Here is a 57671-nt window from a genome sequence, read left to right on the forward strand (position 1 = left end):
CGTCGGGGCGCGGCTCGGTGGAGCGGTAGTCACGCTTCCTGCACACCCACCAGTTCACAGCGGCCATGGCCAGCGCGATCAGGATGCCGGGAATGAAGCCGGCCATGAACAGCCCGCCCACCGACACGTTCTCATCCTGCAGCGCGTAGATGATCATGCTCACCGACGGCGGAATGATGGGCCCCACGATGGCCGTGCTGGCCGTCAGCGCCGCCGCGTAGGAGCGTGCATAGCCGGCCTTGTCCATCATCTTGACCATCATCGAGCCGGGACCGGCCGCATCGGCCAGAGCCGAGCCCGAAATGCCCGAGAACAGCGTCAGCGACAGCACATTGGCATAGCCCAGGCCGCCGCGCAGATGGCCCACGAACTGCGCGGCAAAGCGCAGCAGCACATGCGTGAGCGCGCCGCCCGACATCAGCTCGGCCGCCAGGATGAAGAAGGGCACGGCCATCAGCGGAAAGCTGTCTATGCCCGTGAACATCTCCTTGAATACGATGAGCTGCGGATAGCGGCCCCCCACGAAGACGGCCAGTGCGGCGGAGATCGCCAGCGCGAAAGCCACCGGAAAGCCCAGCGTGAGCAGGACGATGATGGCGATGAAAAGCGTGATACCCATGATGTGTCTGCCTGGTGGATCAGATCGACGCGGCTGCGTCGGCATCCATCTCGTCGGATTCGGCGAAGGAGCCATCAGCCACGTAGCCGCGCGCAATGAACAGCAGATGCACCAGCATCAGCACGAAGCCCACGGGCATGGCCGCGTAGACGAAGGAGATCGGAATGTCCGTGGCCGCCGTGGTCTGGAAGCGCGTGGCCCAGACGTACTGCGACGAGGCCACCGCCATCACCGCGCAGAACAGGCCCACGCCCAGCACCACGAGGCGGCGCAGCCACTGCGCCTTGCGCGTGCCCACCGAGCGGTGCAGGTTGTCGATGGCTACATGGCCGCCGAAGCGCAGCACCAGGCCCGCGCCCAGGAAGGTGACCCAGATCATCATGTGCCGGGCCACTTCCTCGGCCCAGACAATGGAGTCGCCCGTGGTGTAGCGCAGCACCACATTGGCAAACACGATGCAGGCCATGGCCAGCAACAGCACGATCAGCAGCCAGCGGTTGCAGGCCACAAGGGCGCGTTCGATTCGGTTGAGCATAGGAGTGGGCGAGGGCAGGAGGGGAGTGGCGCAAGGGCCGGGCTGCCGTCGGAGGTCAGATCATCGGCGTGGGCGCCGTGCGGGGCCATGGGGCTTGCCCGCAGCGGCGGCCCGGTGCCACGGGCAGGCCGCCCGTGGCAGGAAGGATTACTTGGCGTTGGCGATGGTGTCCAGCGTCTTCTGGCCGAACTTCTTCGCGTATTCCTTGTAGGCCGGCTCCAGCGCGGTGCGGAAGGCGGCCTGGTCCACCTTCTCCACCACCTGCATGCCGTGGCTCTTGGCCTCTTCCACGCCCTTCTTCTCCACCGTGTCCACGAACACGCGCGAAGCGATGGCGCCCGACTTGGCGCCCTGCGTGAAGGCCGCCTTCTGGCTGTCGTTCAGCGTGCCCCAGAACGAGGGCGACACCAGCAGGGCCATGGGCGCGTACACATGGGCCGTCAGCGTCAGGTGCTTTTGCACCTGCCACAGCTTGGCCGAGGCCAGCACCGAGATCGGGTTCTCCTGGCCGTCGATCGTGCCCTGCTGCAGTGCACCGATCACCTCGGGCCAGGACATGGGCGTGGGCGATGCGCCCAGCGTGCGGAAGGCCGTGATGTGCACGGGGTTCTCGGTCACGCGGATCTTCAGGCCCTTGAGATCGGCCACGCCGTTGACGGCGTGCTTGTTGTTGGACAGGTGGCGAAAGCCCTGCTCGCCCCAGGCCAGCGCGACCAGGCCGCGCTTGCTGAACTTGGCCAGCAGCTCCTGGCCGAAGGCGCCGTCCAGCACGGCGCGCGCATGCTGCGTGTCGCGGAACAGGAAGGGAATGTCCACCACGCCCACATCGGGCACGAAGTTGCTGATGGCGCCCGTGGAGACGATGGCCGCCTCCACCGTGCCCAGCTGCAGGCCCTCGATCAGCTCGCGCTCGCCGCCCAGGGCGGACGCGGGGAACTGCTTGAACTTGTAGGCGCCGTTCGTGCCCTTTTCCACCGCATCGGCCCAGGCCTGGGCGGCCGCGCCGTAGTGCGAATTCACGGCCAGGGCGTAGCCCACCTTGACCTCCTTGGTCTGTGCCAGTACGGCGCCAGCCGAAGCAACCGCCATGGCGGCCACGCAGGTCGAAAGAAGGGTGCGGCGGATCATTTGCATAGCGGCAGTCTCACTTGTTGTGTGTTGAAAAATGGCCCCCACGCTCCCCTTGCAGGGCAAGGTCTGCGGTCCCCCGCAGGGGGCCGCTTTTCATCCTGGGGCGGCCCGGCGATGAAAAAAAGAGCCCATGGATTGTAGTGACCACTCCCCTTGTGGCGACCACGTACAAAGCGCTCGTCATGTGCGTTGAGGTGCATCTGATTTGGCGATGTCATAGGTGCTGAAATGACAAACGCCCGATGCGCGCAAGCGTCATCGGGCGTCGGGTTCAGATGGAGCGGGTCAGCTCATTACCACTCAGCGTGCCCCGATCCGCTCGAACTCGCTCTCCACCGCCGCATGCGCTTTCAGGATGCTTTGCGAAGGCGCAGGGCCCATGCGGCTGACGACCACCGTGGCCAGCCAGGCCAGGATGAAGCCGGGGATGATCTCGTACAGGCCCAGCCAGCCGAACTGCTTCCACACCAGCACCGTCACGGCGCCGGTGATGATGCCGGCCAGCGCGCCGCCGCGCGTCATGCGGCTCCAGAACAGCGACAGGATGATCACCGGGCCGAAGGCGGCGCCGAAGCCGGCCCAGGCGTAGCTGACCATGCCCAGCACCTTGGAGTCGGGGTTGCTGGCGATGGCGATGGCGATCAAGGCCACCAGCAGCACCATGGCGCGGCCGATCCAGACCAGTTCGATCTGGCTGGCGTTCTTGCGCAGGAAGGTGCGGTAGATGTCTTCGGTCAGCGCGCTGGAGCACACCAGCAGCTGGCACGACAGCGTGCTCATCACGGCCGCCAGGATGGCCGCCAGCAGCGCACCCGAGATCCAGGGGTTGAACAGCTGCTTGGTGATCTCCATGAACACCGTCTCGGCATTGGCGTTCACGGCAGCGGCGCCACCGGGGTTGGCCGCGAAGTAGGGGATGCCGATGAAGCCCACGGCCACGGCGCCGGCCAGGCACAGGATCATCCAGGTCATGCTGATGCGGCGCGCCGAGGGAATGGTCTGCACCGACGAGGCCGCCATGAAGCGCACCAGGATGTGCGGCTGGCCGAAGTAGCCCAGGCCCCAGGCCAGCAGCGAGACCACGCCCACGAAGCTGGCGCCACGGAACAGGTCGAACTTCTCTGCCGCCACGATGGCGTGCAGGTCCTGGCCCGGCTGCAGATGGCCCTGCACGGCCAGCCAGGCGATCACGGGCGCCAGGATCAGCGCCGTGATCATCATCGAGGCCTGGATGGTGTCCGTCCAGCTCACGGCCAGGAAGCCGCCGATGAACACATAGGCGATGGTGCACAGCGCGCCCACCCACAGGGCCGTGCTGTAGGGCATGCCGAACATGTTCTCGAACAGGCGCGCGCCCGCCACCACGCCCGAGGCGCAGTACAGCGTGAAGAACACCAGAATCACCACGGCCGTCACGATGCGCAGCACGTTGGAGTGGTCCTCGAAGCGGTTGGCCAGGTAGTCGGGCAGCGTCAGCGCATTGCCGGCGCGCTCGGTGTACAGGCGCAGCCGCGCCGCCACCAGGCGCCAGTTCAGGTAGGCGCCCAGGATCAGGCCGATGGCGATCCAGGCTTCCGACAGGCCCGACAGGTAGATGGCGCCGGGCAGGCCCATCAGCAGCCAGCCGCTCATGTCCGAGGCGCCGGCCGACAGCGCCGTCACGAAGCTGCCCAGGCTGCGGCCGCCCAGGATGTAGTCGGAAAGATTCTTGGTGCTGAAGTAGCCGATGGCGCCGATGCCGAGCATGGCGACCAGGTAGATGGCGAACATGATCGCCGTCGGGTCGTTCCAGTTGAATTGCATTGAAGTGTCCTGCGTTGGTCGTGTTTTTTCGGGTGGTGCGGGGCGCTTGCCAGGGGCCGGTTGTGCCGGCCCCGGCGGTTCAAGCCATGGTCATGAGCTGTGCATTACCGCCTGCGGCGGCGGTATTGGTGCTGATGGATTGCTCGTGGAACAGCGCAGCCAGGTCATAGCCGCGGCCCGCATGCAGCTCATCGCTGTTGCGGCTTTCCACGCGCACCAGGGCACCGTCGCGCGCGGCGACCTGGGCGCAGACCTGCAGCAGGGCGTCGCCGTCGCCCTCGAACAGCAAGGCGGCCATGGGCGCTTGTGCATCAGCCAGGGAGTCGGCGCTGGCGCTGTGCAGCCATGGCACACCGGCATCGCCCGCAGCGGCGCGCAGCGCCTGCCAGGTGGCGGCGCAGCCGCTGTCGGCGCCTGTCCCGTTGTCGGGCAGCACGGCATGGCAGGCGTTGCCGCTGGCCAGGGCTGCTGCCACCTGGGCCACCAGGCCCAGCGGCGTGCGCGGCAATGCCCAGACGGGGCCGCGCGGCAGCAGGCGGTAGCGGTTGGATTCGCCCGTGGGGCCGGGCAGCAGCATGGCGGCGTCCAGGCGCGAGGCGGCCAGGGCCTCGTCGCAGGCGGCCAGGGCCTGCACCTGCTCATCGGCGGACATGTCCTGGGGCGGTGCCTTGGACAGCGTCTCGCGCAGCAGGCCCAGCAATTGCAGCGGTGCCTGGGCGGACGACTCGGCCCGCGCAAAGACGGACAGCGCTGCGCTGGCTGGCCCCTGCGCCAGCCGGTGGAGGTACAGCGGGCCGCCGGCCTTGGGGCCGGTGCCGGACAGACCCATTCCGCCGAAGGGCTGCACGCCCACCATGGCGCCGATCACATTGCGGTTCACATAGATGTTGCCCGCATGCACGCGCTGGGTGAGGTGGGCAATGGTCTCGTCGATGCGGCTGTGCACGCCGAAGGTCAGGCCGTAGCCGGTGGCGTTGATGCCATCGACCAGCGCGTCCAGCTGCTCGCGCTTGAAGCGGATCACATGCAGCACGGGGCCGAAGACCTCGCGCTGCAGGCGCGTGGTGCTGTCGATCTCGATGAGGGCCGGGGCCACGTAGTGGCCATTGAGCACGCCGTCCTTGCGTTCCACGCGGGTGACCTTCTGGCCCGCTGCGGCCATCTGCTCTATGTGCTGCTCGATCTGGCGGCGCGCCGCATCGTCGATCACGGGGCCCACATCGGTGCTCAGGCGGTCGGGGTTGCCCAGGTTCCACTCCTGCAGCGCATCGCGCAGCATGGTCAGCGTGCGGTCGGCCACCTCGTCCTGCAGGCACAGCAGGCGCAGGGCAGAGCAGCGCTGGCCGGCCGAATCGAAGGCCGAGGCCAGCACATCGGCCACCACCTGCTCGGCCAGGGCCGAGGAGTCCACCACCATGGCGTTCTGGCCGCCGGTCTCGGCAATCAGCGGAATGGTGCGGCCCGCAGGCGACAGGCGGCGGGACAGCTGGCGTGCAATCAGGCGCGCCACCTCGGTGGAACCTGTGAACATCACGCCCGCCACCTGGGCATGGGCCACCAGGGCCGCGCCCACGGTCTCGCCCGTGCCCGGCACCAGCTGCAGCGCGTCGCGCGGCACGCCAGCCTCGTGCAGCAGGGCCACCATGGCGGCGGCCGTCAGCGGTGTCTGCTCGGCAGGCTTGGCCAGCACCGTGTTGCCGGCGGCCAGGGCCGCAGCCACCTGTCCGCAGAAGATGGCCAGCGGGAAGTTCCAGGGACTGATGGCCAGCACCACGCCCAGCGGGCGCTGCGCGGCGTTGTCGAAATGCGCGGCCGCCTGGGCGCCGTAGTAGCGCAGGAAGTCCACGGCCTCGCGGACTTCGGCCACGGCGTTGGAAAGGGTCTTGCCTGCCTCACGCATGATCAGGCCCATCAGCGGCTGGCTGCGTTGCTCCAGCAGGTCGGCGGCGCGGGCCAGCGCGTCGGCACGGGCGGCGGGCGGTGTGCCGGCCCAGATGGGCGCGGCCTGCCCGGCGCGCGCGGCGGCGGCCTCGGCCTCGGCCGCCGTGGCCTCGCGCACCCAGCCCACGATGTCGGACAGCTCGGCCGGGTTGCGCATGGGCTGCCAGCCTTCGGTACGCGCCGGGTCGGCAGGCAGGTCGGCATCCGCGGGGGCGGCCAGATAGGTCTGGCGCGTGCTGTGCAGCAGCGCGGCGGCCAGCGAGGCCAGTTGCTGCTCGTGCGCCAGGTTCAGGCCCTGGGAATTGGCGCGGGCCTGCCCTGGCTTGTCTCCCTGCTGCGCGAACAGATCGGCCGGCAGCGCAATGCGCGGGTGGGGGGCGCCCAGCCGGCCTTCGTTGCGCGCGATCTTCATCACCTCGTCCACCGGGTCGGCCACCAGGTCGGAGACCGGCACGGAGGCGTCACCGATACGGTTCACGAACGAGGTATTGGCACCGTTCTCCAGCAGGCGGCGCACCAGATAGGCCAGCAGCGTCTCATGGCTGCCCACGGGCGCATAGATGCGGCAGGGGCGGGCCAGCTTGCCTTCGGAGGCCGGGCCCGTCACCTGTGCGTACAGCGGCTCGCCCATGCCGTGCAGGCACTGGAACTCGTACTGGCCGCTGTAGTAGCTGCCGCCCACGGCCTGGGCCAGGTGGTAGATGCTGGCCAGGGTCTGCGCGTTGTGCGTGGCGAACTGGGGATAGATGGCATCGGGCGCATCCAGCAGCTTGCGCGCGCAGGCCAGGTAGCTCACATCGGTATAGACCTTGCGCGTATAGACCGGGTAGCCGGCCTGGCCGCCTTCCTGGGCGCGCTTGATCTCGCTGTCCCAGTAGGCGCCCTTGACCAGGCGCACCATCAGGCGGCGGCGGCTGCGGCGGGCCAGGTCCACCAGGTAGTCCAGCACCTGCGGGCAGCGCTTCTGGTAGGCCTGGACCACAAAGCCTATGCCGTTCCAGCCCTTGAGCGAGGGCGCAGCACACAAGGCCTCCAGCAGGTCCAGCGACAGCTCCAGCCGGTCGGCCTCTTCGGCGTCGATGTTCATGCCGATGTCGTACTGCTTGGCCAGCTCGGCCAGCTGCAGCACGCGCGGCAGCAGCTCGGCCATCACACGCTCGTACTGCGCGCGGCTGTAGCGTGGGTGCAGGGCCGACAGCTTGATGGAGATGCCAGGCCCCTCGAAGATGCCGCGCCCGTTGGAGGCCGCGCCAATCGCGTGGATGGCCTGCTCGTAGGCCTGCAGGTAGCGCTGTGCGTCGGAATCGGTGGCGGCCGCCTCGCCCAGCATGTCGTAGCTGTAGCGAAAGCCCTGCTTTTCATAGGCGCGGCTGTTGGCCAGCGCCTCGGCAATGTCCTGGCCCGTCACGAACTGCTCGCCCATCAGCTTCATGGCGCGGTGCACGCCCTGGCGGATCAGCGGCTCGCCGCCCTTGCCGATCACGCGCGTCAGCGCCGACGACAGGTTCTTCTCGCTGCTCGTGGACGTGAGCTTGCCCGTCAGCACCAGGCCCCAGGCCGCCGCGTTCACGAACAGCGAGGGCGAGCGGCCCACATGGGCACGCCAGTCGCCCTTGCTGATCTTGTCGCGGATCAGCGCATCGCGCGTGGCACGGTCGGGAATGCGCAGCAGCGCCTCGGCCAGGCACATCAGCGCCACGCCTTCCTGGCTGGACAGCGAGAACTCCTGCACCAGCGCCGCCACGCCGCTGCCGGCCGGCGCATCGCGCAGGCCCTGCACCAGCCGGGTCGCCAGCTCGCGCACCTTGTCGGCCTGCTGGGCATCCTGGGCGCGTGCCAGCGGCAGCAGCACCGGCAGGCACTCGGGCTCGGGTCGGTGCCAGGCGGCCGTGATGGCAGCGCGCAACGGCGTCTGCGGCAGGATGGACTGGGCGAATTCCAGAAAGGGTTGCACCTCTTGCGGGCTGCTGGGTTGCGCTTCTTCCAGCGCCACATCGCCCTGGCTGTCGCCCGCGCTGGACAGCCGGATGGTGGTCGCGCCGCGCTCCAGGGCATCGACGTACTGGACAACCGCCTGTTTGATCAGCCAGTGCGGTGTGCGCCCTATCTGCTGGGCGGCGATGCGGATACGCTCGCGCAGAGCGTCATCAACCTTGATGCCTACGGTGGTGGACATGGTGTGCCAGTGAGGAATGGAAGAGGTAGGAAATGCGAATGGACATGCACCATGAAGAAGACATGGTGCAACCTTGCTTGGTTGAAATGTCGCAGAGGTTGCGACTTTTTTAGACTGGGGTTAACCCTTTTTTCTCATGGCACAAGCCGATACCGCCGTGTTGCGGCCGTGCTGCGACCGGCCTACTGGTAGTCGATGGTGAAGGTCGCCAAGGCATTGGCGCTGCCACCGCCGCTCACGGTATTCCTGATCTGCCGGTAGCGCGCCTCCAGGTCGATCTGGAAATTTGCCGTGCCCTGCGAAATCGTGCCCGCCTGCCAGCCGTTGGCTGCGCCAAAGCCCTGGATCGCGCCATTTCTCAGCACCTCCACGCCAACGCCGCTGACCTGCGAGCCGGTCAGCGCCAGCACCGAGGGGACTTGCGTGTCCGTCGTGCCCGACAGCGTCACGAAAGGCTTGATCTGGGTGTTCGGGTCGCCGCCGGAGCAGCTCAGCTGGATGGAGAAGGGCACCTTGTCCGTGGTCGCACCCAAACCCGTGAAGCGTGTGTCGGGATGCGTGCCCAGCGGTACGCTGATGCTGTCCGACACCAGCGTGCAGGTGGGATTGATGGGGACCAGGGTGACACCGGAGAAAACGTATTGCGCGGCGAGTGCTCCGGCAATTTTCATTTCCATGTATGGTCCTGCCAGTTGGATATCTCCAAAAATAGTACTGATGGGTCCTGTTTTTATGAAATCTATTGTAATGGTGGATTTTTCTCCTTCGGGAATGATGTATGAATTCGTTAGTGTAGGTAGATCGCTGGGAATTGTTCCAATCCCTTTCATTGACATGCGCAATCCTATTCCGGGGACATTGCTGGGATAGATTCTGTCATCAGGTGCTCCGATTCCTGAAAATGAAGGTCTGCCAACGCCTGAGCAAACCACTTGCGCAGTTATTGAGGAATATCTCTTGTTGTCGATTACTGGGTTAAGCGAAATTACTGCAAACACTTTGCCGTTTGGTTCGGAGTTTATGTTGATGGGTAAACTCAGGACCTGATTCACGGGGTAAGATGCAATGTAATGGTTCTTTCCATCAGTGGTCGGGTTGGAGTCAGCCGGCATGCAGATTGCTGCATGGGATGCGGAAATGGTGGAAAAAATGATTCCCATGGAAAATGCGAAAAGCTTGTACATATTCATTCTGGTTCTCCATCTGGAATCAAGGCGGCAGTTCGAAAGAACAACGTGGCGTCTTGTGCCGTGTGCCGTTAGCCCTGGCATGTGCAGGCGCATGGCATCTCTGAGGAGTGCAGCGCCTGCTCCAAGGCCCTCGCAAAGGCAGGCTTGGGATCAGTGGCGGTTGAGCGAAAGCAGGGCGACACTGGAACTTCCCATGACCGGCTTGATGCCTGACAGTTCATCAGCAAGGCAGGATGGGGCTTTGGCGATCATTTCCGGCAGCCTGCCCTCAGCAGCGGGGCGACCGGAAGAAGGGGCGACGGCGGCCGTGGCCGGGTTCTCTGCGCTGAGGCTCGCGGTGCAGAACGGACCGGTCGGAGCGGTGGCCTCACGGTCAAACTGGTATTGGGCGATGACCACGTCGTCGACCTTGTATTGAAGGAAAACCCCTTTGAGGGGCCCTGCCTGTTTGATCGGGCCAATCTTCACCAGATAGATATAGATGGGAGCATCGGACAGTTCCTGGATGGGAAAGTAGCTCTGTATTGCATTGCTTGGGTCGGTCGGAATAGGCATTTTTCTGAAATCTATGCGCAGTCCTATGCCGGGAATGGAGCTCTCATAAGCCCGGTGCTTCTGGTGAAAGGTGCCCACGCCATACCAGCCAGAGGTTTGGTATTTTGCACAGAACATTGCACCCCCTTTCATTCCAGTATATTTCTTGTTGATGATATAAGGGAGAAAGGCGACGCGGCCCACTACACTGCCGATTGCACGAGATTCAATATCAAACGGCAGTGGGACCTCCAGCGTTCTACTGGGCAGGAGGACATAGTGATTTTTGCCATCGTTGATGGAATTGCCGATTCCATCGTTAGAGCAAAAAGCTTGCGCATGTGCCTGGCCTATGGAAAAAATGAAGAGTCCTGCGGACAATGCGATGGCACGGGTAATGGTCATGAAAATGCTCCGTTGCTGAATGAAAAGGTGGTTCTTGGATTTCAATATCGCAGGGCAGGTGACCGGCGGACCGCGTGCCGGAAAGGGGGTGGGCACAGCCATGTACCGCGTCGGTTCAGACGCCGACCGAGGCCTGGGCTTGTGTTGGCGAGTCTCGCAATTCACCCACCAGGCTGCGATCGATCCGCAGGCCAGGGCTGTTGTCTGCCTGGCCGTCCGGCGCCAAGGGCGGTTGCGCCTGGCCCGTGTACTGCTTCGCATCGGCCGTGGTGCGCAAGACACTGATGCGCAGGCTCAGCCGCAAATCGCCAAGATGCTTCTCGGCCTGGAAGGGCAGGCTGGACTGGCGGATGGCGATGGGACGCGAGGTCTCGGCTCTGTGTGTCAGCGCGGCCTGATGGGACGGCGCTGCGGCAAGATGGGACGGCACGCAGTGCAGGTCCATGCTGGCTGGCACACGGGAGCCGGTGGAGCGCTCCCGCGCCGGCAGCGAATAGGCCATGCTGCAATGGGCCGTGCCATCGCCGGCCTTCCACTGGGCGTGCAGCTGCCCCTGGTCCGACAGGCCGCGCAGCATGAGCTTGCCGGCCTGGCCGACCATGCCCAGGTCCTTGCCGCTCTCGTCCGAGACGACGGCGCCGAAAGGCACGGGCGACGTGTCCGCCTGCGTCAGGCGCAGCACGGCCGAGCGGCTGTAGGCCGTCCTGAACACCACCATGGCGGCGGCACCGGCCACCGGTGCGACGCGCCGGTTGGCCTCCTGCAGTTCCACATCCATGGACATGCCCTTGGGGTCCAGCGACACCTCGTTCATGGCATAGGGTGTCATGTAGGGCACCACGGCATAGCCCCGTGCATCGATGCGTACGCCGGGCGCATTGGTGAGGCGCGCGCCCTCGGCATGCGGGGCCTGCACGATGGCGAAGGTCTCGCCCAGGGGCTGCGACAGCGTGACCCCTCCGGGGTGGGCGACCAAGGCGCCGCGCGCGCCCAGTGACAGTTGCTGGCCGGCCCGGCCCGCGCTCACGCTGCCGCTGAACAGCGTGTACGGGCGGCGGTAGAGGGCATTGGCGCCTGCATTGAGGCGCGATCCCTGATTGCCGCTGCTGCCGTATTCGGCATTCAGGCCATAGGAGAGATCGCTGCCGGCCTGCCCGTAGGTGCTGGCCTGCAACTGGTTGCCGCCGCGCGAGTCATGTGTGAAACGGCTCATGACTCTGGGCTTTCCCGGCCCCAGGGGAATCGCCACCCCTGCGTACAGCAGCGTGCTGGAGCGGCCCCAGGCATCGCGCTGGCGCGAGGCCGACAGGTTGTAGGGAACGCCCAGCCACGAGCTGCTGTAGTTGAGCGTGTAGTCCACGCGGCGGCCCTCGCGGTTCCAGTAGTTGTCCATGGAGGCGGAAAGGCTCAGGTTGCCGCCTTGCTCGCCCAGGTGCTGGCTCAGCGTCATCGCGGCGCGCGTGCGCGGGCGCGACAGCAGGGGCGTTGCGCCGCCGGCTGCGGACAGGGCCAGCTCGCGCGCCCGCATGGCCTCGTTGATGCCGAAGAACCCGTTGGTCGAATAGCGGTAGGCCGCCAGGGACACCCCTGTGCCGGATCCCGGAAAGGTCTTGGCGTAGGTGGCTCTCAGGCTTTGTCCCGAGTAGCTGCGGTCATGGGGAATGCGGGTGCTGGCGTGCGTGAGGTCCAGGCCGAAGGCACCCCATGACGTATTGAGCACGGCGCCCACCGTGGGCGAGAAATAGCCCCTGGCGACCGTGGCGCCGCCATAGGCCGTGAGCATGTTCGAGAAGCCGTACTGCCAGCCTGCCTGCGAGAAGAACGGCGCGCTGTCACGCAGGCCGCGCACCGCGCCCGCCGTGAGGCTGTAGCGGTGCTGGCCCTCGCGCAGCGAACGAGGAACGGCCGCATAGGGCACCGAGAAGGAGCGCAGGGAGCCGTCGGCCTCCTCGACGTCCACCTGCAGGTCGCCGCCATAGCCGGTGGGGTACAGGTCATCGATCACGAAGGCGCCCGGCGCCACCGTGGTCTCGCGCAGCTTGATGCCGTTCTGGCGGATGACCACCCGGGCGTTGGAATTGGCCACGCCGCGCACCACGGGCGCGAAGCCGCGCTGCGACTCGGGCAGCATGCGGTCGTCCGTGCGCAGCCGCAGGCCGCGGAAGGAGACCGAGTCCATGATCTCCCCATCGGTGTAGGTGTCGCCCAGGATCAGTTGCGAAGACCAGTCGGCGATGTCGCGCTGCACATAGGCCGAGATGCTCTGATAACGGCTCGGTCCCTGATCGCTCCAACTGAACGAGCCACTGTGCCGGAAATGCCAGCGCGCATAGTTGAAGCCGCTGTTCAGGCCCAGGTAGCCCTGGGTGCTGCTGCCAGCCCGCCCGCCGCGTGCATGGTAGGTGTTGAAGTCGTAGCCCAGGAGGCCCGCCGGCACGCCTGCGTCCCATTGCTCCGGGCCGACATGGCCGCTGGTCACGCGCCGCATCAGGATCTGGGGGATGGTCACCTCCAGCCGCTGCGAAGCGATGTTGAAGCGCGCGGATGCGCCGGGCACCGACTGTTCGATGCGCAGGCAGGCCGGGCCGTCGCCTGCATCCGCTTCGATGGCGGGCACGCGGGCCAGATCAACGCCGATGCCCTCCAGCAGGGCGGGGTCGAAACAGGGTTGCGCGACGGTGCCGGGCGCAGGCTCGGTGAACCGTACCTCAGCCCGGCCCACCCAGTCGCCGTTGACCTGGAGGTCGGGGTGGTACAGACCCGGCTCCACCGCGTTGCCATCGGCAAAGCGCGAGATATCGATCGCGCTGCCTCCTCCCCGCAGAAATTCGCTGTTGAATTCCATCCGCTGAGGGCGCGCGGGCGGCGTCTGTTCCGTGGTGCGTTCCGTCTGCGAGGCGCGCATGTCCACTTGCCAGCAGGCCAGAGCTGTCAGCAGCAGGGCATGAAATGGTCTGGCATTGAATGGCCATCGGCCTGCATGGCGTCCCGTGCCGGGTCTTTTCTTCATTGCAATCCCTCCCCAAAGGGCTAGCTTTTGCGCGCCGTCGTGTGTCGCGGCGCTGTTTGCCATGGCCGAATACGCCGGCTGCGCGTGAAGCCTTTTTGTGCAGTCGTGGCGCATGGGTGGACGTCAGCGCGCCAACTCGACCCTGTGGCCCTCGGTTCCGCCCCAGTCATCGACGCTGGTATAAACAACGGCTGCGCCTGAGGGAGGCTGCGGCGGCGGGTGCTCGCCTTTGTTTGCCTTGCTGATGAATGCAAACGTTGCGGTTTCCCCTGGCAGTACTTGGCCCACACCCGCTTCGAAGGTTTTGCCACCCGCCTCCAGGGCGACACGGCCCAGGTTGGCTATGTAAGCGGTCATGTTGTGCGCCTTCAGCACGATCTGCCCGTCCTCGACCGTGTCTGTAATCCACTGCAACTGCTTGGGTGCATCCCGTGGCTTGCCCGGCAGTCCCTCAGGCCGGTACATCAGCTTGATGCGTGTGCGAAATGCAAGCGCCAGAGCGCCGGAGGAGTCCTTCTGGTTCTCGACCTTGGGCGGCACATCGAGCACGTTGAGCCAGAACAGCGACTCCCTGTCCTGCGGCAGGGCCTGGCCCGAATGGATGATGCGCAGCATCTGCTGATCACCTGGTTCCATGCGGGTGAGCGATGGAGTGACCACGAAAGGCACTTCGATGCTGTCGGGTGATTCACCCTCATCGCCCCTGTCCAGCCAGGACTGTGCCAACACCGGCCTTTTCCCCTTATTGAAGATCTTGAGGGTGACTTCGGTTTCAGCGCCTGGAAATACGACCCGCGTTCCATAGAGAATGATGCTGGCATGGGCGGAAATGGCACAAAGGAGCAATGAGGCCATGGCCAGCATGTGCAACAGTATGCTGCAGTGGCGATTTTTCCACGACATAGATGATCCTGTTATTGGGGATTGGAAGAAATGTCGCTGGTGTGGGCGAATTGAAGGCGCCAGCCTTAAAATATCGGCTGGCGCCTTTCGTTTTTATTAAACGACCGGCTCCTATGGATACACCAGAGTGAACGTGGCAGCGGAGTTTGCTATTCCTGTTTTGAGGGTCTCAGCTACCCGGTATCTGGCGCCGTAGGTGACTGTGACTGTAGTATCTGTGAGTGCAAACAGGCTGCTGGGATTATTCAGGTTTATGGCGGAGCCTGATTCCAGAATTTGAATGTCTACACTGCTGTTTGTGGTTGAGAGATTTCCAGCCCTCTGAGTGTTGTAGCCGGGCCCGGCTGCGAATTTGAATTGGCCGGTGTTCGGGTGACCGGTAGTGGTGCCGGGGGTGCAGCCAAGTAGCCGGATGGTGAAGGTCTTTGTGTAGTCGTTGGTTGCAACGTCGTTAACGGCAACGGCGGTGCCGGCGACACCGGCGAAGCCGGTACGGTCTGGAGGCACGGCACCAAAATCGACGGGTATATTCCTGGTGGTTGAATCAATTTCACATGTGGCGGGAGTAATGTTGCCTGTGAAATTGATTCTTCCCTCCAGAACCCTCTGTGCATGGGCAGAGCCAAATGCCCCAATGGATAGGGCGGCGATCAAGAGTTTCAGTGCTGAAAACTTCATTTGTATATGCCTGTTGAGAATGGTTTGCATGAATCTGGTGTATCGCTTGAATACATGTGATGTGGTTGCTTGTAATTGGCTTTCCTTGATGTACATCCTCCCATGAAAATCATGAATTAGAAATGGCTTGGATAATGTTTGAGCAAAGGTTCCTGTCCCGTTTGGGAGGAGATGTCCTTCGCTCCTGCGAAGCAAGAAAGCCGCTGCTCTATGGAAGCGGAAGATATGGCGCTATTGTTGGATTTAAGGGCGCAGTGCATGGAGACGCCCCCGTGGATAGGGCCGGGCAATGATTGCCCATTACAAGCAAGACTATGTCATGCGAGAAATTCTGGCGAAATATCAATTGAATGAATATAGGCCTGCTCCGAATTTCGCCGGATTTTTCTAGGAATGTTCCTGCTCTTTGGGGATGTTTGCGTTGATTCCTGGAATTGTTCTTGGCTGCTTCCAGGTGGCAAAGAAAAAGACGGCTGTTGGTGCCGTCATGAGCCATTCAGATGCGGGGCCGTGCCGCCTGGCGAGGCGGCAAGGGGGCTGTGGCGCAACGGGGCCGGGATTGTGCTGCCGAAGCAGGATTGCGTGCAGCACGGTCCTAGGCACGCACCAGAGGGTATTCATGTCCTGCCGGTGGGGCTCAAGGCGCTGATCTTCAGGCTGGGCTGCAAGACTGCCATCTGGCGGTTCGTTTTGAATCCATGCGCTTGAGGCATGGCTGCAGGCTGTGCGGACTTTTCGTCGGGAGAGACGCTCTTGTCCAGGCTCCTGGCGGTACGGGTTGTCGTGGGCAGTGCACTGATCTTGATGCTCATGCGCAGTCCACCGATATCGCGCTCCGGCCTCGTTGCGGGCTGGGCTTCTGCCAAGGGCTTGCTTGCCTGGGCCAGAGCCACGGAGGTGGCTGGGGACGCGTTCATGGATGCAGGATTCGAGGACGCGGAGGTTGAAGCCGATGGGGCCGTGCTTGCTGCAATCTTTGCCGCGTCGGCCGATGCTGCGACGGCCTTGGCAGGCATGCCCGCCATCATCAGAGGAACCAGGTCATTGCTGGCCACGCACGGCAGTTCCAGGCTTTGCGGCGGCTGGTAGGTGGTGCTGCGCTTTCTTTCAGGAAGGGTATAGGAGAGGTTGCAGCCCACCATGCCGGTGTCGGTCTTCCATTGCACCTGCAGTTCGCCCTGGTCTGACAGCCCGCGAGCCAGAAGCTTGCCGGCCTGGCCGATCATGCCCAACTCCTTGCCGTCCATGTCCAGCACGCTGGCGCCAAAGGGCACAGGCATGTTGCCGGCCTGCCGCGCGCGGATCACGGCCGAGCGGCCATAGGCTGTCTTGAACACCAGCAGTGGCACGGCGCCGGCCAGCGGCGCGACGTGCTGGCTGGTTTCCTTGAGTTCCACGTCCGTCGACAGGCCCTTGGGATCGATGGAGACCTCGTTCATCGAGAACGGCGTCAGATATGGGACGACGGCATAGCCCCGGCTGTCCACCTTCACGCCGGGCGCGTTGTTGATGCGCGCGCCTTCCGCGTTCTTGGCCTCCACGATGGCAAAGGTGTCAGACACCGATTGCGACAGCGTCACGCCGCCCGGGTGGGCCACGATGGCGCCACGCGCGCCTACCGAGAACTGCTGGTAGCCGCTGCTGGCGCTGACGCTGCCGCTGAGTTCGGTCTGCGATGCGCGGTAGGTGGCGTTGGCGCTGGCACTGGTGCTGCTGCCATTCATGCCACCGGTGTTGTGGTTGGCGCTGAGGCCGTAGGAGATGGCGTTGTCGTCGCCCAGCAGCCCGGACAGGTTGGCCTGGGCCTGCACGCGGCCGCGCGAGTCGCGGTTGGTATTGGTGGAGAGCATCATGCCGCGCTCCATGCTGAGCGGAATCGACAGGCCCACGTGCAGGAACGTGTTGGACTGTCCCCAGGCATCGCGCTGGCGCGCCGCGGAGAGGTTGTAGGAGATGTTGCGGAACGAGTTGCTGTAGCCAATGGCGTAGTCGACGTTGGAGCCCTGGCGGTTCCAGTACTTGGCAGTGGACGCCGTGAGGCTGAGGCTACCTCCCCCGGGGCCAAACTGCTGGCCCATGACCAGAGAGGCGCGGTTGCGAGGCCGGTACAGGTCCGTGGAGGGCCGTAGCAGATTGGCCTGATCCCGTGCGCGCATGGCGTCGTTGAGGCCGAAGAATCCGTTGGTGGAGTAGCGATAGGCGGCAATGGCCACGTGGGTGCCGGTCTGCGCAAAGGACTTGGCGTAGCTGGCACGCAAGCTCTGTCCGGAAAAGGAGCCGTCATTGGGAATGCTGGTGGAGGCGTGCGTGATGTCTGCACCAAAGGCACCCCAGGGCGTGGTGAGCGCCGCGCCAATCATGGGCGAGATATGGCCCTTGGCCACGGACACACCGCCGTAGCCGGTCAGCATGTTGGTGAAGCCGTGCTGCCAGGTCGCCTGCGAGAATAGCGGCGAAGTATTGGGCAGGTGGCGCACCACGCCCGCCGTGAGGCTGTAGCGGTCCTGCCCCTCGCGCAGCGACAGCGGCACGGCCGCGTAGGGCACGGCAAAGCTGCGCACGGCACCATTGGCCTCGGTGATGCTGACTTGCAGGTCGCCACCGTAGCCCGTGGGATAGAGGTCGTTGATGACGAAGGCGCCGGGCGCCACCGTGGTTTCGTAGAGCTTGATGCCGTTCTGCGTGATGGTGACTCGGGCATTGGTGTTGGCCACGCCGCGCACCACGGGCGCGTAGCCGCGCTGGGAGTCGGGCAGCATGCGGTCATCACTGTTCAAGCGTATGCCGCGAAACGAGGTGGAGTCCATCAGGTCGCCACCCGTGTAGGTGTCGCCCAGTATGAGCTGGGAAGACCAGTCGGCAATGTCGCGCTGTGCGTAGGTGGAGATGTTCTGGTAGTTGCCCCGTCCAGTGTCCGCCCAGCTGAAGGAGCCGTTGTGCCGGAAATGCCAGCGGTCGATGTTGACGCCACCGTTCAGGCCCAGATAGCTCTGCGTGGAGTTTTCTGCGTTGCTGGAGCGCCCGTGGTAGGTGTTGAACTGGTAGCCGAGCAGGCCGACAGGCACGCCGGCGCTCCATTGGTCCGGGCTGACATAGCCGCGCACCGAGCGGCGCAGCGAGGCCTGGGGCACGCTCAGGTCCAGTCGCTGCTTGCCGAAGTCGAAACTGGTGAAGGCGCCCGCGATGATCTGGTCTAGACGGTTGCAGCCACCGTCGGCCACCAGCTTCAAGGCGGCCTCGGGCGGCAGGCGCGAAAGGTCGATGCCCACCTTCTCCAGCAGTGCTTTATCCAGGCAGGGCAGCGCGTCCTGCGAACCGGCCAGTGCCTTGAACTGCACTTCGCTGCGGCCAACCCAGTTGCCGTTGATGTAGATGTCTGGGTTGTAGCTGCCTGCCGTGACCACGTTGGCGCGCGAGTAGCGCGAGACGTCAATGGTCTGCTTGCCGGTGTTCAGAAAGCTGGGGTCGAAGTCGACGGCAGCCGGCGTGGGCTGCCACTGGCCGGTGGACGTGGAGGTCGTGACTTCCTTGACCTGCTGTCCCTGCTGGGCCTCGGACTGCCAGCAGACCAGCACGGAGAGCAGCAGCGCATGGCCGGGCTTCAGTTGGAAATATCCGGCAGGGCCTTGGCCTGGCCCCGGCATTGTTCCTTGTCCTTGCCTTGTATGCCGGCTTTTGATTCCCTTTTCTGAATCTGGAAAGACTGGCCTGATCATTTGCTTATCTCCTAATGCTGTGCGCCCGATGCAAAGCGAACGGCCAAGGCCGATGTGCCAGTCCCGGTAAAGAGACCGATACAGTTTCGCTGGGTATTAACGCTGGGTATCGGTGTGCTGGCCGGGCTGAAAATGCAGTGGCATTAGATAATCAGACCGGAGAGGACGGGGGATTCGCGTGGCTTTGCTCGCATCGCCCTGTTTATTGGGCGGAATTGCCAATTCTGGCTTCGTGGTTGAGACTGGCGCCCCAATCATTGATGCTGCTGAACATCACCGTGGCACCGGTCGCACCAGCCATATTGGCACCCGCAGGTTCCTTGATTGGGAAGGCGGCCACCTGGCCGGGAAGGACGGGCCCAACGCCTGCCTCGAAGGATTTGCCGTTGAGCTGCACTTCAACGCCAGCCACATTGACCACAAAGGCGCTGGGATTGCGTGCGTTCAACACAGGCTGGTTTTTGGCGTCAACGCCTGCCGACCATTGAAGCTGGGCAGGAGCTTCCTGGGCATTGCCGGGCAGATTGCCGGGCCGGTACATGAGCTTGACGCGAGTGCGAAAGGCGAACTGGAGATTGTTGGAGTCGCCTTCCATTTCCGCCTTGGGCGGGACGTCCAGCACGTTGAGCCAGAACAGGGATTCCTTGTCAGCAGGCAGTGCTTCGCCCGAATAGATGATGCGCAACGTCTGGCTCTTGCCCGCCTCGATGCGCATGATGGTGGGCGTGATGACGAAGGGAACGTCGATGTTCTCAGGCGATTCCTGGTTGTTGCCCTTGTCCAGCCAGGTCTGCACCAGGGCAGGTTTGCTGCCTTCGTTGGTGAGCTGGATGGTGGCTTCCTTCTCGCCACTGGGGAAGATGATGCGCGTGCCCGTCAATGTCACGCTGGCCTGTGCCGCCGTTCCAATAAGAAGGGACAACAGGATGGCAGCAAGCCCATATGAACGTTTGATCGTCAGCATCGGAGAACTCTCTGGGTTTTGAGCGAAAGACTGGGGCCGGGCCCATGTCAGAAAAGCAGAAGACACGGCATATCGACCACCGCAAGGCGGCCGATATGCCTGAAAGTCAGTGATTACTGATAGACCAGCGAGTAGGTCACCGAGGTGTCGGTACGGCCTGCGGTCACGGGGCCGGTGGCCACGTATTCGGAGGCGAAACGCATGATGGCCCGGCCATTGCCACCGACCTTGTTGTCGATGTCCACAAAGCGCGACTGGGCGGAACCGATCTTCAGGCGCTCGTTGTTGCTGGGATCCACGATGGCGATCTGGACACCGGAGGCCACGGTGGGCGCACCAGTACCACTGGCCGCTGCGGGCTTGAGCATGCCGGTGACCAGGTCCACGTTGGGGCCGGCTTCGAAGAACACGGCGACCTTGGAGACGGGCGCTGTGGAGGTGGCGGTGGCCAGCTCACAGCCGCTGAGTTCCAGCGAGAACGCCTGGCGGCCGACCGTGGCACCCACGGTGGCCAGCTGGTTGTTCGCCACGTTGGGCAGCTTCACGCCGTCCTTGGCGGCGCCGGCGACCGTGGTGTCCACCTTGCAGGTGGTGGTGACCACCTCGCCCGTGAAGTTGATGGTGCCGTCTGCTGCTTGAGCGGTGTTCATGGCCATCATGACCAGGCCGGCAACCGATGTCAGCAATGCGATCTTTTTCATGGGTATTCCCTCGAGTTGAAGAGATAAATGAAATTCCAGCAGCGATGAATGCGCTGGTGGAATAAGAGACTGTGTGAATGGTTGAGTGGTTAATAAATCATCAGTGTTCCATGTTCACCTCATCAATCCAATGGTTGGTAACTGTCAGCATGGTCAAGGATTTGCAGGGGTTGCGATCATGCTGGAATAGGTGGTGGCGCTGACATGGAGAAATTGTTCGGATGAGGGAGCGTTGGCGAGGAATGGGCAAGGTTTGTTTCTCTGGCATGTTTGAAGTTGAATTGTTCAAATACACCAGTGCCCAATGGCGCGGATGGGATGCAGGAGAGAATCTGTCAAAGAAAAAGGCGAAACAAAAACCTGTTCTTTGGGTATGTGATGGATTCTAGGTGTGCACCGCCACTATATGAAATAGGGCGCATTCTGATAATTGATGCTTGATCTAGGAATAGTCCTAGATTTGCTCTGTCGAATGGGGGAAAGAGGGTGCACAGCCCGCCTGCGCCGGGCGGTTGGCTGTGCTGAGGGTGATGGTGTCTGCGGGGGGAGCGCGGGTCCCGCAGATCAGGAGGGGCCGATGGGGTAGTCGAAGGCGAAGGCGCAGGTCTGCAAGGGCTGCACCGTCCCTGGGCCCTGTGGATCAGGGGCGCTGGGTCAGCAGGTACTGCGCCATTTCGGCAAAGCCGTCTCCACGCTCGGCCTGGGTGACATGGCGAGGCAGGTGCTTGAGCTGGGGCACGAAGCGCGCGATGTTGGCCACGCCCAGGCTGTGGGGCATGTGCTCGAACATGAGCTGGTCGTTGGTGGAGTCGCCGATGTAGATCCAGCGGTCCAGCGTGGCGTCGAGGTCGATGTCGAACAGGGTGCGCAGGATCCAGCGCGCGCCTTCGAGCTTGTTGTGCGCGCCAAACCAGCCGTTGATGTGGATGGAGCTGACGGTGGCGTTCATGCCCGCCGCCTTCATGATGGCCACGCAGCGGTCAATGTCCTGCTGGGGCATCTGGGTGAATTCGCTGTGGTCCACGGCAATGTCGCATTCGCGGCCCGCCGAGTCGGTGGCGCGCAGCGCCCCGGGCACGGTGGCCTCGATCTCGGCCAGCACCTGCTGCATGCGCGCGTAGTTGGCGGTGCGCGTGGCCTCGTCCTGCTGGTAGAGCTTGTCCAGCCCGCCCTGCGCATTGCGCCGCAGTGCCACAGCGCCGTTCTCGGCCACGATGGCATCCACGGGCCAGGCCTGGGCAAAAGGCTCGCTCCAGCCCACGGGCCTGCCCGTGATCGGCACCACGCGCAGGCCGGACTGCTTGAGCCGGGCGATGGCATCGACGACATGGTCCGGCACCACGCCCTCGGTGGTCAGGGTGTCGTCGATGTCGGTGAGGATGCCGAGCGGCGATGCGGGAGGTGTCCAGAGGGACAGCGGCTGGAGGGTTGTAGGCACGGTCGTCAAAATGCAAAAAGCCGCCCGGGGCGGCTTGTAAAAGGGCAGCGTCTGCGCGCACGGACCGTGCGCGCAAGGGCTCCATCCTACTGCCTGGCGAATTCGACGATGGCCTTGTAGAACTTGTCGGAGCCGTCCTTGGGGTTGTCGGGGGACAGCTCCATGCGGTTAACGCCGTGTTCGGCTGCGCCCAGGCGGGCGGGAATCAGCGAGAAGTAGTAGGGACTGATGAAGGTTGCGCCGTTGTCATAGTGCGACTGCATGGCGTTAAGGTGCACTCCCTCGCGCTTCCACTGCTGCGGGTTGAACTCTGGGACGCCATAACTGGTGATGCCACGCTGCCTCATGTAGTTGCGCATCCACTCGCTGTTGGTGGTGCCGCCATACATGTTCACGCCGGTTCGCCAGGGCGTATCGCCACCGATCGTCTTGTCGGAAGCAAGCAATTGCGGGTTCCAGGACGAGTTCACATTCGCCACGATCTGATGCGAGTAGATTTTTTCGGCCGGCAGCCCTGCATCTATGGCCTTTTGATGGAAGGCTTTCAGAAGACCGTACACCTGCGATTCGCGGTAGGTGTTCCAGTCCTGCGCCAACGGGTTGTAGTAGAGGTCTTGCGGTCCGGCCGGCATGTCCAGCCAGGTGCGCACTCCGCGCAGCGTTGATATCCGCCGCATCCATCCCAGTCGCTTGGGCGGCTGTGCCGATACCTTGCTCTGGTCCCGCGGAACGACCATGAACTCCACATTGGCCAGCAGGTACCGTCGTTCATGGGTTGCGGCAACGACCTGTGCGATGTGCTTTCCTGGTGGCAGGTCTCGGTAGTCCAAGTCATGCCGAAAGCCAGTGTTGGGATCGGTGATTGCATCCACGGCACGGTAGACATCCAGCCTGCCCAGCCTGCGGGCAACAGGTCCGACGAATTTGCCATCCACGTACAGATCCAGCTTTTTCACGGCCTGCTCGGGGTCCCACAGCCAGCCTGCAATCGGCAGCGTGCCACCTGAGAAGGCGTCATAGTGCTCGCCAAAGGAGCTCAGGCGCTCCTTGCGGATGTCCTTGGAAGGTGCAGGAACTGCATCAAACGATGGGTAGTCCAGTCCGGTCTGCTTTTTCAACTGCCCCACATCCTTGTACTTGGACTGCAGCCAGCGCCGAAAGCCTGCAACGGAATCCGGACTGTAGTCTGTGACCTGGATGGATTGGTAGGCGCCCATGCCGTTCTCGAAGTCAGGGAACATGTGGTGCAGTTCGCCCGGCAGCGTATAGGCCACGATGCGCTTTTGCACAGGCTCAGGGAGTTCCAGGATTTTTTTTGCGACGTACTGAAGTGCCTTGAAGCGGTACTGGTTGACAGGAGCTGCAGGATCGGCCGATAGCGTGTAGGGCATGATCCGGTAGCCGAAATAGCCCAGGTCCAGCGGTTTGCCGTCGCGCAACTGCATCACATTGCGAGGGTCTTTGGCAAGCTCGTCGACGATGGCACCGGTGGAGTCGAAATGGTCAGCCATGAGATAGACCACGACTGGGCGCTCCACCTTGCGGATGACATTCAGGAAACTGTCCACGCGGGATGCGTCGATGTCCCAGCCTTGGGGGGTTGGCCGATACAGCGTCAATAGAGGCAGGGTGATGGTGTACCCGACCTGGACGGAGCCTTGAGGCCCACCCGGCTCCAGCTTGTTCAGCAATTGCTCGATGGCTGGAGCGCCATCAAGGCCTCTCGTGCGACACAAACTGAACAGTTCCTCGAGTGTTCTCAACTTCACATTGCCAGCGGCCTCATCGCAGATGAACCATCCCTCGATGCTGGGGGCGATGATGAGCGGCGGCCGAGGAGGTGAGGCCGCTTGCGTTCCACTGCCAAAGGCTGTGCACGCGAGCGTAATCACCGCCAAGGAAAGACGAAGATGTTTTTGCATTGGATGTGCAACGGGGTGGCGTGCTGGAAGCGCTGAACCGATCAATTGGCCGATTCTTCCAGAGACAGGCTGACGGGCTCGGAGGGAACGCTGTCGACGTCATAGTGCAGAAAGGCGATCAGGCATTGGATGCCGATGATGATGGGCAGAGCGGCAAGCATGACGGTGCCGCTGGTCGCGGGATGGCCGCTGCTGCCAATCCAATGCCAAAGACCAAAGAGGGTGCCCACCAAGACAAGCAACATACCGCTCAGGCTGTATACCGTGCCTATGTTGAAGTCGCGAACCAGATAGTTGTAGACGTAGCGCCGCCATAGGCGCGAAGCATGCTTGCGCAGGAATTCTGGCAACACCTTGCCGATCTTGAGGTTGGACTCCTCGTCGGCATAGACCGAATCCATGGGCACATCCTTGACGACGGCGCGGACAGTGTTCAGGCGGAACAGCATGTCGGTCTCGAAGAAATACCGGCGCTCCAGCTTGTCCAGCGGCAGCTCGGCCAGCACGCAGGTGCGTACCGCGGTGTAGCCATTGGTGGGGTCCATCACGTTCCAGTAGCCGCAACTGAGCTTGGTCATGAAGGACAGAACCGCATTGCCGAACAGGCGCACAGGTGGCATGTCCTGCACGGACTCAGGCCGGTAGAAACGGTTGCCCTTGGTGTAGTCGGCCTGTTTGCGCAGCAGTGGCCGCACGAACAGCGGCAGCAATGAAGGGTCCATCTGGCCGTCGCCGTCAATCTTGACCACGATGTCCATGCCGTCGGCAATGGCCGCCTTGTAGGCTGTGACGATGGCTCCGCCGACGCCCCGGTTCTCGGGGTTGAAGAGCACGCGCACGCGGGGATCCGTGTTGTTCTCCTCAATGAAGCGTCCACTGCCTGCGGGGCAGGCATCGTCCACGGCATAGATGGCCTCGACCTCGGGACCGATGGCACGGATGACACCGAGCACATGCTGGGTGACCTTGTAGCAGGGTATGGCGACGGCTATACGCATGTTCTGTTCTTTCTATTTACTGAGACGCTAGAGCGACACCGGCAAGTATCAGTGTGCCTCCGACAAGCGTGCGCCAGTGCAGGGGCTCACCCAGGAGCAACCACGCCAGAGTAGGAACAATGATGAAGGCGAGGCCCATGAAAGGATAGGCAAGGTGCAACGGCGCTTGGCGCAGTATCCAAATCCAGCCCAGCGTGGTGACACCATAAAGTGCAAGTGATGTGATCAACCACCCGTTTAAAAACCAGTCCATCCACGTCGCGTCAATGGGAATAGCAAAGGCCGCCTTCTTGAAGAGAATTTGGCCCAGGGAAATGCATATAACACAAAGTATTGTGAGAGATGTGAGAAGAAGTGTCATAAAATAATATCAGGTTCACATCATGTTTTACTGGGCTCAATTTTTCGTATTGCAAAAATCGGCAGTAAAACTAATGACAGTGTGAAGAATGGCAGTAAATATCGATATTCCGCTGCAATCGAGAATACGAAAATTGCTCCCAGTTGGATGAGCATAGGAAGGGAAATTAATAATATTGGTATATCGCGCAGATTGAATCCTTGGCGAATTGCCCATATCAATAGTGCGATGCCAAGGAATGGAGTCCAAAATATCCAGCGGTATGTGTAGCTGATATCAAACATACTGAAGAGGAAATCTTCTGATGTTTTTAAATTAAATTTACGGAAGATGGATTCTGATTTCACGAAATCCAGTACATGCTTGGCATAACCGAACCCTGGTAGCCCCCCGTCGGCGAAGGCGGATGCCAAGAAAATATTAACTCTGCTGCCCATGAATTTTGGAATGTTGTGCCATACGTTATAGCGCAGAAATTCCTTGGTAATTATCTTTCTGTCGGCCTTGGGAATGGACATTACACGCGGTCCGTCTGGTTTGAAATTCAGTGTGTCCCAATAGTCAGGATCGTAATTTTTTATGTAAGTTTCCAGAGGATGATTTTTTTCCAACGTCTCGACTGTCAGAGGTGATAGCCTAGGGCTTGCCGTCCACAAGTTCATGGGGCGGGGTTGCAAAAAATTGACAGTTTCGAAAATAGCCATCGGGTAGATGGCGCCATGGCTTGCAGACCGGTGGGCATTCATGCCTGCTGCCATTAACGCTGTCCAAGAAAGGAGAATGACGCTTAATAGAATCTTGCTTCGACGTTCAACGAGAAATATTAGTATGAGGACCGGTATGAGAAAGATGATTCCGTTAGGTCGAGCAAATGCGGATATAGGCAGTGTCAGCGCAATGATGAACAATGAGGTTGCCTGGGCTTTTTTGGCTCTTGCTATGAGCCATATTTCAAAAAGTAGTCCGGCGATGGCGATGGAGTAGATCCCATCTGGATAAAGTGAGCCAGCAAAGAAAATCAAATGTGGCGTTAGGCAGACAAAAATCAGAAGAAAGATCGTCGTCTTGTATATTTTCTGGTCCCAGCACCATGCCAGTATACGAGCCAGGATGGCGGCACTCATGAGCAGCATAGCCCCAATGGGTACCTCGGCCCTCTGATGTCCTTCATAGAACACTCGAACAAAATAATACCAGAAGGCGGGCTTTCCTGAGTTCTGCTTTTCTGGGTCTAGGACTTCCAAAAGGATTCCCAGACTATCTTCGCCAAGAATCCCTGGCCAGAATGTCATAAGCCAGTAACCGTAGAAGGTTATCAATAGCGAGAAAAGTAAAATAAAAGGGTGATTTATCTTCTTTGGCATAACATAATAATGAGAAATGCTTCTTGATTTTGCAGGGTAAAAATCATTAAAGGACCAATAATCTTTCACCTTATTTTAGGGTATCTCCCCGATAAGGATTGATTGGCGCGCCATCTCGTATGAGGGCGCGAGCGGCTTGAGGCGTTGCGACAGCTAGCAACTCGGCGGCTCCCCATGTCACCAGAGTTCCTGGCGGGCAGGCAAAGCTGATATCAAGGTGGCCTGTGCCAGCGGGGCGCAATTGATCGTTTCCGAAGATTGCGTAAGTATGCATAGCAGCGTCAAGCTTCAAATTGATAGTCTGTTCTACTGGGAAACTATGCCGCGACACAGCTAGGCTATTGCTTAGCGTCACGCGAGCTTTTCGGCATGAGCGCGGAGCATTTGGCGGAGTGGATACCGCAAACCGCAGGCGCCAAATCGCATCCATTAGTTGCGTATGAGAGAGCGCATCGGGATCGGGTGGAGCGATGGGTAGTCGTAGTACGGCGCTATGAGATTCCAGAAGCCACCGACCATCGTCCTGAAGTGTGGCTGTGGTCGAATCGATGGCGCCCATCGCACTGCTGTCCAGCAATGTATGGGTAGGCCCTGGACGATGAGGATCCATGCCCCAGGTTTCATGGCGCAGCGAGTACCTGGTCAGTGCGGAGGGAACAGTCGCAAGAATCAAACCGGCAATCAATACCTTCGCTCCCCACCTGGCCTTGACGCCCATTCCATCGAGCGTAAACCGGCTTGATGGCGATATGGTAGTGAGTTTGGGTTTTTGCAGCAGCACCGCAATGCTCACGCCTGTCAGTATAATCAGCCAAGGCTCCATGAAGAAAAGGTTGTAGCGATCATTGTAGAGGACAGGGCTTAGTTGAATGGCCATTCCCAAGGTTGCAACCATTAGGCCGCTGATCAGCGTGAGTTTCTCGTGGGATTTTTCGCCAGATCCAGGTAGTATCGGGAGGCTGGATTTTGAGAGGCGGAGGCGCCATGCCATAACAATCGATGCGAATGCAATGGACATCAACTCGAAAACCCGAACGGTACGTTTGGGTTCACTACGCAGTTCTGGGGTGCTATAAAGCATCCAAGTCTTGAATTTAAAAAGAAAGAATTTAAGATTATCAAGCAGTGATGTGTTTTTTATTATCTCAATTGCGACCTGCTTGTTAATATCATCCGACCTGCGCGCCAGGGGATTGCCGAATGTATCGGGGTCAGCCGTGCCAGGGATAGCCCCACTATCATAGCTATAACCAGAGAATGCGGGTTCAAGTCCCATTTTGAACGGGCTGATCCCATAGTATAAGGCTGCCCCGGTTCCGGTACTTAGTCCCCATACATTGAAATAAGCGCCATTCTTAATGACGGTTATGGCCGGTAGAAGCAAGGCTGCCATCAATGCAATGCATAGTTGGCGGTTTACGATATTGTCAACTGAGACCCATCTTTCGGAGGAAGGTGACTGTCTACGCCCAATTCGCAGCGATACTAGAATTACAATTGCTAAGGAGAGCAGTACCAAGTACTGTAAAACGGGGCGGGTAAGAAGTGTGATTGAGAGTCCGCAAGAAAGCAGTCCAAGCCAGAATATGCGTAATTTGGGATTAATAACATATTCGATGGTTGCTGCTGTAAAGAGTAAAAGTCCAAATAAATAAAGGGACTCCGTCAGTACTTGGGGGACATAATAGATGAGCGTGGGATGGTAAACGAGCAAGCTGGATGCTACAGCTCCTGCCCACCAGCCACCCAGTCGTTGGGCACAATGCCATATCAATATGACGGAAATTAGGAAGATGGCGCAATTGGCTATCTGGGTGTCTGTCGGGCTCGCGCCCCAGAGCGCTGGCCAAATATAGCCCATGGGTGCCACATGGTAGCTCTCGGGTGATTGCGTCAGAAAACCCCAAGGGTCGGAAAGAATTTTATTCGCATTGGGTATGTAAACCCAATGAGCATCTGAATTAAGGGGTGCACCAGGTTCTGGTAGATATCGAATCAGGCGCTTGATGGCTTCGTAAAGTATCCATGCGAGCCATCCGGCGGTTGCATAAAATCTCCATGAATATGATTTTTTTTTATTGAGCATCGGACTGCTGGTGCGCCTGTAGATTGTCAGTAAGTCAGGCGTTGACTTGCAGCGCCAACCCCGCATGCTCCCGCAGCGGATGGAAATGAATCTTCGGAAACCGCTCCTGCGCCAATCGCACGTCATAGGGTGACGTGCACAGATAGGCCAGCGTATCGGCCGCATCGCGCGCCATGCGCAGCGGGTAGGCGTTCTCGAATTCGCGCAGTTCGGCCGGGGTGTCGGCCGTGATCCAGCGTGCGCCGGTGTACTGGCAGCCTTCCAGGCGGATGTCGCAGTCGTATTCGGCGTTCAGGCGGTGCTGGACGACTTCGAATTGCAGCTGGCCCACGGCGCCCAGCAGCATGTTGCCGCCGGCCTCGGGCTTGAAGACCTGGATGGCGCCTTCCTCGCCCAGCTGCATCAGGCCCTGCTGCAGCTGCTTGGTGCGCAGCGGGTTCTTGAGCACCACGGTCATGAACATTTCCGGGGCGAAGAAGGGCAGGCCCGTGAATTGCAGGTTGGTGCCGTCGGTGATGGTGTCGCCCAGCTGAACGCCGCCGTGCGTGGTGAAGCCGATGATGTCGCCCGCATAGGCCTCTTCCACGGCCTCGCGGCGCTGGCTCATGAAGGTCACGACGGAGGTGGGGCGCAGCTCCTTGGCAGTGCGCTGGACCTTCATCTTCATACCGGGCGTGTACTTGCCCGAGGCCACGCGCACGAAGGCGATGCGGTCGCGGTGGTTGGCATCCATGTTGGCCTGGACCTTGAAGACCACGCCGGAGAAGCCTTCGTCCTCGGGGTGGATGATCTTTTCCACAGGCTGCTTGTTGACCAGCAGCGAGCTTTTGCGGGGGCCGGGCGGGGGCGACATGTCGACCACGGCATCCAGCACTTCCATGACACCGAAGTTGTTCACGCCGGAGCCGAAGAAGACCGGCGTGAGCTTGCCTGCCAGGAAAGCCTCGTGGTCCCAGGGGGCCGAGGCGCCCTGGGCCAGTTCCATGCTTTCCAGCGCATCGTCGAAGGACTGGCCGAAGCGCGCGCGCAGCTTGTCGGCCTCGGCCAGGGGGATGGCTTCGAAGTCCTGTGGGCGGCGTTCGCTGCCGGGCTGGAACACCGTCATGGTCTGGGTGAGCAGGTTGATGATGCCGCCGAATTGCCGGCCCTGGCCCACGGGCCAGGTGACGGGGCAGCAGGGCATGCCCAGTTCGCGCTCGACTTCGTCGAGGATGTCCAGCGGATCGCGCACTTCGCGGTCCATCTTGTTGACGAAGGTGATGATGGGCGTGTCGCGCTGGCGGCAGACCTCGATCAGGCGGCGGGTCTGCGATTCCACGCCGTTGGCGGCGTCGATGACCATCAGCGCCGAGTCCACGGCCGTGAGCACGCGGTAGGTGTCTTCCGAGAAGTCCTTGTGGCCGGGCGTGTCGAGCAGGTTGACCACGTGATCGCGGTAGCTCATCTGCATGACCGAGCTGGCCACCGAGATGCCGCGCTGCTTTTCGATTTCCATCCAGTCGGAGGTGGCATGGCGGCTGGCCTTGCGGCCTTTGACGGCGCCCGCGATCTGGATCGCGCCCGAGAACAGCAGCAGCTTTTCGGTCAGCGTGGTCTTGCCCGCGTCGGGGTGGGAAATGATGGCAAAAGTCCGGCGGCGCCGGGTTTCAGAGGCGTATGACACAGTATTGAAAGCGCAAAGGCAGGGCGGTGCCTGCCAGGAAAGGGAGACGTAATGTCTGTCGCGGGCGGCCATTGGGCATGGAGCCAAGCGAGGCCGCAAATGGCCGCCATTCTACTTTCGCACTGGAAATATCGGCGAACAGGGATGTAAGTCGTGCCCCTGGTTTCTTGATGCCGTCTTGATACGGCATGCCGCAATCTCAATCCGCTTTTGACAGCCCCGGCCCTAGAGTTTTCCCCATCGCAACAACAGGTGCCGCCAAGCGGTGCCGATGCGGGAGAAATTCCTATGACCCTGACCGAAATCACCGGATGGCTGGGCGCCTTGGGCGCTCTGGCTCTGTTTGTCTACCTGGGATACGCCTTGCTGCGGCCCGAGCAGTTCTGAGGTGGCGCAGATGCAAGACCTGATCTTTATCGCGCTGAGCCTGGGCTGCTTCGGGGGCCTGCTGGCCTTCGTGGCGGCGCTGGGCCGGATTTGACTGCCTGAAAGGAGACCGCCATGTGGTTGACCTGGATGGAATATGCACTGGTGCTGCTGTTGATGACGGCGCTGGCCGTGCCCATGGGGCAGTGGCTGGCACGCTGCTTCACGAGTGAGCACCATGTCTGGATCGAGCGGCTGAGCTTTCGCGCCCTGGGCGTGAACCCGGCCGAGCGCATGGGCTGGCAGCGCTACGGGCTGGCGCTGCTGCTGTCCAACGGCGCCATGCTGCTGCTGGGCTATGCGCTGCTGCGCGCGCAGGGCTGGCTGCCGCTGAATGCGCTGGGCAATGTGGCGCAGACGCCGGACCTGGCCTTCAACACGGCCGCGTCCTTTGTGACCAATACCAACTGGCAGGCGTATTCGGGCGAGAGCAGCCTGTCCAACGCCACGCAGATGGTGGCCATCACTTTCATGATGTTTGCGGGTGCTATCACGGGCGTAGTCGCGGCTGCGGGCTTCATCCGCGGCCTGGCGCGCTCCAGTGCATCGGACCTGGGCAACTACTGGGTGGACTATGTGCGCGTGCTGTGGCGCGTGATGCTGCCGCTCAGTTTTGTGGTGGCCCTGGTCTATGTGTGGCAGGGCGTGCCGCAGGCGCTGGATGGCCAGGTCTGGGCGACGACGCTGGAGGGCGCGCGCCAGCAGATCCTGCTGGGCCCCGTGGCCAGCCTGGAGAGCATCAAGCACATCGGCACCAACGGTGGCGGCTTCTTCGGCATGAATGCGGCCCATCCGTTCGAGAACCCCACGCCGCTGACCAATGCCATCCACATCCTGGGCATGCTGCTGATTCCCTCGGCCATGACCTATGCCTTCGGCTCCATGCTGCTGCGCCGCCGCCAGGGCTGGGTGCTGTTCGGCGCCTGCCTGGTGATGTTCGTGGGCTTTCTGGCGCTGGTGTTCACGGCCGAGCAGGCCGGCAATCCGCTGCTCACGGCCGCAGGTGCCGACCAGCAGATCAGCGCCACCCAGCCGGGCGGCAACATGGAGGGCAAGGAGCTGCGCTTTGGCATCGCCGACACGGCGCTGTTCGTGGCCACGACCACGGCCGCCACCACGGGCTCGGTCAATGCCATGCATGACTCGCTGACGCCGCTGGGCGGGCTGGTGCCGCTGGCACAGATGATGATCAACTGCGTGTTCGGCGGTGATGGCGTGGGCCTGATCAACCTGCTGCAGTACGCCATCCTCACGGTCTTCCTGGCCGGCATGATGATTGGCCGCACGCCCGAGTTCCTGGGCAAGAAGATCGAGGCGCGCGAGATCAAGCTGGTGATGCTGGCCGTGATGGCGCACCCCATCTCCGTCCTGGGCTTCACGGCGCTGGCGGCGGTCTGGCCCGACACGCTGGCCAGCCTGGCCAACCGGGGGCCGCATGGCTTCTCGGAAGTGCTCTATGCCTATGCCTCGGGCACGGCCAACAACGGCTCGGCCTTTGCGGGCCTGAATGCGAACACGCCGTTCTTCAACACCACCATCGGCCTGGCCATGCTGGCGGGCCGGTATCTGACGCTGCTGCCCATGCTGGCCCTGGCGGGCAGCCTGGCGGCCAAGCCCACCGTGCCTGCGGGGCCGGGCACCTTCCCGACGGCCACGCCGCTGTTCATGGGGCTGCTGGTCTTCGTGGTGGTCGTGGTCGGCGGGCTGACTTTCCTGCCTTCGCTGGCCCTGGGTCCCGTGGTCGAGCAGCTGCAGATGCTGTCAGGACAGGTCTACCCCTGAATCCCTGAGCCAGCTGAGCCCGTTTTTTTCTTGGCCGCCGGTTCTGCCTTGGCAGGGCCGTGCGGCGGAGGTTTCGAGATGCAAGTTCAAACACATACTTCCGGCCCCTTGCCGGTGCTGCGCGCTGATGCGCAGGCCCAAACGCAGGCCATTCCAGGCGGGCTGCGCTCGCTGTTCGGCCCCAGCCTGCGGTCGGCGCTGTTCGTCGCCGTGGTCACGGGCCTGGCCTATCCGCTGGTCACCACGCTCGTGGCCCAGGCTGCGTTTCCCAAGACCGCCAATGGCAGCCTGGTCATGCGCCAGGGCTCGGTCGTGGGCTCGGCTCTGATCGGGCAGGAGTTCGCCTCGCCGCGCTATTTCCAGGGCAGGCCCAGCGCCACCTCGGCGCCTGATCCCGACAAGGCCGATGCCACGGTGGCCGCGCCCTACAACGCTGCGCTGTCGGCTGCCACCAACCAGGGTCCGACCCATGCGGCGCTCAAGGAGTCCGTGGCGGCGCGCGTGGCGGCCTACCGCGAACTCAATGGCCTGGCGGCAGATGCCGCTGTGCCTGTGGATGCCGTGACGGCCTCGGCCTCCGGCCTGGACCCGCACATCTCGGTGGCCAATGCCGAGCTGCAACTGCCGCGCGTGGCCCGCGAGCGCCAACTGCCCGTGGCCAAGGTCCAGGAACTGTTGCGCCAGCAGGTGGAGCCGCGCGTGCTGGGCCTGCTGGGCGAGCCGCGCGTGAACGTGCTGCAGCTGAATCTGGCGCTGGACGATCTTTCGGCCGCGACGCTGCAGCCTGCGGCAGTCCATGCCGCCAAGGAGTAAGCCATGTCGCGCAAAACTGCTTTGTCCCTGTTCGATCCTTCGCTGGTGCGCCAGGCGCTGGGTGACTCCGTCCGAAAGCTGGCACCCAGCGCGCAATGGCGCAACCCGGTGATGTTCGTGGTCTACCTGGGCGCCATCTTCACCAGCCTGCTCTGGGCCCAGGCCCTGGCGGGCGAAGGCGAAGCGCCTGCGGGCTTCATCCTGGCGATTGCGCTGTGGCTGTGGTTCACCGTGCTGTTCGCCAACTTTGCGGAGGCGCTGGCCGAGGGGCGCAGCCGCGCCCAGGCCGCCAGCCTGCGCAGCATGAAGCGCAGCACCGTCGCCAAGAAGCTGGAGCAGGCCAACTACCAGAGCCGCTGGCATCCCGTGGGTGCCGAAGAACTGCGTTCGGGCATGTGGGTGCTGGTGGAGGCCGGCGACACCGTGCCGCTGGACGGCACCGTGATCGAGGGCGTGGCCTCGGTGGACGAGAGCGCCATCACCGGCGAATCGGCCCCCGTGATCCGCGAGGCCGGCGGCGACTTCTCTTCGGTCACCGGCGGCACGCGCGTGCTGTCGGACTGGCTGGTGGTGCAGATCACCGTCAATCCCGGTGAGTCCTTCCTCGACCGCATGATCTCCATGGTGGAGTCGGCCCGCCGCCACAAGACGCCCAACGAGCTGGCGCTGACCATTTTGCTGGTCGGGCTGACGCTGCTGTTCCTGCTGGTCATCGTTACGCTGCGGCCCTATTCGTCCTTTGCGGTGGAGCTGACGGGCAGCGGCCAGGTCGTGGGACTGACGGTGCTGATCGCCCTGCTGGTGTGCCTGATCCCGACCACCATCGGCGGCCTGCTGTCGGCCATTGGCGTGGCGGGCATGAGCCGCATGATGCAGGCCAACGTGATCGCCACCTCGGGCCGCGCCGTGGAGGCGGCCGGCGACGTGGACGTGCTGCTGCTGGACAAGACCGGCACCATCACGCTGGGCAACCGCCAGGCCAGCGAGTTCCTGCCCGCGCCCGGCGTGACGGCCGCGCAACTGGTGGATGCGGCGCAGCTGGCTTCGCTGGCCGACGAGACGCCTGAAGGCCGCAGCGTGGTCGTGCTGGCCAAGGAGATGCATGGCCTGCGCGAGCGCGACCTGGCCACGCTGCATGCGGTCTTCGTGCCCTTCACGGCCCAGACGCGCATGAGTGGCGTGGACATGCCCCAGCCCGACGGCGGCACGCGCAGCCTGCGCAAGGGCGCGGCCGACGCCGTGCGCCGCCACGTTGAATCCCTGGGCGGCAAGTTCCCGCCCGCCATGCTCAAGGTGGTGGAGGATGTGTCGCGGCGCGGCAGTACGCCGCTGGTCGTGGCCGACGGTGCCCGCGTGCTGGGCGTGATCGAGCTCAAGGACGTGGTCAAGCACGGCATACGCGAACGCTTTGCCGAGCTGCGCCGCATGGGCATCAAGACCGTGATGATCACGGGCGACAACCCGCTCACGGCGGCGGCCATTGCGGCCGAGGCCGGCGTGGACGACTACCTGGCCGAAGCCACGCCCGAGGACAAGCTGCGCCTGATCCGCGAACACCAGGCCGCAGGCCGCCTGGTGGCCATGACCGGCGACGGCACCAATGACGCGCCCGCATTGGCCCAGGCCGACGTGGCCGTGGCCATGAACAGCGGCACCCAGGCGGCCAAGGAGGCCGGCAACATGGTGGACCTGGACAGCAACCCGACCAAGCTCATCGAGGTCGTGGAGACCGGCAAGCAGATGCTGATGACGCGCGGCGCGCTGACCACCTTCAGCGTGGCCAACGACGTGGCCAAGTACTTCGCCATCATCCCGGCCGCCTTCGTGGGCACCTATCCGCAGCTGTCGGCGCTCAACGTCATGGGGCTGGCCAGCCCGGGCTCGGCCATCCTGAGTGCCGTGATCTTCAACGCGCTGATCATCATCGTGCTGATCCCGCTGGCCCTGCGCGGCGTGCCCTACCGCGCCATCGGTGCCTCGGCCCTGCTGCGGCGCAACCTGCTGATCTACGGCCTGGGTGGCCTGGTCGTTCCCTTCATCGGCATCAAGCTGATCGACATGCTGCTGGTGGCTCTGAACCTGGCGTGACCCTATGCGGCCCGCCTGCCCGGCCGGGCAGGCCCCGCTTTGCTCTTCTCTTCTCTTCAAGAAAACCAAGATGAAATCCGTTTCTTCCATGACGACCGCTTGTGCCGTCCCCCATTTCTCCCTGGCCGCACTGCTGTCGCTGGCGGCCGCATCCTGCCATGCGCAGGCCGAGACCTCCCCCGTCAGCGCTGCCAGCGCCGCTGCCCAGGAATCGCCCGTACCCGCCTACGCCCTCACCGGCAGCGTGACGCTGCTCAGCGACTACCGTTTCCGTGGCATCTCGCAAAGCTGGATGGGGCCGGCGCTGCAGGGCGGGCTGGAGCTGTCGCTGCCGCGCGGCGCCTACCTGGGCGTGTCCGGCTCCAGCGTGTCGCGCCACAGCTATCTGGATGGCCGCGCGCTGGAGCTGGACCTGTACGGCGGCTGGCGTACCGAGCTGCTGCCGGGCTGGACGGGCGACATCGGCCTGCTGCACTACAACTACCCCGGCGCGCGCGTGCCCCGCGGGGATGGCAGCGGCGGCGTGCGCTACGACACCACCGAGGCCTATCTGGGCGTCACCAACGGCGGCTTCAGCGCCAAATGGTCGCTGGCGCTGACGCCTTACTTCGGGCTGCGCGACAGCACGGCGGCCACGGCTTTTGCCGAGGCACTTCCCGGCAGCGGCAGCTCACGCGGCAGCAGCTATCTGGACCTGAACTACCAGCACCCGTTGGGCGACTGGGCCGTGCTGGGCCTGCATGCCGGCCACACGCAGGTGCGCAACTACAGCGAACTGTCGTATGCCGACTGGCGCGTCTCGCTGGCCCGCAGCTGGGGACCGTGGACGGCCACGCTGGCCTGGGCCGGTACCTCGGCCGACACGCGCTACTACCGCGCGGCCAACGCGGCGGGCCAGATGCAAAGCCTGGGGCGCAGCGGCTGGGTGCTGTCGCTGTCGGCGGCGTTCTAGTGTGGGAGCACGCTCTGGTGCTAGGCTGAGAACCATGCCCATTTCGTCCTCTGCCGAGCCGGCGCCGCCCGGTCTGCCGCGCCCCGATCCCGACGCCCTGGTCGCGCGCCTGCGCCATGAGCGGGCGCAGGAGGGACGGGGCAAGCTGCGCATCTACTTCGGATCGAATGCAGGCGTGGGCAAGACTTACGCCATGCTGGCCGCCGCCCAGCGCGAACGCCAGGGGGGCCGCGAGGTTCTGGTGGGACTCGTGGAAACCCATGGCCGCAAGGAAACGGCGCAGCAACTGCATGGCCTGGAGCAGCTGCCGCTGCGCGAGCTGCCGCACCAGGGGCGGACGCTGCGCGAGTTCGACCTGGATGCGGCGCTCGCGCGGCGGCCGCGCGTGCTGCTGCTCGATGAACTGGCGCACAGCAATGCGCCGGGTTCGCGCCATCCCAAGCGCTGGCAGGACGTGCAGGAGCTGCTGGACGCAGGCATCGATGTCTGGACCACGATCAACGTGCAGCACCTGGAAAGCCTGAACGACGTGGTGGGCGGCATCGTGGGCATCACGGTGCGCGAGACCGTGCCCGACCAGATCTTCGACGATGCCGACGAGGTCATCGTCGTCGACATCTCGCCCGACGAACTGCTGCGCCGGTTGAAGGACGGCAAGGTCTACATGCTGGAGCAGGCCGAGCGGGCCTCACGCAACTTCTTCAGGCGCGGCAACCTGCTGGCGCTGCGCGAGCTGGCGCTGCGCCGCACGGCCGACCGCGTGGACGAGGACATGCGCGACTACCGGCGCGAGCGCTCCATAGGCACGGTATGGCCTGCGCGTGAGCGCCTGCTGGTGGCCGTGGCAGGACACGCGGGCGACGACGCCCTGGTGCGCCAGGTCGCGCGCATGGCGCGCCGGCTCGATGCGGACTGGATGGTGGTCTACGTGGACGCGCCCCAGCGCCAGCACCGCCCACGCAGCGTGCAGGCCGCCGTGCTCAAGACCCTGGCCCTGGCCGCGCGCCTGGGCGCCGAGACGGCCACGCTGCCGGGCGCCGATGTGGCCGAGGCCCTGGTCGCCTTCGCGCGCGAGCGCAACGCCAGCCGCCTGGTACTGGCCCAGCCGCCGCGCCCGGCATGGTCGCCCTGGCGCTGGTGGGGCCGCAGCCTGCCTGACCGCATCGTCCAGCTGCATCCCGACATCGACGTGCTGGTGCTCTCCGGGGGCTCCAGCGCGGCCCGGACCGAGGCCGCGCCTGCCGCACCGCTGCGGCGCAGGCCGCTGCCCTGGAAGGGCTATGCCGGCGTGACCCTGGCCTGCTTGACCGCCACGGTGCTGGCCGAGCAGCTGCTGCGCATCTTCGACCCGGCCAACGTGGTGATGCTGTTCCTGCTCATCGTCGTGCTGTCTTCGTTGCGCTGGGGGCGTGGCCCGGGCGCCTGGGCGGCGCTGCTGTCGGTACTGTGCTTCGACTTTTTCTTCGTGCCTCCGCGCGGATCCTTCCATGTCAACGACACGCAGTACCTGTTCACCTTCGTGCTGATGCTAGGCGTGGCCCTGGTCTGCGGCCAGCTCATGGCGCGGCTGAGGCATGAGGCGCGCGTGGCGGCCGAGCGCGAGCGGCGCGCGGGCGCCCTGGCGCGGCTGGCGCGCGACCTGTCGGGCGCGCTCACGCAGGAGCAGGTGGTGGAGATCGCGCTGCGCACGGTCTCGGGCGTGTTCGACGCCCAGGCCGGGCTGCTGCTGCCCGATGCCGACGAGCGCCTGCGGCCCGCGGGCGGCGGCCCCTGCCCCATGGACGACAGCATTGCGCGCTGGGCCATGGACCATGGCCAGCAGGCCGGCCAGGGCACGGACACGCTGCCGGCCGCACCGGCCCGCTATGTGCCGCTGGCCGCACCTGTGCGCATGCGCGGCGTGCTGGTGCTGCAGCTGCGCGCGCCGCAGCGCCTGGAGGTGCCCGAGGAGCAGCGTCTGCTGGAGGCCTGCGCCAGCCAGGTGGCGCTGGCGCTGGAGCGCCAGCACTTCGTGGCCGTGGCCCAGCAGACCCAGATCGCCATGGAGGGCGAGCGCATGCGCAACACCCTGCTGTCGGCCGTCTCGCACGACCTGCGCACGCCGCTGACCACCATCCTGGGCGCGGCCGAGGCCGCGCAGCGCCATGTGCCGCCGGGCGGCGCGGCCGACATGCTGGAGCAGGTCCGCATCCAGGCGCAGGCCATGCAGCGCCTGGTGGAGAACCTGCTGGACATGGCGCGCCTGCAGCAAGGCGGCGTGCACCTGCAGCGCGAATGGCTTCCGCTGGATGAAGTGGTGGGCAGCGCGCTGCGCCAGATGCGCGCGCGCCTGGGCCAGCATCCCGTGAGCACCGACGTGCCCGCCAGCCTGCCGCTGCTGCAGCTCGATGCCCTGCTCATGGAGCGCGTGCTGGTCAACCTGCTGGACAACGCCGCCAAGTACACGCCGGCCGGCACGCCGCTGGCCATCAGTGCGCGTGTGCAGGATGGCGAGCTGCTGCTGTCCGTGCGCGATGGCGGGCCGGGCCTGCCATCGCACCTGCCGGTGGAGACGCTGTTCGAGCCCTTCACGCGCGGCACGGCCGAGTCCACCGTCTCGGGCATCGGCCTGGGCCTGGCGCTGGTGCGCAGCATCGTCGAGGCGCATGGCGGGCGCATCGAGGCTGCCGCCGCACGGCCCGGCCCGGGCACCATCTTCACGCTGCGCTTTCCCGTGCCCGAGCAGCCTGCGCTGGATTAGAGTCCCGCCATGCACGAAAGCACCCCATGAGCACGCCCGCCAACCGCATCCTGATGATCGAGGACGACCCCGGCATCCGCCGCTTCGTGCGCCTGGTGCTGGAAGACGAAGGCTGGCAGGTCTTCGAGGCCGACAGCGCGCGCCGCGGCCTGATAGAGGCGGCGAGCCGCCAGCCGGACCTGGTCATCCTCGACCTGGGCCTGCCGGACGCCGATGGCAAGCAGGTCCTGACCGAGCTGCGCGGGTGGTCCTCCGTGCCCGTGCTCGTGCTCTCCGCGCGCGAGCGTGAGGACGAGAAGGTGGCCGCATTGGATGCCGGCGCCGACGACTACCTGGTCAAGCCCTTCGGCGTGCCCGAGCTGCTGGCCCGGCTGCGCGTGATGCTGCGCCGCCGCCAGCAGCTGGGCGCCGCCGGTGGGGCGGGCGGCACCGCCGCGTCCAGCAAGGTGCACTTCGGCCCGGTGCAGGTGGACCTGGCCACGCATGAGGTGCGGCGCGCGGGGCAGCCGGTGCACCTCACGCCCATCGAATTCCGCCTGCTGGCGGCCCTGATCGCCGCCCAGGGCCGTGTGATGACCCACCGCCAGCTGCTGCTGCAGGTCTGGGGCCCCGAGTACCTGAGTCGCGCCCACTACCTGCGCGTGCACATGGCCAATCTGCGCCAGAAGATCGAGGACGAGCCGGCCCAGCCGCGCCACCTGGTGACCGAGCTGCAGGTGGGCTACCGGCTTGTGGGGCTGGGCGGTGAGGCATCCCCGGGATCGGTATAATCGGCGCCTCTCTGAGGAGCGTTGCAGCGGCCCCCACACATCAGGCGTGGTCGCGAGGCTCGGAGTCATACCTGCAACGACGCTCGCCCACGCTTTCTGTGCGGTGAGCTTTTTTTCGTCTCCCGCAGAACGTGGTTTTTCATTCATCTTTTGGAGAAAACCATGAACGCTGCTGTTCGTCCCGTTTCCGCCGACACGGCCATCGCTGACATTTCCCTCGCTGCCTGGGGCCGCAAGGAAATCCGGATCGCCGAAACCGAAATGCCCGGCCTGATGGCCACGCGCGAGGAATTCGCCGCTGCCCAGCCCCTCAAGGGCGCGCGCATCACCGGCTCGCTGCACATGACCATCCAGACGGCCGTGCTGATCGAGACGCTCAAGGCCCTGGGCGCCGAAGTGCGCTGGGCGTCGTGCAACATCTTCTCGACGCAGGACCACGCTGCTGCCGCCATCGCGGAAACCGGCACGCCCGTGTTCGCCATCAAGGGCGAATCGCTGGCCGACTACTGGGACTACACCCACCGCATCTTTGAATTCGGCGCCGCCGGCACCGAAGGCGAAGGCCCCAACATGATCCTGGACGACGGCGGCGACGCCACCATGCTGCTGCACCTGGGCATGCGCGCCGAAAAGGACCTGTCCGTGCTGGACAACCCCGCCTCCGAAGAAGAGAAGATCGCCTTCGCCGCCATCCGCGCCAAGCTGGCCCAGGACCCCACCTGGTACACGCGCAAGAGCGCCCACATCATCGGCGTGACTGAAGAGACCACGACCGGCGTGCACCGCCTCAACGAGATGTCGGCCAAGGGCACGCTGAAGTTCCGTGCCATCAACGTCAACGACTCCGTCACCAAGAGCAAGTTCGACAACCTCTACGGCTGCCGCGAATCGCTGGTGGACGGCATCAAGCGCGCCACCGACGTGATGATCGCCGGCAAGGTTGCCGTGGTGGCCGGCTACGGCGACGTGGGCAAGGGCTGCGCCCAGGCGCTGCGCGCGCTGTCGGCCCAGGTCTGGGTCACCGAGATCGATCCCATCAACGCCCTGCAGGCGGCCATGGAAGGCTACAAGGTCGTGACCATGGAGTGGGCAGCCGACAAGGCCGACATCTTTGTGACCACCACCGGCAACCGCGATATCATCCGCCACGAGCACATGGTGGCCATGAAGAACGAAGCCATCGTCTGCAACATCGGCCACTTCGACAACGAGATCGACGTCGCCTCCATCGAGCAGTACCAGTGGGAAGAGATCAAGCCCCAGGTGGACCACATCACCTTCCCTGACGGCAAGAAGATCATCCTGCTGGCCAAGGGCCGCCTGGTGAACCTGGGTTGCGCCACCGGCCACCCCAGCTTCGTGATGAGCGCCTCGTTCGCCAACCAGACCATCGCCCAGATCGAGCTGTTCACCAAGCCCGATGCCTACGAGGTCGGCAAGGTCTACGTGCTGCCCAAGATCCTGGACGAGAAGGTCGCCCGCCTGCACCTGAAGAAGGTCGGCGCCATGCTGACCGAACTGACGGACGGCCAGGCTGCCTATATCGGCGTGAGCAAGCAGGGTCCCTACAAGCCCGAAACTTATCGCTACTAAGCACCCCCTGAGGCGCTGACGCGCCTTCCCCCTCTCTATCCGCTTCGCGGAGGAGGGGGACGACGCCCTCGCTGCGGGGCGGCCCTTGCTTGGCGTCCCTGAGTTGGGTCGCGCCGGTTTCGGGCATTAGTCAACTGAGATTTCCTGGAGCGACGCTATGCGCGCAGATGTATTTTTGGTGGAAGCCGGCCATGCGGCCACGCGCTCGCAGGCGCAGCGGCTGATTGCAGGCGGCGTGCAATGGCGCATGACGCCGCTGACGCCTTGGAAGAAGGTTGCCAAGAACGGCGACGAGATTCCTGCGGGTGCCGAGCTGCAGTTGCTGGACGGGGCCGAGGCCCGGTTCATCTCGCGCGGCGGGCTGAAGCTGGAAGGCGCACTGGCGGCCACCAAGCTGTCGGTGCAGGGCCTGCGCTGCCTGGACGTGGGCCAGAGCACGGGCGGTTTCACCGACTGCCTGCTGCAGGCGGGCGCCGCCCAGGTCATCGGCGTGGACGTGGGCCACGGCCAGTTGCATGACCGGCTGCGCTCGGATGTGCGTGTGATCTGCGTCGAGGGCGTCAACGCCCGCGCGGTGACGGCCGAGGGCCTGCAGGAGTCCTGCGAGGAAGTGCTGTCCGAACGCTGGGAAGAAGATCCCGACGACAACGACACCCAGCCCGTGGCGCCCTATGCCTGGATGCGCAACGGCGGTCTGGTCGATGAAGACTACGACGACAGCGACGACGCCAAGGAAAAAGAGATCGAGGCCTTCAAGGCCGAGCGCGCGGCCAAGGGCAAAGCCCGGGAAGAAGGCACGGTGGCCACGCAGCGCCGCCGCCGCGCCGAGTTTGCCGACGTGGACATCACGCCGCAGTTCGACTTCGTCACGGGCGATCTGTCCTTCATCTCGCTGACCCTGGTGCTGCCGGCCGTCACGCGCCTGCTCAAGCCGCATGGCCAGCTGCTGATGCTGGTCAAGCCGCAGTTCGAACTGCAGCCGGGCCAGGTCGGCAAGGGCGGCATCGTGCGCGATGCGGCCCTGTTCACCGAGGTGGAGCAGCGCATCCGCACCTGCCTGGGCGAGCTGGGCCTGGAGGTCAAGGGCTGGATGGAGTCGGCCATCGAAGGCGGTGACGGCAACCGCGAATTCTTCGTGCATGCCCAGCAGGCGGCCGTGGTGAAGGAGCCAGAGCAGCCTGAAACGCAGGACGAGGATGAACCCCGTTCGGCCGTGAAGGCCGCGCCCAAGCGCGTGTCCCGCACCGTGCTGCGCGAGCAGCGCAACGAGCGTGTGATCGACACCAGCACCGAGTTCGGCGTGCCCGGACCTGGGCGCGCCAAGCTGCGCAAACGCAACGAATGAAACACTGAGCAGTGAGTCTTACATGAGCTTTCCGATCAGCTTCGAATTCTTCCCGACCAAGACGCCCGAAGGCGCGGCCAAGCATGTGCAGGTGCGCAAGAACCTCTATGCACGCAAGCCCCAGTTCTGCTCCGTCACTTATGGCGCGGGCGGCTCCACGCAGGCCGGCACCTTCAACATGGTGCGTGACATCCAGAGCGAAGGCGTCAGCGCGGCATCGCATTTCTCCTGCGTGGGCGCCACGCACGACAAGGTGCGTGCCGAGCTGCAGGAGCTCAAGGCCATGGGCGTGCGCCGCATCGTCGCGCTGCGCGGCGACCTGCCCAGCGGCTATGGCCTGGGCGGTGAATTCCAGTACGCCAGCGACCTCGTGGAATTCATCCGCCGCGAGTTCGGCGACTGGTTCCGCATCGAGGTGGCAGCCTATCCCGAGGTCCACCCGCAGGCGAAATCCCCACATTCCGATCTGGAAGCGTTTGCGGCTAAAGTGCGCGCTGGCGCGGATTCCGCGATCACCCAATATTTCTACAATGCCGACGCCTACTGCCGTTTCGTTGATGCGGCGCGCGGCATGGGGCTTGATGCACCGGTTGTTCCCGGCATCATGCCCATCACCAGCTCTACGCAGCTGATGCGCTTCTCGGACGCCTGCGGCGCCGAGATCCCGCGCTGGATCCGCCTGCGTCTGCAGGCTTACGGAGATGACACGGCGTCCATTCGCGCCTTCGGCCTCGATGTCGTGTCCCGTCTATGCGAGCAGTTGCGCAGCCAGGGCGCTCCCGGGCTGCACTTCTATACGATGAACCAGAGCGTCGCCACGCTGGAAATCTGCGATCGATTGGGCCTTTGAGCGCGCAGCCACTGCGCCGGCCCCGGGCGGCCCTCTAGAACTTGGGAACGGTCAGGCGTTCCCTGGAGGTTTTTGCCCATGGATCGTAATTTTCGACGCCTGCATTGGCGCTGGCTGGCCATGTGTGCCATCACCGCCACCCTGGCTGGCTGCGCACCGGCTCCCGTGGCCGAAACCGATGCCGAGTCCGGCGCCCTGATGGCCGGTTCTGCTGGTGCAGCAGGTGCCGAGGCCATGGCTGAAGGCCAGACGCCTGCGGCCGTTCCCTCCGCAGGCAAGCGCAGCAGCCGCGCCTCGCGGGCCACACCGCCTGCCAGCAGGTCCGCGGATGCCAGGCCCTCCGAACCGGCTTCGCCCGAAGAGAGTGCCGACACTCCCTCCAATCCCGATTTCGCCCTCGTTCCCTCGCGCGACAGTGACCAGCAAGGCCTGGCTTCCTGGTATGGCCCGGGACTGCATGGCCGGCTGACGGCCAGCGGCGAACGTTTCGACAAGGAAGAGCTGACGGCTGCGCACCGCAGCTTCGCCTTCGGCAGCCGCGTTTGTGTGCGCAGCGCCGCGACAGGCAGGACGGTGGTGGTGCGCATCAATGACCGGGGGCCGTTTGCGCCCGGCCGCGTGATCGACCTGAGCCAGGCTGCTGCGCAGGAGCTGGGCATGGTCGGCCTGGGCATCAAGCCCGTGGAGCTGTGGCAGCTCGACGAAGGCGAGGAAGAATGCCCCGAAACCCTGGTCACCGCCAGGAAGGCAGAGTCCCTCAAGAAGACTCAGCAGGCCAGGGCACAGACACAAACACAAACGCAGGCGCGGACCCAGGTTCAGGCAAAGGCCCCGGTCCGGCCGCGTGTGCAGGCCAAGGCGCCCGCATCCAGGCCCAATGCACGCACGGCCGTGGCCAGCCGTGCCGCCCCTGCCGCCAAGCCGGTGGCGAAGGCCGCAGCGCCCGCCGCAGCCTCGGCCACGGCAGTGGCCTCTGCGGCGTCGAGCTCGCGCTGAACCGTGTTCAGCCGCCCGATTCGAGCGTGAAGGCCGCGTTCTCGTCCTGACCGAGCAGCTTGACCAGCTGCGGCATGGCCGGCTTGAGCTGTTCCTTGAGATTGAACGGCGGATTGATCAGGAACATGCCGCTGGCCGGCAGGCCGCCGCGCTCCGACGTCTTGTTGCTCTTGACCGTGAGCTCCACATGCAGCCAGCTCTTGCCGGCCTTGGTGGTCATGGTCTTCAGGCGGCGCGGCAGATCGTGCGCCTCGGGGCGCGGGATGATCGGATACCAGACCGCATAGGTGCCTGTGGCAAAGCGCTTGAGGCTGTCGGCCGCCATGTCCAGCACCTTGGCGTAGTCGCTCTTGAGCTCGTAGCTGGGGTCGCACAGCACCAGGGCGCGGCGCGACGGTGGTGGCAGGAATTTCTTGATGCCTTCGAAGCCGTCCTCGTGCAGCACGGCCACCTGGCGGCCCGCTTCGAGCTGGGCAATGTTGCCCGCCAGCGAGCGCATGTCGGTGGGATGCAGCTCGAAGACCTTGAGCTTGTCGCGCTCCTGCACGCGCAGCAGGGACTGGATGATGAAGGGCGAGCCCGGGTAGTTGCGCAGCTGCGCGCCCTGGTTGAAGGAGCGCACCGTGGCCAGGTAGGCATGCAGCACCGGGGCCAGCTCGGCCTCCTTGGCCTGGGCCAGGCGCATGATGCCGTCGGCGGACTCGCCGCTCTTGTTGGCGTAGTCGCCGTCCAGTCGGTACAGGCCGGCGCCGGCGTGCGTGTCCAGCACCGTGAGGGCGGCATCCTTCTGGAGGAGGTATTGCAGGGTGGCGATCAGCACGGTGTGCTTGAGCACATCGGCATGGTTGCCTGCATGGAAGGCGTGGCGGTAACTGAACATAGGCGTATGGTAACCAGCCGCGCTGCCGGGTGGTTGCCCGTGGCGGCTGAAGGATGGGGGCCGGCGCTGAAGACAGGGCGGCGCAAGGGGGATGGCGAAGACCTGCCGTTTTTGTATAATGGAGGGCTTCGCAGCGATTTTAGGGTCCCGCGGCGAAGTTTACATCCCCGCCTAAGAGGCTTCCTTTTTGAAGAAGCGCCGACCGCGGAAAAGGGCCCGCCAAACCTTTCTTGAAAGAGAAAACTCATGTCTACATTCAGCGCAAAGCCCGCTGAGGTGCAACACGAGTGGTTTGTGATTGACGCCACCGATAAGGTGCTCGGACGTGTCGCCAGCGAAGTGGCACTCCGTCTGCGCGGCAAGCACAAAGCCATTTACACACCTCACGTTGACACCGGCGACTTCATCGTCATCATCAACGCCTCCAAGCTCAAGGTCACCGGCACCAAGAACCTGGACAAGGTGTACTACCGCCACTCTGGTTTCCCCGGCGGCATCACTGCCACCAACTTCCGCGACATGCAGGCCAAGTTCCCCGGCCGTGCTCTGGAAAAGGCCGTCAAGGGCATGCTGCCCAAGGGTCCCCTGGGCTACGCAATGATCAAGAAGCTCAAGGTGTACGGCGGTGCTGAGCATCCCCACACCGCCCAGCAGCCCAAGGCTCTGGAAATCTAAGGAGACCTAGATGATTGGTGATTGGAACAATGGCACCGGCCGTCGCAAATCCAGCGTCGCACGCGTGTTCCTGAAGAAGGGCTCCGGCAAGATTACCGTGAATGGCAAGGACATTCAGGAATACTTCGGCCGCGAAACCTCGATCATGATCGCAAAGCAGCCCCTGGCTCTGACGAGCAACCTGGAAGCTTTCGACATTCAAGTGAACGTCCACGGTGGTGGTGAATCCGGCCAGGCCGGCGCTACCCGCCACGGCATCACCCGCGCCCTGATCGACTATGACGCAGCGCTCAAGCCCGTCCTGAGCCAAGCCGGCTTCGTGACGCGTGACGCTCGTGAAGTCGAACGTAAGAAGGTCGGCCTGCGCTCCGCACGCCGCGCCAAGCAGTTCTCCAAGCGTTAATCCGCTGGCACTGCAGGAAAGTCCCCCGGGGCTTTCCCCAGAAAAAAACCGCCTTTGCCGGCGGTTTTTTTCTGGGCGATGCAAACCCTTCGCATTCACCTTCGCCGTCGGTGGCCAATGCCCCCACTTGCACTGTCGTCAAGCCGGCGGCCCCGGGAATTCCCGAGCCCTTTGCTGTACCATTCGGGCCAATTGAGAACTTCGGAGTATCCCCATGAGCGCCGTCGCAGAAATCACCGAAACCACCACCGCCGAAATGCCCACCCCGATCGTCTTCACCGACAGCGCAGCTGCCAAGGTGGCCGATCTGATCGCCGAGGAAGGCAACCCTGACCTGAAGCTGCGCGTGTTCGTGCAGGGCGGCGGCTGCTCGGGCTTCCAGTACGGCTTCACCTTCGACGAGATCACCAACGACGACGACACGACCATGACCAAGAATGGCGTGTCGCTGCTGATCGACGCCATGAGCTACCAGTACCTGGTGGGTGCCGAGATCGACTACAAGGAAGACCTGCAGGGCGCGCAGTTCGTGATCAAGAACCCCAACGCCTCCACCACCTGCGGCTGCGGATCGAGCTTCTCGGTATAAGCCTTGTTGGCCGCGCTGCAGTGAAGCCCGCAGCAGCCCGCCGCACAACACGCCACCAACCGCCGCGCAGCAATGCGCAGGCGGTTTTTTAACGCCTGCGCCCTCCCTGCCTTGCCATGATTCCTGAAGACAAAAGCGCTTCCGCCTCCACCACATCCTCCTCGCGTTCGGTGCTGCTATGGCTTGTGGCCATCGGCTTTTTCATGCAGACGCTGGACGGCACCATCGTCAACACCGCGCTGCCCACCATGGCCGAGGCCCTGGGCGAGAGCCCGCTGCGCATGCAGTCGGTCATCGTCGCCTACTCGCTGACCATGGCCATGCTGATCCCGGCCTCGGGCTGGATGGCCGACCGCTTCGGCACGCGGCGCGTCTACCTGTGGGCGATTGCGCTGTTCGTGCTGGGCTCGGTGATGTGCGCGATTGCGCCCAACCTGCAGCTGATGGTGGCTGCGCGCGTGCTGCAGGGCATGGGCGGGGCGCTGCTCATGCCGGTGGGGCGGCTGGCCGTGCTGCGCGCCTTTCCGCGCGAGCAGTTCCTCAAGGCCATGAGCTTCGTGGCCATCCCCGGCCTGGTCGGGCCGCTGATCGGCCCCACGCTGGGCGGCTGGATGGTGGAGTACGTGAGCTGGCACTGGATCTTCCTGGTCAACGTGCCCGTGGGCCTGATCGGCCTGGCCGCCACGCTGCGCTTCATGCCGGTGGGCGACCGCTTTGCCGTCAAGCGCTTCGACGGCGTGGGCTATGCGCTGCTGGCCTTCGGCATGGTGGCCGTGTCGCTGGCGCTGGACAGCATGTCGGGCAAGGGCATACACGGCGCCATGGTCTTCGTGCTGCTGATCTTCGGTCTGGCCAGCCTGGCCGCCTACTGGCTGCACGCGCTGCGCCGGCCCGACCCGCTGTTCGCCCCCGAGCTGTTTGCCGTGCGCAGCCTGCGCGTGGGCCTTCTGGGCAACCTGTTCTCGCGCCTGGGCAGCTCCTGCATGCCCTTCCTGATCCCGCTGGTGCTGCAGGTCTGCCTGGGCTTCTCTCCGCTGCAGGCCGGCATGATGATGCTGCCCACGGTGCTGGCCAGCATGGCCATGAAGCGCCAGACCACCACGCTGATCCAGCGCATCGGCTACCGCCGCGTGCTCATGGGCAACACTCTGGTGCTGTCGCTGATGATCGCCAGCTTCGGTACGGTCTCCACGGCGCTGCCGCTGTGGGTGGTTATCGTCCAGCTGCTGATCTTCGGCGCCACCAACTCCATGCAGTTCACGGCCATGAACACCGTCACGCTCAAGGACCTCGATGCCGGCAACGCCAGCAGCGGCAACAGCCTGCTGTCCATGGTGCAGATGCTGGCCATGGGCATGGGCGTGGCCGCCGCAGGTGCGGTGCTGGCCGGTTTCAGCGAATGGTTCGGCGGCGACACGCCGCAGCACACCCTCAATGCCTTCCGCGCCACCTTCGTCTGCATGGGCGCGGTGACGCTGGCCTCGACCATGATCTTCTCGCAGCTCGGCGACGATGAGGATGTGCGGCCCAAGCCTCTGGAGCCGGCCGAGCACGAGTGAGGGCTGTGCATAGCTTTTGAACCCTGAACCGCTGCAATCCACACTTTTGTTGCGGGTTTACCCTTGTTTTTGGCAAGGATATATGGCAGCCCGCATAGGAAATATCGAGGCCGTCTTATGCGTTTGGGCGGGGCTGGACTTAATCTCGGGTACATCCGCAGGACTTACGCAAGCAAGAACGCAAACACGCCATCGCCACAGGGCCAGCGGCTTTCTTCCTCGGAATTTGCGTAAGTCGTGATCCGAACAGTCCACGCACCAGCAGTTGCCCCCACGAGCATGAGCCAGAGCCCCAGTTCCCAACCCATCCGCTTCTATCACCGCGGCCAGATCGTCGAGGTACAGGGGCCGCATCCCACGCGCTCGGTGCTCGACTGGCTGCGCGGCGACGCGCGCTGCACCGGCACCAAGGAGGGCTGCAACGAAGGTGATTGCGGCGCCTGCACGGTGGTCATCGCCGAGCTGGCCGAAGACGGCGCGCCCGACGCCGTGGGCGGCCTGCAGCTGCAGACGGTCAATGCCTGCATCCAGTTCCTGCCCACGCTGCATGGCAAGGCGCTGTTCACGGTGGAGGACGTCAAGGGCCAGTGCGCCAGCAAGCAGGGCTGTGCCACCGGCAAGCCCGCAGGCGGGGCCGAGCTGCACCCCGTGCAGCAGGCGCTGGTGGACTGTCACGGCTCGCAGTGCGGCTTTTGCACGCCGGGCTTCGTGATGTCGCTGTGGTCGGCCTACGAGCACCACCAGCAGGCCGGCACGCGCCCCTCGCGCCAGCAGCTGGCCGACGAGCTGTCGGGCAATCTGTGCCGCTGCACGGGCTACCGTCCCATCCTGGACGCAGGCCAGCGCATGTTCGACCTGCCCGCCACGCGCATGGCCACCGACCCCGTGGTGCAGGCACTGCAGGGCCTGCGCGCGCAGGATGCCGGCTTGGACTACGCCGCTCCCAACGCCGCCCAGGGCGGCCGTGTGGACAGCTTCCACGCTCCGCGCACGCTGGACGAGCTGGCCGCCGTGTGCGAGGCCAAGCCCCGCGCGCGCCTGCTGGCAGGCTCCACCGATGTGGGGCTGTGGGTGACCAAGCAGTTCCGCGACCTGGGCGACATCGTCTATGTGGGCGACGTGGCCGAGATGAAGCGCGTCGAGGAACGCCACGGCGCGGGCAGCCTGGACGGCGGCGAGCTGTACATCGGCGCCGGTGCCTCGCTGGAATCGGCCTGGTCCGCGCTGTCGCAGCGCTTCGAGGGGCTGACCGACGTGTGGCTGCGCTTTGCCTCCGTGCCCATCCGCCATGCGGGCACCATGGGTGGCAACGTGGCCAATGGCTCGCCCATTGGCGACTCCCCGCCCGTGCTGATGGCGCTGGACGCGCAGATCGAGCTGCGCAAGGGCGCGCGCGTGCGCCGCATGCCGCTGCATGACTTCTATCTGGACTACATGAAGAACCAGCTGGAACCGGGCGAGTTCGTGCAGGCACTGGCCGTGCCGCTGGACGCTGCAAGGCGCCAGACCCGTGCCTACAAGATCAGCAAGCGCTTTGACTGCGATATCTCGGCGCTGTGCGCGGGGCTGGCCATCGAGCTCGATGGCGAGGTGGTGAAGTCCGCCCGCCTGGCCTTTGGCGGCATGGCCGCCGTGGTCAAGCGTGCGGCCCTGGCGGAGGCGGCCATCGTGGGCCAGCCCTGGGACCAGGCCGCAGTGAAGGCCGCCCAGGCCGCGCTGGCCCAGGACTTCAAGCCCATGTCCGACATGCGCGCCAGCGCCGACTACCGGCTCAAGGTGGCGCAGAACCTGCTGCAGCGCCTGTGGCTGGAGACACGTCCGCAGCAGCCGCTGCCGCTGCAGGCCACCAGCGTCTGGAGCGTGATGCCCCACGCAGTGCACCAAGGAGCCTGAAATGAACCGCCCCATCGATCCCTCCCTGCTGCACTCGTCCGAGGCCTTTGCGCATTACCTGAAGAACACCGCCTTCCGCGTGGACGAGCGCGCCGAGGCCGGCGCCCACACCCAGGGCCAGCGCGTGGGCATCAGCCGCCCGCATGAATCGGCCCATCTGCATGTGGCCGGCGAGGCCGCCTACATCGACGACCTGCCCGAGCTGGACGGCACGCTGCACTGTGCGCTGGGCCTGTCGCCCGTGGCCAATGGCCGGCTCAATGCGCTCAGGCTGGATGCCATCCGCGCCATGCCCGGCGTGGTGGCCGTGCTCACGGGCGAGGACATTCCCGGCGTCAACGACTGCGGCTCCATCATCCACGACGACCCCATCCTGTGCAGCGGCGAAATCCGCTACCTGGGCCAGCCGCTGTTCGCCGTGATCGCCGAAAACCGCGAGGCTGCGCGCCTGGCTGCGGCCCAGGCCAAGGCGGCGGCCGACATCACGGCCGAGCCGCCCGTGCTCACGCCCCAGCAGGCGCATGAGCTGGGCCAGTACGTGCTGCCGCCCATGCACCTGGCGCGCAGCACGAATGAAGGCGGCGCGCGCCGCGCCATGGACGAGGCGCCGCACCGCCTGAAGTCATCGTTCTACGTGGGCGGCCAGGAGCAGTTCTACCTGGAAGGCCAGATCAGCTACGCCATTCCCAAGGAGGACGGTGCCGTCCACCTGTACTGCTCCACCCAGCACCCCAGCGAGATGCAGCATCTGGTGGCGCATGCGCTGGGCGTGGCCTCGCACGCCGTGCATGTGGAGTGCCGCCGCATGGGCGGCGGCTTCGGCGGCAAGGAGTCGCAGTCGGCCCTGTTCGCCTGCGTGGCCTCGGTGGCCGCGACGCGGCTGCGCCGCCCCGTCAAGCTGCGCCTGGACCGCGATGACGACTTCATGATCACGGGCCGCCGCCACTGCTTCTGGTACGAGTACGAGGTGGGCTACGACGACGAGGGCCGCATCCTGGGCGCCGAGATCTCCATGGTCTCGCGCGCCGGCCACTCGGCCGACCTGTCCGGCCCCGTGATGACGCGCGCGCTGTGCCACTTCGACAACACGTACTGGCTGCCCGATGTGTCCATGCACGGCTACTCCGGCAAGACCAATACGCAGAGCAATACGGCGTTCCGCGGCTTCGGCGGCCCGCAGGGCGCGATCGCCATCGAGAACATCATGGAGACGGTGGCGCGCGAGCTGGGGCGCGATGCGCTCGATGTGCGCCGCGTCAACTTCTACGGCAAGACCGAGCGCAATGTCACGCCCTATAGCCAGGTCGTGACCGACAACGTGATCCACGAGCTGGTGGCCGAGCTGGAGACCTGCAGCGACTACCGCGCGCGCCGCGATGCCATCGCCGAGTTCAACGCGGCCAGCCCCGTGCTCAAGCGCGGCCTGTCGCTGACGCCGCTCAAGTTCGGCATCTCCTTCAACGTCAAGCACTTCAACCAGGCCGGCGCCCTGGTCCATGTCTACAACGACGGCTCCATCCTCGTGAACCACGGCGGCACCGAGATGGGCCAGGGCCTGAACACCAAGGTGGCCCAGGTCGTGGCGCATGAGCTGGGCGTGGGCTTCGGTCGCGTGCGCGTCACGGCCACCGACACCACCAAGGTGGCCAACACCTCGGCCACGGCGGCATCGACGGGGGCCGACCTCAACGGCAAGGCCGCTCAGGACGCGGCGCGTCAGATCCGCGAACGCCTGGCCGCCTGCGCCGCAGAGCGCCATGGCGGCCGCGCGGAGGACGTGCGCTTTGCCAACGACCAGGTCCACGTCAACGGCAAGGTGCTGGATTTCAAGGCCGTGGTGGGCGAGGCCTACATCGAGCGCGTGCAGCTGTGGTCCGACGGCTTCTATGCCACGCCCGGCCTGTCGTGGAACAAGGACACCATGCAGGGCCGGCCCTTCTACTACTACGCCTACGGCGCGGCCGTGAGCGAGGTGGTGGTGGACACGCTGACCGGCGAGTTCAAGCTGCTGCGCGCCGACGTGCTGCACGACGTGGGCCGCTCGCTGAACCCGGCCGTGGACGTGGGCCAGGTCGAGGGCGCCTTCATCCAGGGCATGGGCTGGCTGACCACGGAAGAGCTGGTCTGGCACCCGCAAAGCGGCAAGCTCACCACGCACGCGCCCAGCACCTACAAGATCCCGACGGCCAATGACTGCCCGCCCGTGTTCAACGTGCGGCTGTTCGAGGGCGACAACTTCGAGGACTCCATCCACCGCAGCAAGGCCGTGGGCGAGCCGCCGCTGCTGCTGCCGTTCTCGGTGTTCTTCGCCATCCGCGATGCCGTCTCGGCCGCGGGCGGGCACCGCAGCAACCCGCCGCTGCAATCGCCGGCCACGCCGGAATCCATCCTGCGCGCCATCGAGGCCGTGCAGGCCGCCGGGAGCTGAGCGGACCGGCGCCGCCCCCTCATTCCTTGAATCCGCGCGCAGCGATGCGCGCCACCAGGTCCATGGCCGCCCGGCAGGGTGCCATGCCTTGTGCCGGCCTGGACAGCCGGTGCTCAACCCTGGGCGCTTTCACAACCGTTGCGCCCCGCATGCGAAAACAACACGGAGACAATGCGATGAACTGGATGGAACGGGTGTTCAAGCTCAGTGAGCACGGCACCAATGTAAGAACCGAGCTGGTCGCGGGCCTGACGACCTTTCTGACGATGGCCTACATCATCTTCGTCAATCCCTCGATCCTGGGGGATGCGGGGATGCCCAAGGGAGCCGTCTTCGTGGCCACCTGCCTGATCGCGGCGCTGGGCACGACCATCATGGCGCTGTACGCCAACTATCCCATCGCACTTGCGCCGGGCATGGGCCTGAACGCCTATTTCGCCTACGTGGTGGTGCTGCACATGGGCTTCACCTGGCAGGCCGCGCTGGGCGCGGTCTTCGTCTCGGGCTGCCTGTTCCTGCTGGTGACGCTGTTCGGCCTGCGGGAGCTGATCATCAAGGGCATACCGCAGTCCATACGCATAGCGATCACCGTGGGCATCGGCCTGTTCCTGGCGCTGATCGCGCTCAAGAGCGCGGGCATCGTCGCCGCATCGCCGGCCACCTTCGTGACCCTGGGCGACCTGCACAAGCCCGAAGTCATCCTGGCCTCGCTGGGCTTTCTGATCATCGTGGTGCTGGACCGCCTGAAGGTGCCGGGCGCCATTCTGATCGGCATCGTCGCGGTCACCGTGGCTTCGTTCTTCTTCGCAGGCAACGAGTTCCACGGTGTGTTCTCGGCGCCGCCCTCCATTGCGCCCACCTTCCTGCAGCTGGACATCAAGTCCGCGCTGACGGGCGGCATCCTCAACGTGGTGCTGGTGTTCTTCCTGGTCGAGCTGTTCGATGCCACGGGCACGCTGATGGGTGTGGCCAAGCGCGCGGGCCTGCTGGTGCCCAGCCGCATGGGACGATTCAACCGTTCGCTGCTGGCCGACAGCGGTGCCATCTTCGCGGGCTCGCTGCTGGGCACCTCCAGCACCACGGCCTACGTGGAAAGCGCGGCCGGCGTGCAGGCGGGCGGCCGCACGGGCCTGACGGCGCTGACCGTGGCCGTGCTCTTCCTGTGCTGCCTGTTCCTGTCGCCGCTGGCCGGCGTGGTGCCCGGCTACGCCACGGCGCCCGCGCTGTTCTTCGTGGCCTGCCTGATGCTCAAGGAGCTGACCGAGATCGAATGGGGCGAGACCACCGAGGCCATCCCCGCCGCCGTCACGGCCCTGCTCATGCCCTTCACCTACTCGGTGGCCAATGGCCTGGCCTTCGGCTTCATCACCTATGCCGTGCTCAAGCTGTTCACGGGGCGCGCCAAGGAAGTGCACTGGATGGTGTGGCTGATCGGCGGCGTCTTCCTCTTCAAGTTCGTCTATATCGGCGGCTGACGTAGCGCACTGTTTTTGGTGGGGGGCCCGCGCCTGGCAGCAATGCCTTGCGCGGGCCTTTTTGCTGGCGCTGCTTTTCCGCGGTACTCATGCGGGGTGGATGGCGCCCAGGATGCGCGGGCCGCGTGCGCCTGTCACGGCGGGCAGGTTGCCGGGCAAACCCAGCAGGGCCTGGCGCGCCAGCCAGGCGAAGGCGGCGGCCTCCACCTGCTGCGGCGGCAGGCCGCGCGCGGCCGTGGTGTCCACGGCCACGCCAGGCAGCAAGGCGGCGATGCGCTGCATCAGTTGCGTGTTGAAGGCGCCTCCGCCGCAGACCAGCAGCTCGCCGCCGCCACGCCCGAAGCGCTGCACGGCGCCGGCGCAGGCGCGGGCCGTGAATTCGGTGAGCGTGGCCTGCACGTCGGCAGGGCGGGCATCGGCGGCGCTGGTTGCACTGGCGGAAAGATGGCCGGCCAGCCAGTCCGCGTGGAACAGGTCGCGCCCCGTGCTCTTGGGCGGCGGCTGCAGCAGGAAAGGCTCGGCCAGCAGGCGGTCGAGCAGGGCGGGCAGCACCTGGCCCGTGGCCGCCCACTGGCCGCCGTCGTCATAGGGCTGGCCCGTGTGCGCCTGGCACCAGCCGTCCATCAGCGCATTGCCGGGGCCGCAGTCGAAGCCCAGCACCGTGCCATCGCCCGCCAGCACGCTGAGGTTGGCAATGCCGCCGATGTTGAGCACCAGCACCGTCTCGCCGGGCCGGCCGAACACGCCTTGGTGGAAGGCGGGCACCAGCGGCGCGCCCTGGCCGCCTGCGGCCACATCGCGGCTGCGCAGGTCGGCCACCACGGCAACGCCGCTGAGCTCGGCCAGCAGGGCCGGGCTGTTGAGCTGCAAGGTGTAGCCCGTGCCGTCGAACATCTGCGGCCGGTGCCGCACGGTCTGGCCGTGGGCGCCAATGGCGGCGATCTGCGCGGGCGCCAGGCCCGTGGCCTGCAGCAGTTCCCGCACCACCTCGGCGTAGCTGCGCGCCAGCGCATTGGCTGCCAGCGCCGCGCGGTGGAGCTCGTCGCGGCCATCGGGGGTGTTGAGGGCCAGCAGCGCGGCGCGCAGCGCGGCGTCGAACCCCCGGCTGGCATGCCACAGCACCTGCGTGCCTTCGGCAAAGTCCACGAGAACGCCATCCACCCCGTCAAGCGAGGTGCCGGACATCAGGCCTATGCAGTAGCGGTGGGCGATGGGGGAGGGGGTGGGCTGGTTCATGCCGGCAATGGTAGCCCTGCGGCCCGGGACCCGCGATCACAAAAAGATGCGCCTGAAACAACAAAGGCTGCCAGGGCAGCCTTTGCGGGATGGGAGCGCGGTGGCTCAGCGTTCGCTGGCCAGGGCCAGTGCTTCGTTCGATGCCTGCAGCTCGATGCGCATCTGCGCGGCCATCTTGTCGAAGGCAGCGCGGCCGGCCTTGGAGACGGGGCGGGCGGCATCGGTGGCCTGGACGATGGTCATGGGATCGCGGTGCTCGCCGTTGACGCGGAACTCGAAGTGCAGGTGCGGGCCGGTGGCCCAGCCCGTGGAGCCCACGTTGCCGATGATGTCGCCCTGCTCCACGCGCTGGCCGCGCGTGACGCCGATGTGGCTCAGGTGGGCGTAGACCGTGGTGTGGTTGTTGGCGTGGTCCACGAAGATCACGTTGCCGTAGCCGTTCTGCACGCCCGCGAAGGAGACGGTGCCGTCGCCCACGGTACGCACCTTGGTGCCCGTGGCAGCGGCGAAGTCCGTGCCCAGGTGGGCGCGCCAGGTCTTGTGGATGGGGTGCATGCGCATGGCAAAGCCGCTGCTGATGCGCGAGAACTCCACGGGAGAGGTCAGGTAGGCCTGGCGGCGGCTCTTGCCGTCCATGGTGTAGTAGTCGCCCTTGGCCTTGCCTTCGTCCTGGAACCACAGCGCCTGCACGACCTTGCCGTTGTTGTGGAACTCGGCGCTGAGCACGCGGCCTGCGCGCAGCGGCTCGCCATCGGCTTCCAGCGATTCGTAGACCACGGAGAAGCGGTCGCCCTTGCGCAGGCTGCGGCGGAAGTCCACGTCGCCCTGGAAGATGTCGGCCATCTGCATTGCCACGGCATCGGGGATGGAGGCCGCGTCGGTGGCGGCGAACAGCGAGCTGCGGATGATGCCGCCGGCCAGGCGGGGCGAGGCCGTCAGCTTGCCCGTCTCGATGCGGGTGCTCAGTTCATTGTTCTTGCGCTCGACCACAAGGCGGCGGAAGCTGCCGTCCTCGTCGGGTGCCCAGCGCACGGTCAGCTGCGACAACTGGTGATCAGGCGTGGTCTCGGCCGTCACCAGGCGGCCGGCGCGGCCCAGCACATGCTGGCGAACCTGGTCGTTGCCGCGCATGAAGGCGGCGGCGGCCGGATCGGCCACGCCCAGGCGCTGGAGCAGGGTTTCGGCCGTGTCGCTGCCGCGCGTGTATTCGGAACGGTACAGGGACATGCCCTGCACGCTGTCGGTCAGCTCGGCCAGCGTCTGGCCTTCGGCCAGCGATTCCACGGGCGTGGAGAGCATGCGCACCGGCAGGTCTGCCGGATCGGGTCCCAGGTTGGCCACGGCGAAGGCGCCGCCGCCGCCCGTGAGCAAGATGGCTGCCAGTGCTGCGGTGACACGCTTGGGGTGTTGCTGGATCACGGAGGTCAGCCGCGCAACAAGAGCACCGCTGGCATGGTTCAAGCCATATTTCACAACATCAGATCCTTGGGTTGCGCGCATCCGGCCCTGCGGGGGACGGACAGCATCGCAGCGGCGGGATACGCTCTCCAGACGGGCAACAAGTCCGCGCTCTGCGGTGCGGATAGGCGGGCGTCTAGAATTCGCCGCAGCGGGAAAATCCCCGGAGTATACCGACGCAGTCCTACGCGGCCTGGCGAAAAACCCTTATGAATCAATCTGCTGTTACAACATACCCGGTCACCGACGGTGTAAGCCAAGCGCTTGAAACCACCCTGCGCGGCGTGGATGAGCTGCTGCCCCAGGCGGACTGGGTGCAAAAGCTGGCCCGTTCCGAGGCCACCGGCGTGCCGCTACGCATCAAGCTGGGCCTGGACCCGACGGCGCCCGACATCCATCTGGGCCACACCGTGGTGCTCAACAAGATGCGCCAGCTGCAGGACCTGGGCCACCAGGTGATCTTCCTGATCGGCGACTTCACCACCCTGATCGGCGACCCTTCGGGCCGCAACAGCACGCGCCCGCCGCTGACGGCCGAGCAGATCAAGGTCAACGCCGAGACCTACTACACCCAGGCCGCCA

Annotated in this window: 42 protein-coding genes and 1 riboswitch (2 of these 43 running past the window's edge); of the genes, 19 read left to right on the forward strand and 23 right to left on the reverse strand. The window is 64.5% G+C overall.

Annotated features, from left to right (window positions below; all coding sequences use genetic code 11):
• The 20 genes from IAE24_RS14230 to IAE24_RS14325 all read right to left on the reverse strand — a co-directional run.
• A protein-coding gene (locus IAE24_RS14230; protein ID WP_199960203.1) for a TRAP transporter large permease crosses the window boundary here: on the reverse strand, nucleotides 1-619 show its beginning. Its footprint begins 668 nt before the window's first position; only the first 619 of its 1287 coding nucleotides appear in the window; its start codon is at nucleotides 617-619; the stop codon falls past the left edge of the window.
• Nucleotides 620-638: 19 nt separating this feature from the next.
• A complete protein-coding gene (locus IAE24_RS14235) occupies nucleotides 639-1154 on the reverse strand; it encodes a TRAP transporter small permease (RefSeq protein ID WP_043820239.1) in 516 nt (171 codons plus the stop codon).
• Nucleotides 1155-1301: 147 nt separating this feature from the next.
• A complete protein-coding gene (locus tag IAE24_RS14240) occupies nucleotides 1302-2288 on the reverse strand; it encodes a TRAP transporter substrate-binding protein (RefSeq protein WP_071956972.1) in 987 nt (328 codons plus the stop codon).
• A gap of 297 nt (nucleotides 2289-2585) precedes the next feature.
• Entirely contained in the window at nucleotides 2586-4088 is a 1503-nt protein-coding gene (gene putP / locus IAE24_RS14245) for a sodium/proline symporter PutP (RefSeq protein ID WP_012207739.1), read from the reverse strand.
• Between the two features lie 79 nt (nucleotides 4089-4167).
• Nucleotides 4168-8205, reverse strand: a complete 4038-nt coding sequence (gene putA / locus IAE24_RS14250; RefSeq protein ID WP_199960204.1) for a trifunctional transcriptional regulator/proline dehydrogenase/L-glutamate gamma-semialdehyde dehydrogenase — start codon at nucleotides 8203-8205, stop codon at nucleotides 4168-4170.
• A 182-nt stretch (nucleotides 8206-8387) separates the two neighbouring features.
• Entirely contained in the window at nucleotides 8388-9395 is a 1008-nt protein-coding gene (locus IAE24_RS14255; RefSeq protein ID WP_199960205.1) for a fimbrial protein, read from the reverse strand.
• 150 nt (nucleotides 9396-9545) lie between these two features.
• A complete protein-coding gene (locus IAE24_RS14260; protein WP_199960206.1) occupies nucleotides 9546-10334 on the reverse strand; it encodes a hypothetical protein in 789 nt (262 codons plus the stop codon).
• A 115-nt stretch (nucleotides 10335-10449) separates the two neighbouring features.
• The gene (locus tag IAE24_RS14265; RefSeq protein WP_233626143.1) at nucleotides 10450-13239 is read right to left on the reverse strand and encodes a fimbria/pilus outer membrane usher protein; all 2790 of its coding nucleotides are present in this window, start codon (nucleotides 13237-13239) and stop codon (nucleotides 10450-10452) included.
• Between the two features lie 228 nt (nucleotides 13240-13467).
• The gene (locus IAE24_RS14270) at nucleotides 13468-14208 is read right to left on the reverse strand and encodes a fimbrial biogenesis chaperone (protein WP_232245260.1); all 741 of its coding nucleotides are present in this window, start codon (nucleotides 14206-14208) and stop codon (nucleotides 13468-13470) included.
• A 150-nt stretch (nucleotides 14209-14358) separates the two neighbouring features.
• Nucleotides 14359-14955: a fimbrial protein gene (locus IAE24_RS14275; protein WP_197944407.1), complete on the reverse strand. Its 597-nt coding sequence runs from the start codon at nucleotides 14953-14955 to the stop codon at nucleotides 14359-14361.
• A gap of 587 nt (nucleotides 14956-15542) precedes the next feature.
• Complete coding sequence (locus IAE24_RS14280; RefSeq protein ID WP_199960209.1) at nucleotides 15543-18569, reverse strand: fimbria/pilus outer membrane usher protein; 3027 nt, start codon at nucleotides 18567-18569, stop codon at nucleotides 15543-15545.
• A 274-nt stretch (nucleotides 18570-18843) separates the two neighbouring features.
• Entirely contained in the window at nucleotides 18844-19605 is a 762-nt protein-coding gene (locus IAE24_RS14285) for a fimbrial biogenesis chaperone (protein ID WP_199960210.1), read from the reverse strand.
• Nucleotides 19606-19718: 113 nt separating this feature from the next.
• Nucleotides 19719-20306, reverse strand: a complete 588-nt coding sequence (locus tag IAE24_RS14290; protein WP_013800427.1) for a fimbrial protein — start codon at nucleotides 20304-20306, stop codon at nucleotides 19719-19721.
• 640 nt (nucleotides 20307-20946) lie between these two features.
• Nucleotides 20947-21744: an HAD-IIB family hydrolase gene (locus tag IAE24_RS14295; RefSeq protein WP_043820300.1), complete on the reverse strand. Its 798-nt coding sequence runs from the start codon at nucleotides 21742-21744 to the stop codon at nucleotides 20947-20949.
• An 86-nt stretch (nucleotides 21745-21830) separates the two neighbouring features.
• Nucleotides 21831-23666, reverse strand: coding sequence for a hypothetical protein (locus IAE24_RS14300; protein ID WP_233626145.1), 1836 nt, complete (start codon nucleotides 23664-23666; stop codon nucleotides 21831-21833).
• Between the two features lie 41 nt (nucleotides 23667-23707).
• Nucleotides 23708-24664: a glycosyltransferase family 2 protein gene (locus IAE24_RS14305; protein WP_199960211.1), complete on the reverse strand. Its 957-nt coding sequence runs from the start codon at nucleotides 24662-24664 to the stop codon at nucleotides 23708-23710.
• Between the two features lie 16 nt (nucleotides 24665-24680).
• On the reverse strand, nucleotides 24681-25025 hold the full coding sequence (locus tag IAE24_RS14310) for a hypothetical protein (protein ID WP_199960212.1): 345 nt from the start codon (nucleotides 25023-25025) through the stop codon (nucleotides 24681-24683).
• 20 nt (nucleotides 25026-25045) lie between these two features.
• Nucleotides 25046-26458: a hypothetical protein gene (locus IAE24_RS14315; protein ID WP_199960213.1), complete on the reverse strand. Its 1413-nt coding sequence runs from the start codon at nucleotides 26456-26458 to the stop codon at nucleotides 25046-25048.
• Nucleotide 26459: 1 nt separating this feature from the next.
• Complete coding sequence (locus IAE24_RS14320) at nucleotides 26460-28475, reverse strand: hypothetical protein (protein WP_199960214.1); 2016 nt, start codon at nucleotides 28473-28475, stop codon at nucleotides 26460-26462.
• A 34-nt stretch (nucleotides 28476-28509) separates the two neighbouring features.
• On the reverse strand, nucleotides 28510-30138 hold the full coding sequence (locus tag IAE24_RS14325) for a peptide chain release factor 3 (RefSeq protein WP_199960215.1): 1629 nt from the start codon (nucleotides 30136-30138) through the stop codon (nucleotides 28510-28512).
• Between the two features lie 288 nt (nucleotides 30139-30426).
• Between IAE24_RS14325 and kdpF the strand changes: the two genes are divergently transcribed.
• The 11 genes from kdpF to IAE24_RS14380 all read left to right on the forward strand — a co-directional run bounded on the left by kdpF (nucleotide 30427) and on the right by IAE24_RS14380 (nucleotide 44493).
• On the forward strand, nucleotides 30427-30525 hold the full coding sequence (gene kdpF, locus IAE24_RS14330; RefSeq protein WP_034397326.1) for a K(+)-transporting ATPase subunit F: 99 nt from the start codon (nucleotides 30427-30429) through the stop codon (nucleotides 30523-30525).
• Nucleotides 30526-30639: 114 nt separating this feature from the next.
• Nucleotides 30640-32346, forward strand: coding sequence for a potassium-transporting ATPase subunit KdpA (gene kdpA, locus IAE24_RS14335; RefSeq protein WP_199960216.1), 1707 nt, complete (start codon nucleotides 30640-30642; stop codon nucleotides 32344-32346).
• Between the two features lie 78 nt (nucleotides 32347-32424).
• Entirely contained in the window at nucleotides 32425-33159 is a 735-nt protein-coding gene (gene kdpC, locus IAE24_RS14340) for a K(+)-transporting ATPase subunit C (protein WP_199960217.1), read from the forward strand.
• A 3-nt stretch (nucleotides 33160-33162) separates the two neighbouring features.
• Nucleotides 33163-35247 (forward strand): potassium-transporting ATPase subunit KdpB, encoded by a 2085-nt coding sequence (kdpB, locus tag IAE24_RS14345; protein ID WP_199960218.1) that lies wholly within the window; start codon nucleotides 33163-33165, stop codon nucleotides 35245-35247.
• A gap of 88 nt (nucleotides 35248-35335) precedes the next feature.
• On the forward strand, nucleotides 35336-36199 hold the full coding sequence (locus IAE24_RS14350) for a TorF family putative porin (RefSeq protein WP_199960219.1): 864 nt from the start codon (nucleotides 35336-35338) through the stop codon (nucleotides 36197-36199).
• A gap of 34 nt (nucleotides 36200-36233) precedes the next feature.
• Nucleotides 36234-38939 (forward strand): sensor histidine kinase, encoded by a 2706-nt coding sequence (locus tag IAE24_RS14355; RefSeq protein ID WP_043820198.1) that lies wholly within the window; start codon nucleotides 36234-36236, stop codon nucleotides 38937-38939.
• 26 nt (nucleotides 38940-38965) lie between these two features.
• Nucleotides 38966-39709: a response regulator gene (locus tag IAE24_RS14360; protein WP_034397322.1), complete on the forward strand. Its 744-nt coding sequence runs from the start codon at nucleotides 38966-38968 to the stop codon at nucleotides 39707-39709.
• Between the two features lie 7 nt (nucleotides 39710-39716).
• Nucleotides 39717-39801, forward strand: a riboswitch (S-adenosyl-L-homocysteine riboswitch).
• Between the two features lie 70 nt (nucleotides 39802-39871).
• Nucleotides 39872-41302, forward strand: coding sequence for an adenosylhomocysteinase (gene ahcY, locus IAE24_RS14365; RefSeq protein ID WP_199960220.1), 1431 nt, complete (start codon nucleotides 39872-39874; stop codon nucleotides 41300-41302).
• Nucleotides 41303-41459: 157 nt separating this feature from the next.
• On the forward strand, nucleotides 41460-42647 hold the full coding sequence (locus IAE24_RS14370) for a TlyA family RNA methyltransferase (RefSeq protein ID WP_199960221.1): 1188 nt from the start codon (nucleotides 41460-41462) through the stop codon (nucleotides 42645-42647).
• Nucleotides 42648-42669: 22 nt separating this feature from the next.
• Nucleotides 42670-43497 (forward strand): methylenetetrahydrofolate reductase [NAD(P)H], encoded by an 828-nt coding sequence (gene metF, locus IAE24_RS14375; RefSeq protein WP_199960222.1) that lies wholly within the window; start codon nucleotides 42670-42672, stop codon nucleotides 43495-43497.
• A 78-nt stretch (nucleotides 43498-43575) separates the two neighbouring features.
• The gene (locus tag IAE24_RS14380; protein ID WP_199960223.1) at nucleotides 43576-44493 is read left to right on the forward strand and encodes a septal ring lytic transglycosylase RlpA family protein; all 918 of its coding nucleotides are present in this window, start codon (nucleotides 43576-43578) and stop codon (nucleotides 44491-44493) included.
• Between the two features lie 7 nt (nucleotides 44494-44500).
• Here the strand turns inward: IAE24_RS14380 and IAE24_RS14385 are convergent, their stop codons facing one another.
• On the reverse strand, nucleotides 44501-45373 hold the full coding sequence (locus IAE24_RS14385; protein WP_199960224.1) for a 23S rRNA (adenine(2030)-N(6))-methyltransferase RlmJ: 873 nt from the start codon (nucleotides 45371-45373) through the stop codon (nucleotides 44501-44503).
• 246 nt (nucleotides 45374-45619) lie between these two features.
• Here IAE24_RS14385 and rplM point away from each other — a divergent pair, with 246 nt between their 5' ends.
• The 7 genes from rplM (at nucleotide 45620) to IAE24_RS14420 (ending at nucleotide 54395) form a co-directional block, all read left to right on the forward strand.
• Nucleotides 45620-46048: a 50S ribosomal protein L13 gene (rplM, locus tag IAE24_RS14390; RefSeq protein ID WP_012207711.1), complete on the forward strand. Its 429-nt coding sequence runs from the start codon at nucleotides 45620-45622 to the stop codon at nucleotides 46046-46048.
• A gap of 10 nt (nucleotides 46049-46058) precedes the next feature.
• Nucleotides 46059-46451, forward strand: a complete 393-nt coding sequence (rpsI, locus tag IAE24_RS14395; RefSeq protein WP_012207710.1) for a 30S ribosomal protein S9 — start codon at nucleotides 46059-46061, stop codon at nucleotides 46449-46451.
• 214 nt (nucleotides 46452-46665) lie between these two features.
• Nucleotides 46666-47040 carry an iron-sulfur cluster insertion protein ErpA gene (gene erpA / locus IAE24_RS14400; protein ID WP_013800449.1) on the forward strand — a complete coding sequence of 125 codons (375 nt, stop codon included), beginning with the start codon at nucleotides 46666-46668 and terminating at the stop codon, nucleotides 47038-47040.
• Nucleotides 47041-47156: 116 nt separating this feature from the next.
• Entirely contained in the window at nucleotides 47157-48599 is a 1443-nt protein-coding gene (gene mdtD, locus IAE24_RS14405; RefSeq protein ID WP_013800450.1) for a multidrug transporter subunit MdtD, read from the forward strand.
• Nucleotides 48600-48878: 279 nt separating this feature from the next.
• A complete protein-coding gene (gene xdhA / locus IAE24_RS14410; protein WP_199960225.1) occupies nucleotides 48879-50492 on the forward strand; it encodes a xanthine dehydrogenase small subunit in 1614 nt (537 codons plus the stop codon).
• A gap of 1 nt (nucleotide 50493) precedes the next feature.
• Nucleotides 50494-52920, forward strand: coding sequence for a xanthine dehydrogenase molybdopterin binding subunit (gene xdhB, locus IAE24_RS14415; protein ID WP_199960226.1), 2427 nt, complete (start codon nucleotides 50494-50496; stop codon nucleotides 52918-52920).
• A gap of 176 nt (nucleotides 52921-53096) precedes the next feature.
• Nucleotides 53097-54395, forward strand: coding sequence for an NCS2 family permease (locus IAE24_RS14420; protein ID WP_012207705.1), 1299 nt, complete (start codon nucleotides 53097-53099; stop codon nucleotides 54393-54395).
• A gap of 87 nt (nucleotides 54396-54482) precedes the next feature.
• Here IAE24_RS14420 and IAE24_RS14425 read toward each other — a convergent pair whose 3' ends face one another.
• Together IAE24_RS14425 and IAE24_RS14430 are read right to left on the reverse strand one after the other, a co-directional pair.
• Entirely contained in the window at nucleotides 54483-55631 is a 1149-nt protein-coding gene (locus IAE24_RS14425) for an anhydro-N-acetylmuramic acid kinase (protein WP_199960227.1), read from the reverse strand.
• 105 nt (nucleotides 55632-55736) lie between these two features.
• The gene (locus IAE24_RS14430) at nucleotides 55737-57104 is read right to left on the reverse strand and encodes a peptidoglycan DD-metalloendopeptidase family protein (protein ID WP_034397315.1); all 1368 of its coding nucleotides are present in this window, start codon (nucleotides 57102-57104) and stop codon (nucleotides 55737-55739) included.
• Nucleotides 57105-57298: 194 nt separating this feature from the next.
• Here IAE24_RS14430 and tyrS point away from each other — a divergent pair, with 194 nt between their 5' ends.
• Nucleotides 57299-57671 carry the beginning of a tyrosine--tRNA ligase gene (gene tyrS / locus IAE24_RS14435; RefSeq protein WP_012207702.1) on the forward strand. It continues 860 nt past the right edge of the window, so the window shows 373 of its 1233 coding nt (coding positions 1-373); it begins with the start codon at nucleotides 57299-57301; its stop codon lies beyond the right edge, outside the window.

This window comes from Delftia sp. S65 (genome assembly GCF_016516495.1).
In the GTDB taxonomy this organism is placed as follows: Bacteria; Pseudomonadota; Gammaproteobacteria; order Burkholderiales; family Burkholderiaceae_C; genus Comamonas; species Comamonas acidovorans.

Bases quoted from the DNA above. Each gene is read 5' to 3' on its own strand.
- IAE24_RS14235 (WP_043820239.1), bottom strand. From the start codon at position 1,154: ATGCTCAACCGAATCGAACGCGCCCTTGTGGCCTGCAACCGCTGGCTG.
- IAE24_RS14240 (WP_071956972.1), bottom strand. From the start codon at position 2,288: ATGCAAATGATCCGCCGCACCCTTCTTTCGACCTGCGTGGCCGCCATG.
- putP (WP_012207739.1), bottom strand. From the start codon at position 4,088: ATGCAATTCAACTGGAACGACCCGACGGCGATCATGTTCGCCATCTAC.
- putA (WP_199960204.1), bottom strand. From the start codon at position 8,205: ATGTCCACCACCGTAGGCATCAAGGTTGATGACGCTCTGCGCGAGCGT.
- IAE24_RS14255 (WP_199960205.1), bottom strand. From the start codon at position 9,395: ATGAATATGTACAAGCTTTTCGCATTTTCCATGGGAATCATTTTTTCC.
- IAE24_RS14260 (WP_199960206.1), bottom strand. From the start codon at position 10,334: ATGACCATTACCCGTGCCATCGCATTGTCCGCAGGACTCTTCATTTTT.
- IAE24_RS14265 (WP_233626143.1), bottom strand. From the start codon at position 13,239: ATGCGCGCCTCGCAGACGGAACGCACCACGGAACAGACGCCGCCCGCG.
- IAE24_RS14270 (WP_232245260.1), bottom strand. From the start codon at position 14,208: ATGCTGGCCATGGCCTCATTGCTCCTTTGTGCCATTTCCGCCCATGCC.
- IAE24_RS14275 (WP_197944407.1), bottom strand. From the start codon at position 14,955: ATGCAAACCATTCTCAACAGGCATATACAAATGAAGTTTTCAGCACTG.
- IAE24_RS14280 (WP_199960209.1), bottom strand. From the start codon at position 18,569: ATGCCGGGGCCAGGCCAAGGCCCTGCCGGATATTTCCAACTGAAGCCC.
- IAE24_RS14285 (WP_199960210.1), bottom strand. From the start codon at position 19,605: ATGCTGACGATCAAACGTTCATATGGGCTTGCTGCCATCCTGTTGTCC.
- IAE24_RS14290 (WP_013800427.1), bottom strand. From the start codon at position 20,306: ATGAAAAAGATCGCATTGCTGACATCGGTTGCCGGCCTGGTCATGATG.
- IAE24_RS14300 (WP_233626145.1), bottom strand. From the start codon at position 23,666: ATGCAAAAACATCTTCGTCTTTCCTTGGCGGTGATTACGCTCGCGTGC.
- IAE24_RS14305 (WP_199960211.1), bottom strand. From the start codon at position 24,664: ATGCGTATAGCCGTCGCCATACCCTGCTACAAGGTCACCCAGCATGTG.
- IAE24_RS14310 (WP_199960212.1), bottom strand. From the start codon at position 25,025: ATGACACTTCTTCTCACATCTCTCACAATACTTTGTGTTATATGCATT.
- IAE24_RS14320 (WP_199960214.1), bottom strand. From the start codon at position 28,475: ATGCTCAATAAAAAAAAATCATATTCATGGAGATTTTATGCAACCGCC.
- kdpF (WP_034397326.1), top strand. From the start codon at position 30,427: ATGACCCTGACCGAAATCACCGGATGGCTGGGCGCCTTGGGCGCTCTG.
- kdpA (WP_199960216.1), top strand. From the start codon at position 30,640: ATGTGGTTGACCTGGATGGAATATGCACTGGTGCTGCTGTTGATGACG.
- kdpC (WP_199960217.1), top strand. From the start codon at position 32,425: ATGCAAGTTCAAACACATACTTCCGGCCCCTTGCCGGTGCTGCGCGCT.
- kdpB (WP_199960218.1), top strand. From the start codon at position 33,163: ATGTCGCGCAAAACTGCTTTGTCCCTGTTCGATCCTTCGCTGGTGCGC.
- IAE24_RS14350 (WP_199960219.1), top strand. From the start codon at position 35,336: ATGACGACCGCTTGTGCCGTCCCCCATTTCTCCCTGGCCGCACTGCTG.
- IAE24_RS14355 (WP_043820198.1), top strand. From the start codon at position 36,234: ATGCCCATTTCGTCCTCTGCCGAGCCGGCGCCGCCCGGTCTGCCGCGC.
- IAE24_RS14360 (WP_034397322.1), top strand. From the start codon at position 38,966: ATGAGCACGCCCGCCAACCGCATCCTGATGATCGAGGACGACCCCGGC.
- ahcY (WP_199960220.1), top strand. From the start codon at position 39,872: ATGAACGCTGCTGTTCGTCCCGTTTCCGCCGACACGGCCATCGCTGAC.
- IAE24_RS14370 (WP_199960221.1), top strand. From the start codon at position 41,460: ATGCGCGCAGATGTATTTTTGGTGGAAGCCGGCCATGCGGCCACGCGC.
- metF (WP_199960222.1), top strand. From the start codon at position 42,670: ATGAGCTTTCCGATCAGCTTCGAATTCTTCCCGACCAAGACGCCCGAA.
- IAE24_RS14380 (WP_199960223.1), top strand. From the start codon at position 43,576: ATGGATCGTAATTTTCGACGCCTGCATTGGCGCTGGCTGGCCATGTGT.
- IAE24_RS14385 (WP_199960224.1), bottom strand. From the start codon at position 45,373: ATGTTCAGTTACCGCCACGCCTTCCATGCAGGCAACCATGCCGATGTG.
- rplM (WP_012207711.1), top strand. From the start codon at position 45,620: ATGTCTACATTCAGCGCAAAGCCCGCTGAGGTGCAACACGAGTGGTTT.
- rpsI (WP_012207710.1), top strand. From the start codon at position 46,059: ATGATTGGTGATTGGAACAATGGCACCGGCCGTCGCAAATCCAGCGTC.
- erpA (WP_013800449.1), top strand. From the start codon at position 46,666: ATGAGCGCCGTCGCAGAAATCACCGAAACCACCACCGCCGAAATGCCC.
- mdtD (WP_013800450.1), top strand. From the start codon at position 47,157: ATGATTCCTGAAGACAAAAGCGCTTCCGCCTCCACCACATCCTCCTCG.
- xdhA (WP_199960225.1), top strand. From the start codon at position 48,879: ATGAGCCAGAGCCCCAGTTCCCAACCCATCCGCTTCTATCACCGCGGC.
- xdhB (WP_199960226.1), top strand. From the start codon at position 50,494: ATGAACCGCCCCATCGATCCCTCCCTGCTGCACTCGTCCGAGGCCTTT.
- IAE24_RS14420 (WP_012207705.1), top strand. From the start codon at position 53,097: ATGAACTGGATGGAACGGGTGTTCAAGCTCAGTGAGCACGGCACCAAT.
- IAE24_RS14425 (WP_199960227.1), bottom strand. From the start codon at position 55,631: ATGAACCAGCCCACCCCCTCCCCCATCGCCCACCGCTACTGCATAGGC.